Origin of the sequence: Meiothermus hypogaeus (genome assembly GCF_003574035.1) — a bacterium.
GTDB classification, from domain to species: domain Bacteria; phylum Deinococcota; class Deinococci; order Deinococcales; family Thermaceae; genus Meiothermus; species Meiothermus hypogaeus.
Genome location: NZ_QWKY01000014.1, coordinates 1 through 56,393, shown reverse-complemented (window position 1 = coordinate 56,393; position 56,393 = coordinate 1). Strand labels below are relative to the sequence as shown.

Here is a 56,393-nt window from a genome sequence, read left to right as displayed (position 1 = left end):
AAGAAGTCCTTGCCGCCTGGAAAGCTCGTTGGGATCTGGAGCGGGTGCATCGCCTGCTCAAACAGAACCTGGGTTTATCCAAATGCCTCTCTCGTTCCTATGCTACTCAACTCAAACATGCTGACCTGGCCATCGAGGCCCTACACCTTATTCGACAGCAAAAACAACTACATCCAGATCTTTCTTGGCGGACAGCACAGCACAATGCCGCAAAAATCCTCAAATCCCAGCTACTGACCGTACTCCCTGCCCTTTCAGTCTGACTTTATGCCCTTTTTTTACTACTTTTCACTACAGTTCAATCTCTTGCTAAAGGCACATTGACCCCGCACCTTCTATGTCCTTGGGAGGCTCATTCTACTCTCGCTTCTTGCATGGGCAACCCATTCCCCATCCACATAAGGAATCGATTCTGGAAAATCTACCTGCACACACTTGAGATCAACTGACCAATCCTCATGTAAATCTGCAATTACACTCGCTTCAACGTCACTCATGTCTTCTAGATCTTCTTCCGAAATCTGCCCATCATAGAAGACCTTTATCTCAGCTCTCTTTTGACTAACCCTAGGAGTAACGGCCCTTATCTTTGGATTAATTTCTCCAAGAAGTGCCCTACATATTGACAGTCGAACACTTATTTGCTCATCCATGACGGATCACCTGTTTAGGGTCTTGCTGGGATGATGTGCATACCATCCTTTGCCCATCCCCCACATAGAAGCAACCGTGTTGGCTTCAGGGCAGTGCGCGTTCATAATCCTGCAAACTTCTCCAAGGCCCGTTTGATGACCCGGATGCCCGATTCAAAGTGACGCAGGACGATGTGCTCGTTGGGGCTGTGGATTTTGCTGCCGGGGTAGCCGATACCCAGGCCCAGTACCGGCGCACCGATGACGTGAGTGAAGGGGTACATGGGGCCCGAACCGGCAAAATTGGGCCAGACCACCGGCTCCTGGCCGTAGACCTCGCGGCAGGCTTCCAGGGCAGTCTTGACCCAGGGCGAGGCCAGGTCGCTGCGGGCGGGGTGTTCGCCAAATTCCAGCTCGATTACTTCGATATCGTCGAAGCCGTTCTCCAGGAGATGGGCTTTCACCAGCGCTACGATGTGGCGGGGCTCCTGGTCAGGCACCAGCCGGATATCCAGCTTGACGAAGCCCTCGGCGGGTAGCACGGTTTTGGAGCCAGGGCCGCCGTAGCCTCCGTGGATGCCGTTGATATTGATGACCGGCTCGGCCAGGTATTTTTTGTAGAGGGCGGCTCCCTGCACCCCGCCCAGAAAGCCCTTCAGGCCGTACTCTTGCATTAACGCTGGTGACTCGTCGGGGATGCGGGCCAGGGTTTCCTCCTCGAGCTCCGTCAGGGGCCGCACCTGGTCGTAGAAACCCCTGACCAGCACTCGACCCTCGCGGTCGCGCAGGCTGGCCACCGCCGCCGCCAAGCGATACAGCGGGTTCTGTACGATGGCCCCCAGGCTGCTGTGAAGGTCGTAGGCGGCGGTCTTGCAGCGCAGTTCCAGACCTACAATCCCTTTGAGGCCGCAGTACACCAGAGGTCGACCCACCGCATCCACCCCCCCGGCCTCCCAGATCACCGCGTCGGCCCGAAGGCGGTCTTTATTTTGCTCGACATAGCGCTCGAGGTTGGGGCTGCCAATCTCTTCCTCGCCTTCGATCACAAACTTGACCCGCAAAGGAAGATGCCCGTGCTCGTCCTTGAGCCAGCGCAGGGCTGCCAGGCGGGCCACCAGCTCCCCTTTGTCGTCGTTGGCTCCGCGCCCGTACAGCTTGCCGTCGCGCTCGGTCAGGATGAAGGGGTCGGACACCCAGAGCTCCAGAGGGTCGGCGGGCTGCACGTCGTAGTGGTTGTAGAAAAGCATGGTGGGGCCGCTCGAGCCGCCCTCGGCGTAGACTACCGGAGCGCCTGCGGTGGGGTGAATCTCCACCCGCAAGCCCAGATCCTCCAGCAGTTCTCCGACCAGGCGGGCGGTTTCGGGGATGGCCCGGTTCTCCGCCGAAACGGTGGGCAGGGCGACCAGGCGGGCCAGCGTGTCTTTGGCGTAATTCATCACAGGGGTTGGTAACGTGTGCATGTTACACTTAGCCTACTATGGTTGAGCCTGCCATCGCACTCTTTGGGGGCGCTTACGAGAAGGCTTCGCACGTCCTCGAGGAGTTGTTGCGCGAGAGCGGGGCGCGTTACGCGCTGTTGCTGGATCGTAAGGGGTTTGTGCTGGCCCACAAAGAAGCCCTCTGGGCGCCTAGGCCCCCAGCACTGGATTCGCTGGCTACCCTCATCGCCGGAAACGCCGCAGCTACTCAGGCCCTGGCCAAAATGCTGGGCGAGCCCCGCTTCAACGAGCTACTGCACCAGGGGGCCACGCACGGGCTGTACGCCGAGGAAGTGGGCGAGCTGGCCTTGCTGGTAGTCATTTTCGATAACTCGGCCCCGGTGGGCCGGGTCAAGCTTTTTGGCAAGCGGGCTGTGCAGGCCCTCGAGGTCATCACCAGGGACGCTGTGGTGCAGCCTGGAACCCTCGGGATTGATCATGAGTATCGGGATGGGGCCAGTGCCCTCCTGGACGAACTATTTGGGAACTGATATGAGCACGATTAACTTTGCCGCCAGGGAGATCAACTTCAAAATTGTCTACTACGGCCCCGGAATGTCCGGTAAGACCACCAACCTGCGCTGGGTTTTCCAGCAGGTGCCCCAGAACCGCAAAGGGGAGATGGTCTCGCTGGCTACCGAGGATGAACGAACCTTATTCTTCGACTTTTTACCGGTGGATTTGGGCGAGGTAAAGGGCTTTAAGACCCGCTTTCACCTCTACACCGTCCCGGGGCAGGTTTTCTACAATGCCAGCCGAAAGCTTATTTTGCGGGGCGTGGATGGCATTGTGTTTGTGGCCGACTCTGCCCCCAACCGCCTCAGAGCCAATGCAGAATCCATGCGCAACCTGCGCGAGAACCTTGCCGAGTATGGCATCAAGGCCGAGGACATTCCCATCGTGCTCCAAGCCAACAAGCGCGACACCCCCGATGCCCTGCCGGTGGAGATGATCCAGGCCGTAATTGACCCCGAGATGCGCCTGCCCATCTTCGAAGCGGTGGCCACCACGGGGGTTGGGGTCTTCGAGACCCTCAAGGCCGTAAGCCGCCAGGTGCTCTCCCGAGTTGCGGCGGCCAGTTAAGCGTCTTGATAAATCTCCTAAGTCCTATCTTGGTGGTAGCTGGGCAGGGTTGGTGCGTAAACCCCCGCAAACCTTAGCTAAGTGCGCTTTAGACAGCCGGTGTTGCAAAAAAATGCTTGTAGTCAGGCGACCTGGCCGGGTATTAGGCCCTCACCTAGCCTCCACCGTTGGGGGAGGAAGTAGAGGTTTTACTTTATGCACCGGCCCTGGGTAGCTTGGCTTTTTTGTTGTGAGTGTGTTTCGTGCGCGGATAAGTAAGGTTTAGGGCCTGCAACTTGAGATTCGTGCCCTGCCACAGCACCTATCCGTCTCGGTCTGCCGATCTGGGATTGGTATGCTATTGAGGCATGAAAACCACCCCACTTCATCCAGCGCACCTGGCTTTGGGAGCCAAGATGGTGCCTTTTGCCGGCTATGAGATGCCCATTCAGTACACCTCCATCACCTCCGAGCACCTGGCCGTGCGGGGGCTTGCGGGCATGTTCGACGTGAGCCACATGGGGGAGTTCTGGATACGGGGGCCGGGGGCGCTTGCTTTTTTGCAATACGCAACCCTGAACGATGTCTCCAAGCTCAAGGTAGGGCGGGCCCAGTACTCCATGCTGCCCAACGCGCGGGGGGGCCTGGTAGACGATATTTACATCTATCGGACGGGCGAGAGCGAATATTTGATGGTGGTGAACGCGGCCAACATCGAGAAAGACTGGGCTCACCTCAACAGCTTGAAGGCGGGTTTTGAAGTGGAGCTGGAGAACGCCTCCGACTTCTTTGCCCTGATTGCTGTACAAGGCCCCCAGGCCGTAGCAAAGCTACAAAAGCTGTCCGATACCGACCTGGTCTCGCGCAAGAAGAACGATACCTTTATGGGCAAGCTCTCGGGCAAGTGGGTGCGCTTTGCCCGAACCGGCTATACCGGCGAAGATGGCTACGAGGTGTTTGTGGCCCCGGACGAGGCCCGGGCGGTCTGGGAGGCTTTGTTGGGAGCGGAAGTGACCCCATGTGGACTGGGGGCGCGGGATACCCTGCGGCTCGAGGCGGGCTTCCCCCTCTATGGCCACGAGCTAACCGACGAGACCAGCCCCCTTTGTACGCCCTTTAGCTGGGTGGTCAAAAGCCAAAAGGAATTTCACGGCAAAGAAGCCCTGCTAAAAGGCCCCTGCGAGCGCCAGCTGGTGGGCTTGCAGGTGGAGGGGGGCATTCCCCGCGAGGGTTATCGGGTGATGCAGGGGGGGCAGGAAGTGGGTATCCTGACTTCGGGTACGCACTCGCCGGTACTGAAAAAGGGTATCGGTATGGCGTATGTGAAGTCGGACCTGGCCCAGGTGGGTACATCCCTGGAAGTCGAAATTCGGGGCAGGATGGCGAGCGCGACGGTGGTCGAGACGCCTTTTGTCAAGTTGCAGTAATGGCATCTTGCTCAGGGGCGTTTAACGCGCCGTTGTAGCCTGGGCTTTCCCCCTCCCGGCCTTGCACCCGACGTTCTATTGGGTTTATGCCGTTCGTAACGGAAAACTGGACGCGCGAGGCCACCCTTCCCCGCCAGGACGGAGAGCAAGGGGTTACGATAGAGTCCGATGGGAACCAGGCCCCTGTGCTCAGTGGAGTGTTTGGCAATAAACTGACTGCCGAGGTGACATCATGAACTATCCTTCCGAGCTAAAGTACACCAAATCGCACGAGTGGGTTCGCCTCGAGGGCGACGTAGCCGTGGTGGGTATCACCGATTTTGCTCAGGATGCCCTGGGCGACGTGGTGTTCGTGGAACTGCCGCAGGTAGGTAAAACCGCAGACGCGGGCACTGCGGTGGCGGTGGTGGAGTCGGTCAAGACTGCCTCGGATATTTACGCGCCGGTAGCGGGTGAGATCATCGAGGTGAACGATGCTTTGGGTGACAAACCCGAATTGCTTAACCAGTCGCCCTATGGGGAAGGGTGGCTGTTCAAGATGAAGGTCAATCCTGCCGACGTGGAGGGGCTTTTGTCTGCGGCGGATTATCAGGCTGTAGCGGAAAGCCAGTGATTCTTTCGAACGTCTGGTGCCCTGTTTCTGGCGAATGTTTGATTGGTGCAATTGTTACTGGCGACCAGAATCATAACTGTACAACCGTCACTTTCAGACCTTCACCTGGTTGGGCTATCATATCGGTGGTAAAGCAATCGGCCGCTGATGGGAGAGATGGGCCTGTCCCACGCCGAAGGAGCAACCGCCCCGGAATCTCTCAGGCAAAAGAACCACAGCGGCACAATCTGGAGAGAGGCGCCAAACGCCCGCCGACGGGATAACACTCTCAGGCAAAAGGACAGATGGGGTCAAGTTTCTTCCGATTGTGAAGAGAGGAGACCCCATGTCAGACACGCAAAAGCCCCGCTCCACCGATTTTTCCAGGCGCCACATTGGCCCCACCCCAGAAGACATCCAGGCGATGCTCAAGGCAGTAGGGGTTTCGACCCTGGACGAGCTCATCGAACAAACGGTACCGGCCTCGATCCGGGAAGCCGCCCCTCTGGGCATTGGCCCTGGCCTGAGCGAGACCGAGATGCTGGCGCGGATGCGGGCCATTGCCGAAGAGAACCAGGTCTTCACCTCGCTGATTGGCCAGGGGTACTACGGAACCATCCTTCCGCCCGTGATACAGCGAAACCTGCTGGAAAACCCGGCCTGGTACACTGCCTACACGCCCTACCAGCCCGAGATTAGCCAGGGGCGGCTGGAAGCTTTGCTCAACTTCCAGACCATGGTTGCCGACCTGACCGGCCTGGATATAGCCAACGCCTCTTTGCTGGACGAGGCCACCGCAGCAGCTGAGGCCATGGCGGTGGCAGAGCGCAGTTGTAAGCACCCACGCAAGGCGTTTTTTGCCGACAAGAACCTGCACCCCCAGACCCTGGCCGTGCTGCAAACCCGCGCCGAGCCGCTGGGCTGGGAGCTGGTGGTGGGTGACCCGGAGGCCGACCTGCACCCCGAGACCCTCTTCGGGGCCATCTTCCAGTATCCCGACACGCTGGGGCAGATCCGCGACCTGCGGCCATCTATCGAAAAAGTGCGGGCAGCAGGGGGTGTGGCTGTCGTGGCCGCTGACCTGCTGGCCCTCACCCTGCTGACCCCGCCCGGCGAGCTGGGGGCCGACATCGCGGTGGGTTCGGCCCAGCGCTTTGGGGTGCCGATGGGCTACGGGGGGCCCCATGCGGGTTACATGGCGGTCAAGGATGCCCTCAAGCGGGCCTTGCCGGGGCGGCTGGTAGGGGTCTCGATTGACTCGAGGGGCAACCGGGCCTACCGCCTGACCCTCCAGACCCGCGAGCAGCACATCCGCCGCGAGAAAGCTACCTCAAACATCTGCACTGCACAGGTTTTGCTGGCGGTAATTGCCTCGATGTACGCGGTCTACCACGGGCCGGACGGCCTGCGCGAGATTGCCCAGAGCATCCACGACAAAACCAGCGTACTGGCGGCTGGCCTAAAGCGCCTGGGCTATGTGCAGCTGAACCCCCACTTTTTCGATACCCTGACCATCCGGGCCGAGGGCCGGGTGGAGGAAATCCTGAGCGAAGCCCGCAAACGGCGCATCAACCTGCGCAAGGTCGACGACCTGCACATCGGCATTGCCCTTGACGAGACCACCACCCCCGAGATCGTCGAGGCGGTTTGGGAGGCTTTTGGGGGCCAGTTCAAATACGAGGAATTTGCGCCCGAGAACCACCTGCCCGCTGCTCTAAAGCGCACCTCAAAGTACCTGACCCACCCGGTCTTCAATCGCTACCACTCCGAGACCGAACTGATGCGCTACATGCGCAAGCTGGCCGACCGTGACCTGGCTTTGGACCGGGCCATGATTCCGCTGGGCTCCTGCACCATGAAGCTTAACGCTGCAGCCGAGATGATACCCATAAGCTGGCCGGAGTTTGCAAACCTGCATCCCTTTGCCCCGGCGGAGCAGGCCAGGGGCTACATGGAACTCTTCGAGACCCTCAGTCGTTGGCTCTGCGAGATTACCGGTTACGACGCCATTTCGCTCCAGCCCAACTCGGGGGCGCAAGGGGAGTACGCGGGATTGCTAGCCATTCGGGGCTACCACCGCTCGAGGGGCGAGGGGCACCGCAATGTTTGCCTGATTCCCTCCTCGGCCCACGGCACCAACCCCGCTTCGGCCCATATGGCCGGTATGGAGGTGGTGGTGGTGGCTTGCGACGAGCAGGGCTATGTGGATTTGCAGGACCTCGAGGCCAAAGCCCGGCAGCACGCCGACAGGCTGGCTGCGGTGATGGTCACCTACCCCTCCACCCACGGGGTCTTCGAGGAAAAAATCCGCGAGCTGTGCGAGATTGTGCACCGCTATGGCGGGCAGGTTTACCTGGATGGGGCCAACCTCAACGCCCAGGTGGGGCTGGCCAAGCCCGGCCACTACGGAGCCGATGTCTCCCACCTCAACCTGCACAAGACCTTTGCCATTCCGCACGGTGGCGGCGGCCCGGGAATGGGCCCCATTGGGGTCAAGGCCCACCTGGCCCCCTTCCTACCGGGGCACCCGGTGCTGGACGGCGGCACCGCACCGGTGGGGCCGGTGGCGGCGGCACCCTATGGCTCGGCCTCCATCCTGCCCATCTCCTTTGCCTATATCTGGATGATGGGCAGCGAGGGGCTCAAGCGGGCTACCGAGGTAGCCATTCTGAATGCCAACTATGTTGCCAGCCGGCTCGAGCCCTACTTCCCGGTGCTCTACAAGAACGAAAAAGGCCGGGTTGCGCACGAGTGCATCCTCGACCCTCGAGCCTTCAAGAACAAGTGCGATATCACCGCAGAAGACATTGCCAAGCGTCTGATCGACTATGGCTTCCATGCCCCGACCATGAGCTTCCCAGTGCCCGGCACCCTCATGGTTGAGCCGACCGAGTCGGAATCCAAATACGAACTGGACCGCTTTATCAATGCCATGATCGCCATCCGCGAAGAGATAGCCCAGATCGAGCGGGGCGAACTTTCCGCCGAAGAAAGCCCACTGCGCCACGCGCCTCACACCGTGCTGGACATTGCCGATGAACATTGGGGCCGCAAGTACACCCGTGCGCAGGGCTGCTTCCCGGCAGGTCAGTCGGCCCTGGACAAATACTGGAGCCCGGTGAACCGGGTGGACAACGTTTATGGCGACCGCAACATCGTTTGCTCCTGCCCGCCGGTGGAGGACTACGCTCAGGCGACGGACTGATTCAGTACCGGGTAATACCGGATTCAAAAAGACAGCTTACAAAACAAAAAAACCCCATAGATTGTCTTTTTGAATCCTATAGCACACCCCTCCCGAACCGTTGGCGAAAAAAAGCGTCTCCCTTCCAAGGGGCGGTATCGCCCTCCGCTACGCGGATAACTTCAGTGGGGTTGATTCGTTACCGACGGTAACGAATCAACTGAATCTGGTATCAGGTGCAAAAAACCAGGGTATTTGGAGCAAGCTCTCGTGGGAACCGTGCTGTCTGTTTACCTCGAGATAGGTCGGGCCAAACCACCTGGTTGCACTGCTAGTTTATGGAGGCTCGAGCCCCAAAAGCCTGGCTGATATGCTGTAGCTGTGCAGCCCTCGGAGGCCCGACCCGATTCATCCTTGCCTACCCGCATAGCTTCCTCGCTTATCGGGGTGCTGGTGCTCTTTGGGGTGATCTGGGAGGGGCGGATTTTCCTTTTCCTGGCGCTGGTTTTCATACTGGTACTGGGTTCTCTCGAGCTTCGCCATATGCTGCGAAACAAGGGCATCGAACTCAACATGGCCTTTTTGATTGGGGGAGGGCTGGTCATGCTTTTGTTTAGCTTGCCCCAGCTCCACGACATCTACCCTGGGGTGCCCTGGCGGGAAATTGCCCTGGGGCTGGTGCTCATTGGGGCCTTTAGCTCCGAGTTGATCGTGGGCGCCAACATTCAGCGCTTTGCTTACAGCCTGATGGCCTTCTTGTACCTGCCCTGGACGCTGGGTTTCTTTCTTTTGCTGCGCCACTCCCCAGACGGTACAGTGGGCCTCTGGATTCTGGCCCTGCCCCTCATTAGCAGCTTTGCCAACGACATCGGCGGCTACTTTGTGGGCCGCTACCTGGGCCGACGTAAGCTGGCTCCCACCATCAGCCCTGGCAAAACGGTTGAGGGCTCTATTGGTGGCATCCTCACCAGTTTTTTGCTTCTGTTTTTGTTTACTACCATCGTTCGTTCAGCCTATCCCGAAAGCCCCTTCGCCCTGTTTCGACCTGTTGAAATCTTTATTGTCAATCTGGTGCTCTCCTTTGCGGCACAACTCGGTGACCTGACCGAGTCCATGCTGAAACGTTTTTGCGGCGTCAAGGACTCTGGTCACTTCCTGCCCGGCCATGGGGGGCTGCTGGATCGCCTGGATTCGCACCTTTTCACGGTTCCGCTTACCTACTATTTACTGACCATCTTTATTTGAGCATTTCTCATACCGGATTCAAAAAAAACAGTTTACAGAACCAAAAACACTAGAGGCTGTCTTTTTGAATCCTAGAGCACACCCCTCCCGAAAGGTCGGCGAAGAAAGCGTCTCCCTTCCAAGGGGCGGTATCGCCCTCCGCTACGCGGATAACTTCCAAGGGGCGGTATCGCCCTCCGCTACGCGGATAACTTCCAAGGGGCGGTATCGCCCTCCGCTACGCGGATAACTTCGGCCTTGTTGATTCGTTACCGTTCGGTAAAGAATCAACCGAATCTGGTATCAGAAGCTATACCCTTGCCAGGTTCTTATCATTTGCTCGGAAGCATGGGTTGCAGCCCCCTCACCCGGCGATACCGGGTTGCCATCAGAAGTGGCTTGTTGGGCAAAACGATAAAAGCCTGCCCTTGCAGGGCTGATTACAGACCTTTATCCCCAAACCAGTACACTAGCAAGAGAATGAGTGATACCCCCAAACGTATCGTGGTGCTGGGCTCTACTGGCTCGATCGGCACCCAGACGCTGGATGTGTGCCGCTGGCGGGGCTATCGGGTGGTGGGGCTGGTGGCAGGCAAGAACCTGGACCTGCTAAATCAGCAAATTGTCGAGTTTCAACCAGAAGCGGTTGCGGCCGACGCAACCGTCCTACCCGAGTTGCGGCTTCGCTTTCCAAACCTGCACCTCACCGATGCGTTAGAGGTGGCCGCCTGGCCATCAGATGTAGTCGTAGGGGCCATTCCTGGGCTGGCAGGTCTGCCAGGGGTGCGGGCTGCCGTGCAGCAGGGCCGCCGAATGGCCCTGGCCAACAAGGAGAGTATGGTAGCTGCCGGGCCGCTGCTCTGGCAGGAAGCGGAACAAAGTGGCGCGGAGATTATTCCGGTGGACTCTGAGCACTCCGCCCTCTTCCAGAGCCTGGTGGGCGAACCCTTCCGGGATGTGGCCGAGTTGATCCTGACGGCTTCGGGCGGCCCCTTTTTGCGCAAGCCTGCCGACCTCTCTAAAGTCACCCCCCAGATGGCCCTTAATCACCCCCGCTGGAAAATGGGCCCCAAGGTGACCATAGACTCCTCAACCCTGTTCAACAAGGGCCTGGAGGTGCTGGAAGCGGTGCAACTGTTCAAGATATCCATCGAAAAGGTCAAGGTGCAGATTCACCCGCAGTCCTATGTGCACTCGATGGTGCGCTTCCAGGACGGCAATATCAAAGCCCAGCTCGGCCCTACCGATATGCGGCTGGCCATCCAGTATGCCCTGACCTACCCAGAGCGGCCTCCTACCCCCTTGCGCGATGCGCACATCCCGGAGCGGCTGGATTTTTATCCCCCCGACACCAGGCGCTTTCCGGCCCTGGCTCTGGCCTATGAAGCAGGGCGCATGGGGGGTCTGGCACCGGTGGTGCTCAATGCAGCCGACGAGATCGTGGTAGAGGCCTTTTTACAAGGGCAGATTGGCTACCTGGACATTCCCAGGGTGCTGGAAAAAGTGTTACAGCAGACTCCCAAAACGGACCTCACCTGGGACAATGTATATGAAGCCGACCTCGAGGCCCGCAAGTTGGCTCGAGAACTGCTCAAGGTAAAGGCCTGAACATGACCAGCACACTTTTTTCGACTTCATGCGTTTTAAGGTGCATAGCATGAGCCTGATTTGGTTTCTCCTGATCATCTCCATTAGCATTTTCGTGCACGAGCTGGGCCACTACCTGGCAGCCCGCTGGCAGGGGGTGGGTGTCAAGAATTTCGGGGTGGGTTTTGGCCCCACCTTGCTCAAGTTCGACCGCTGGGGCACAACCTGGCGGCTCAATGCCATTCCCCTTGGCGGCTACGCCGAGATTGAGGGCATGATGCCCGGCGATAGCCACGGCTATGCGCGGCTCTCGGCACCAGGCAAGTTTTTTATTCTGGTAGGCGGGGTGGTGATGAACCTGCTCCTGGCCTGGGGGGTGCTGGGGGCTTTGGCCTCCATCCAGGGTGTGCCCCAAACCCGGGCCGAAGTAACCGAGGTGCTGCCTGGCAGCCTGGCCGAGCAGGCCGGTTTCCGGGTGGGCGACCGTATTCTTAGTCTAAATGGGGTGAAGCTCGAGTCCTACGACCAGGTTACCCGCTTCCGCCAGACTCCGGGCGAGAAGGTTTTTGTGGTGCTGCGGGATAACCAGGAAGTAACCCTGCGCTTCAACTGGGACAACACCCAGGGCAGGCTGGGCATTGTCTACCGAGCCGAACTCATCGGCTACAGCCGCATCAACTTCTTGCAGGGGCTCAGCCGGGCCATCGGCGAAACGGTGGTGGCGGTACCGCGTTTTGTGCAGGAGTTCGTGGGTAGTATTGCCCGCATCCTCTCGGGCCAGCAAGCCCAGGGGGTGGCCGGGCCAGTTGGCATTGTGAACATCACCGGCCAGGCTGCCCAGCAGGGCCTAGGCACCCTGGTGGGGCTGCTGGCGGGCATTAATCTGTCGTTGGCGGTGTTCAACCTTCTGCCCATTCCTGGGCTGGATGGGGGGCGTATCCTGGTGCTTCTGGCCAATGTTCTCACCGGCGGACGCATCAAACCCGAGACCGAAGCCCGGCTCTCCTACGGCGGCTTTGTGTTTTTGATTCTGTTGATTGTGCTGGTGACCATCAACGATATCCGCAACCTGGTCGGTGGGTAGAATGGCCCCCAGATGGATACCACGGTCTTGATCCCGGCCTACAACGAGGAAGCCCACATCGCTGCTGTGGTGGCCGTGGCGCAGGAAGCGGGCCTGCCCGTGCTGGTCGTAGACGACGGCTCGACGGACCAGACCGCCCAGGCCGCCGAGCGGGCCGGGGCAAGGGTGCTGCGGCTACCAGAAAACCGGGGCAAAAGCGGCGCCCTGGCCTTTGGGCTGGCCCATGTGCAAACGCCCTACCTGCTGATGCTCGATGCCGACCTCACCGGCCTTAAGCCCAAGCACCTGTGGGCCATGCTCGAGCCCGTGCGCTCTGGAGAACTGGACATGGCCATCGGCGTCTTTAAGTCAGGGGGGCTGATGACCGATTTCGGCAACCGGGCCACCCCTTTTTTATCGGGGCAGCGGGCCTGTACCACCGCCTGGCTGAAAAGCGTGCCCAACCTGACCGAACGTCGCTGGCCGGAGCCTGCCATCACCGACCACCTGGCCCGCACCCAGGCTCGTTGGGCCTATGTGGAGTTACCCGGCGCTGGGCAGGTCATGAAAGAGCAGAAACGCGGCTTCTGGAGGGGCCTGGGCATGCGCCTCAGGATGTACGCCGAACTCCTGAAATATAGTTTGGGTGGGAAGACTCGAGCTTGAACAAAGCTGACAGAAACCACTTAGTTTTACCGGGAGGTGCCTATGCGAATCGAAGTAGCGGTAATGATGCAAGTCCATGTTCCCGACGATACCGATCTAGATGACCTGAATCTGGAAATTGACGAGACCGGTATCCGCTTCGTAAGCAACGGTGAAACCGTGGCCGATGTAAACAGCATAGAAGACTATTACATCGACGATATCGACTCCGGCGAATACGATTGGGACGAGGACGACGAAGAATAGCCAAAAGTCCAAAGCTCGATAACTTTCTGATCGAGGTTCGCCGCATCCTCGTTGGCAAACCTCCTGATGCCAACTTTAGGCGTGTGGCTAACTTACAGCGAAGCAAGAGATGGGGGTGGGAGATAGGTGCTGGTTTTGAACGACTACCCCCTACCTCCTACCGATCCTTGAAAAACCTATGGGGTCGTTTGTCCTACTTTTTCGCTAAACCTCTATCGGTACAATGACTTCATGGACGTTTTGAGCCGCGCCGCTGCAGGCGAACGACTTTCGGCCAGCGAACTACGCCAACTCTACGAGCTTCCCCTGCCCGAGGTGGCCGCCGTAGCCCACGAACTTCGGCTTGGGCGCGGCAACCCCCAGGTAGTAACCTACCTGATTGACCGCAACATCAACTACACCAACATCTGCAATGTGGCCTGTAACTTTTGCGCTTTTTACCGCACCAAACGGCAGGGCGACGCCTATGTGCTTTCCTTCGAGGAAATCGGGCGCAAGATTGAAGAGCTCATGCAAATTGGGGGGCGGCGCATCCTGATGCAAGGGGGCGTGAACCCCGACCTGCCTTTCGAGTGGTACCTGGATTTGCTGCGCTACCTCAAGGCGCACTACCCCGAGGTGCGTATAGACGCTTTCAGCCCGGAGGAAATTCTGGGGCTGGAAAAGATTACCGGCCGCAACTGCCGCGAACTACTAATCGAGCTCAAGGCGGCAGGCCTCGATGGTCTGCCGGGAGCAGGCGGCGAGATTCTGGTCGATGAGGTGCGGGCCAAGGCTGCCCCGGCCCGCATCAAGAGTAGCGACTGGTTTCGCATCCTCGATACCGCCCAGAGCCTTGGCCTTTATACGATTGCAACCATGGTGATTGGGTTTGGCGAGACCTATGAGCAGCGCATTGCCCACCTGCTCAAGATTCGCGAGCAGCAGGAAAAGGCCCTGCGCGAATATGGGCAGGGTTTCGCGGCTTTTGCCATGTGGACACTGCAAACCGAGCACACCCGCCTGAAGGGCAAGGCCCCCGGGGCCACCGCCCACGAGTACTTGCGGCAGCTTGCCATCGCCCGCATCGCCCTGGACAATATCCCCAACCTGCAAGCCAGTTGGCCCAGCATGGGCTTCAAGGTAGCCCAGGCTGCGCTCTACTACGGGGCCAACGACTTTGGCTCGACCATGCTGGAAGAAAACGTAGTTAGTGCCGCCGGGGGCCACAACCGCACCCATGCCACCGTCAGGCAGATTGTGCGGCACATTGCCGATGCAGGCTTTACCCCTGCCGAGCGCGACCCCTTCTACAACATCAAGCAGTACCCGAATGTCGAGGCTATACTAAACGAGAAGCCGCCCGTAGCGCTGCCGCTGGCCTAGTTGCGGAAGACCACATCCTCGCGACTAAAGTTTCGGAAGGCAAAAAATAACACCAGCAAGCCATAAGCGAGGGTCGAAGCCCAGGTCAGGCCGAGCTGCCAGGGGCTATAGCTCCCTTTCACGATGGTGTCTATGGCGACCACAACCCCCAGACCCGGCATGGCAAAAAACCAGTCCTGCACCTGAACATAGTCAGAAAAAGCGAACAGCAGAAAGGGTATGAGCATGAGCATCTCCAACGGACTAAGGTAGGTATTGGCCTCCCGATAGGTGCGAGCGAAAATGCCCAAGGCCAGCATGACCGAGGTCACGAAGAAGGCAAATAGCACCGAGGTAAAAAAAATCGTGGCCAGGTCTGTAGAGGTAAGGGCCCATGCCCCCATTTGCACCCTTATGTCGGTTGGTAAAGCCTCAATCTGAGTGGAAAAGTTGTGTCGTACGAAAACGTTGCCCAGTGCGAAACCTGCCATTGAAGCAAAAGCGGAGAAAAGCGCAGCCACCACGACCGCCAGACCCTTGCCCAAAAGGAGCTTCCAGGGCGCTACTGGCGCAGAGAGCAGGGCCTCGATGGTCGCCTTTTCCTTTTCTCCCACTGTTGCCTCGAGGGCTACCGCTTGGCCCCCGCTGATCACCAGACCCACCACAGCGAATGGAATAAGCATAGCCAGTAAACCCAGGGCTTGCTGCTGCTCTGAAATAGTTTTTTGGATTTCGATTGCGAAGGGCTCGAGGTCGGCCAGCTCGAGCCCATGACTCTGTAGACGCTCTAGCAGCACCTGCTCTTTGTATTGCTGTAGTACCTCTCTGGTTCGCTCAGTGGCCACTGAGCGCTGCTGATTGAGGATGCTATTGCGGTCAAAAATGGTGTAGCGACCCTCGGCGTACACCATACCCACATCGGCCTGTCGCTCCTGCACAGCCTGGCGCGGATTCTGGCTGTGCTGCACCACAAACTTTGCCCGTTGCAGCAGGTGCTGGAGTTCCTGGGGTACCCCCTTGATCGCTATAACCTGCTGCTTATTTTCAGCTTGCTGATAGTAGTGGCCCAACAAAAGAAAAGGCAGGTTCATCAGCAAGGGCAAAATTACCAAAGGCATCAAGACCATCAGCAAAATGCGCTCCTCGCGCACGTAGGTCAAAAGCTCCTTGCGGGCAATCTTGAGGGCTTCCTTCACAGCTTGCCTCCTGATGGCAGGTTGGCGTATGCGCCAGGACTTATACCGGATTCAAATGGACAGTTTATAAAACCAAAAACCCATAGGTTGTCTTTTTGAATCCTAGAGCATTCCCTTTGGTTGGGTTGATTCGTTACCGAACGGTAATGAATCAACCAAATCTGGTATTACATTTGTATCCGATTACCCAACTAAAGGCTGTGATTTTTGGGGCGTCTAGTTTCTAAAAACCACATCCTCGCGCTGGAAGTTGCGGTAGGCCAGGTACAGGGCCAGCCCGGCAAAAACCAGGGTAGAAACCCAGGTTAGGCTAAGCAGTGTGGCGGTCGCCGAGCCTTTGACAATCGCATCCAGGGATAACACGACGCCTACGAAAGGCAGGGCAAAGTACCAGTCCTGGAGTTTGATAAAATCGGAAAACTGCAAGAACAGGATGGGAATAATCATCACCAGCATCAGAGGGCTCATGTAGCTTTGCGCCTCCTTGAAACTGCGGGCATACAGGCCCAGCGAGATCATGATGGCAATGACAAGCAGAGCAAACAAAACTGCGGTAACAATCATGGACAAATAGCCCAGCGGGTCGAGGGCCAGGGCGCCGCCCAACTGTGCCGCGTTCTCGCCGTTTTGCACCGCCTGAAGCTGGGTGGCAAACAGGCTTCGAAGTACGCCCCCACCCAGCAAAAGCCCGGTAATGGCGGCAAGGGTGGAGAGGAGCGACATCACAAATACCGCCAGCCCCTTGCCCAAGAGAATCTGAACCAGGGGCACGGGGGCCGCCAGGAGGGCCTCGAGGGTGCCCTTCTCCTTCTCGCCTGCTGTGGCATCCACCGCTACCGGCATACCGCCTGTCTGTATAAAAACCACCAGGAAGTACGGAATCAGAAACGCGAACAACCCAGCGGCCCGCTCCTGCTCGCGCGAGGCGTCTTTGGTCTCTAATCTAAAGGGTTCCAGAATGTCTGTGCCGATACCCCTGTTTTGTAGTTCTTGGGTCACCAACCGATCTTTATAAGCGCGCAGCGCCCCTTGTACCTTCTCGACCACCAGAGCGCTCTGGGTAGCTCCGCCCGAGAGCCGCCCGTAGATGGTGAAGGTACCCTTCTCAAAAACCAGCGCGGCCAGAACCTCGCGGTTCTGCACAGCTTCCTGGGGGTTGGCGATCTCGATGGGCTCCACTTTGGCCTTCCGAAGCTGTTCCAGCACTTCCGCTGGAACCCCCACCACCCCGACTTTCTGCACGCTTTCCTGGGTTTGCCGGGCCGCGTTGCCAAACAAAAGAATGGGGCCAAACATCAGCAAGGGCATGATCACAATGGGCAGAACCAGTGTGGTAAACAGTACCCGGCGCTCACGCACCACACTCAAAAGCTCTTTTCGGGCAATTATAAGAATTTCGTTCATCATGCCTACCTGAGCACTTTCAAGCAGCCTCTTCCAAACGCCGGATAAAGGCCCGCTCGAGGTTCCCCGAGCCGAGTTCCAACGCCTCCTGCAGACGGCCCTCGTAAACCAGCGAGCCCTTGTTGATAAAACCCACCCGGTCGCAGACCTCCTCGGCCTCGCTCATCACGTGGGTGGAATAGATCAGGGTTTTGCCCAGCTCGGCATACTGCCGCACGAAGTCCAGCAAGGCCCGCCGCGCAAATACGTCGAGCCCGGCGGTGGCCTCGTCCAGGAGCAAAACCTGCGGCTGGTGCAGGATGGCCCTGGCTATCACGATTTTCTGTTGCATGCCGGTAGACATATCCTTCACCTGTTTGCTCAGCACGGCCTGTTCGATGTGCAGCAGCTCGGCGGCCCAGGCAATGCGTTCTTTGAGCCCGGGCCCCCACAGGTCGTAGAAACTGCCAAAAAAATCCAGCACCTCGTAGCCGGTGAGCTTGTCGTAGACCTTCATGCCGCCATTCACAATGCCCAGGTTGCGTCGCACTGCAAGGGATTCGCGCGCTACATCAAAACCAGCCACTTTGGCGCTACCGCTGGTGGGTTTAAGCAAAGTGGCCAGGATGCGCAGGGTGGTGGTTTTGCCCGCCCCGTTGGGGCCCAGCAAACCATAGACCTCGCCAGGCTGTACCACAAACGAGATGCCCTTTATGGCATGTAGCTTCCGGTAGGCTTTTTGCAGATTATCCACTTCAATCATGCTGCCTCCAATATATTCGTGACCAGGCAATCCCCTCGCAAAAACCGGCTTAGCCGGTTCGCTTGAGCTTGCCAGTGCGTTTGGCCCACATCTCGGCGGTATGAAACACCCAAAGGCCCAGCGGAATGAGCACTACCCCCATCAAGAGCAAAACCCCCAGCTCGGGCAGAACCGTAGAGAGCGGTGCCCCCACCAGTTTATCCGGGGTGGAGTCGGGGTGGTTGATGCCCATCAGCTTGCGGCAGGCCTCGAGGGCGTAGGTCGCGGGGCTCAGGTAGGCCAGGGGTTGCACCCAGGAAGGCAGCACACTCACCGGGTAGTAGATACCCGAAACCAGCAGCAAGATGCCCTGGAAGATGTTGGTGGCCTGGGCGCCGTTTTCCGGCGACATCACCGGCAGAATGGCAGCCATCAGGCCCAGGCCCATAAAGGCCAGGCTGGCTACCAGCAAGACCACCAGCACGCCCAGCAGGTTGGCCCCGTTCACCGAGACCTGGATAAAAAGCACCAGCCCCACCAGAATCACGATGGTGCGAAACACGCTGAAGATGATGGCGAAGAGTGAGACCCCCGAGAGGTGAATGAGCCTCGAGACCGGGGCCATAAAGGTGTACTCGAGGGTACCCTCCCAGCGCTCGTAGCTGATGGAGTTGGCAATCTCGTTGTACATGGCCGACAAAAACGACCACAACAGCACCCCCAAAAGCAGCGTGAGGGTCAGGCGGAAGTCGTCCTGGGCCTTGCCGATCAGGGCAATGGTGGCCGAGTTGACGATGGCATAAAACACAAACACCGCCACCCAGCTCATGTAGCGCCGGGTCAGGTGCCAGTCGCGGAAGACAAAAGCCCACATGGGGCGCAGGTATCGTTCAAGCATGGTGGTTCCCTTCGATTGCGCGAATAGCCACTAGCGGATAGCTCATAGCTAAACACTTTTTTTGCCATCGGCTATTCGCTATAGACTATCGGCTTCTTCATCCAGTTCCTCGCCGGTCAGGGCGATGAAGGCTTCTTCCAGGTCGGGTGTACCCGCCCGGCGCTTGAGTTCTTCGGCGGTGCCCTCAGCCACCAGCCGCCCGTGGGCCAGGAAGCCTATGCGGTGGGCAAGCCGCTCGGCCTCGGCCATGTCGTGGGTGGTGAGCAGGATGGTGGTGCCTTCGCGAGCGCGGAGGTCTTCCAGGAAGGCCTGTACGTCGCGGCGGCTCTTGGGGTCGAGGCCGGTGGTGGGCTCGTCCAGGAGCAGGAGCGGTGGGTTGATGAGGAGGGCCCGGGCGATGGAAATCTTCTGCTGCATTCCCCGGCTCATTTCCTCGATGGGGTCGCTGAAGCGGCGGGACTCGAGCCCGAGCTGCTCAAGAATCTGCATAGCCCGTTTTTCAGCCTGGCGGGGCTCGAGGCCATATAACTGCGCCGCATAAAGCAGATTTTCCCGGGGTGATAGCTTCTTGTAGAAGGCCGCGTCCACGCTCACCCGGCCCATCTTGCGGCGCAGTCTGGTCTCATCTTCTGGCAGCTGGTAGCCCAGCATCCGCACCGTGCCGCCATCGGCGGTAAGCAGAGTAGAGAGGATGCGTATCAGGGTGGACTTACCCGAGCCGTTGGGGCCCAGAAGGCCATAGGTTTCCCCCTCCTGCACGTAAAAAGAAACCCCCTTGAGGGCCCATTCTTCCTTAATAGGGCCCCGCAGTCCGTCGCGTTTGCGAAAGACTTTTTTTAGATTGGAAACCTCGATGGCGAGTTGGGTTTGGGTGGTATTCAGGGTTAGCATAGTCGGTTGAACCATAAACAAGTTTCAGGGCTTAGGGTCGCATGGATTGGCCAAGTATTTGCATTACCCCTCCAAACAAATCGGCGGCCCGGAGGCCGCCGTTATAAACGCTTTTGGCGTTATGAATGCGGGTCGGGTTGGGGTCAGCGCCTCAGGCGCGGAACCAGGTCATGAGAACAATACGGTCATTCATGGCTCACCTACCAAAGCCAAGTGTACGCGCAAGCCGTGCGGGTTGGCAAGGGCTCTTAGCGCAGAGACTTTCAGACGATGTTTTTCTCCGCCAGCTTTCGGGTCAGGGCAAAACGCTCGTAGCGAAGTGGGTTGATGTCCAGGCTATGCGCCCGTCCATCGGCAATTTCCTCGGCCATCAGTCGGCCTACCATGGCGGCCTGCTGCACGCCGTGACCGGAGAAGCCGCAGGCATTGACCCAGCCCTCCGCCCCCGGCATCCGGCCCAGAATGGGGTTATGATCGGGGGTAACCTCGTAGTAGCCCCACCAACTGGCTTTTTGATCGAGCTGGAGCCGCTCCAGCCAGGGAAAGCGCGCCAGGCCGACTGCCAGGGTGGGCTCGAGCCAGCTCCAGTCCATGCCCTCCTGGAAGCCCACATCCTCGAGGTTGCTGCGGCCAAAAATCAGCCGGTCGTGCTCGGGGCGGAACCAGAAACCGCTCGAGAGGTCTATGGTCAGGGGATGCCAATTGGGGTACGGAATAGGAGCTGTACAGAAAACCATACGCCGTGCCGGTTCCACAGGGATAGACAACCCCGCCCGTCGCCCCACCTCACCCGCCCAGGCACCGGCCGCATTGAGCACAAACGAGGTCTGGAAGGAACCCCTGGAGGTCTCGACCCTCCACTCAAGGCCCACCGGCTCTGCAGCCAGGAACTCGGTTTCGGTATATACCTTCGCACCGAGCGTTCGGGCACGGCGCAGATACTCCATGCAGATACCATGCGGGTCTACGATGCCGTCGGCAGGGCCAAAGGTTGCCCCCAGGATGGGCTCCAGGCCCTCCGCCGTGGGTAGAAAGTCGAACCACTCCTGGGCCCCCTCCAGGCCCCGCACCTCCACTGGCACGCCCAGGCTTTGCTGCAGCTCTACGCCCTTCAGGTGTGATTCCCACAGGCTATCCGGCACCAAAAACAGATAACCGATGGGCCGGTAGGCCGCCTCGGGCATGGCCCGGTACTCCTGAATAGAGTGCCAGGAGAGCAGGATGTTGGTAGTCTCGGTAAACTGTACCCGCACCCCTGCTGCACTTTTGCCTGTGGAGCCCACCGCTGGTGTGGGGGCCTGCTCGAGCAACCCCACCTTCAAACCCCGCTCGGCCAAACGATACGCACAGGCCGCTCCGATAATCCCCGCACCCACAATCAGCACGTCGTAGCGAATCATTGGGCCTACTTTAGCGCAACGGGCGGTTTTACGCCAAAAAGCGAGGGGGGCAGCGCATGGCGTGGGCTAAGCGCTTGCCAAGGGACGGTGCAAGTCCAGGGAAAGCGAGGCCAGGCGGGTGATGCCCTGGTCTAGCTCATCCAGCACGATCAACAGATCGAGGTGCGCGAGGGTAGTAGCCCGGCTTTCGATACGACCTTTTTCAAGGCGTCGCAGGTGGGAGCGGCGTAGCTCGGTCAGAAGGCTTTCTAGGTGCATACGCTCGGCAATGACCTGCGATGCCAGGGCCTCGTTGCGGGTGGCCAGGGCTGCCAGGGAGAGGCGCAACCGCTCCAGCACTTTCCCGGCGGCGTCGGCCAGCTCGGTGCGGCCCTCCTCGGAGAACTCGAGGTTCTGGGCGTAGAGCTTGTCCTGCTTGCGTAACATCCGCCGCACCTGATCGCCCATGTGCTCAATCTCGCTGGCCGCCATCATGAGCATCAAGGGCGAGTCGCCAGGGTGTCGGGCCGAAAGGTCGCTCAGATAGAGCACAATTGCACGGGCCAACTGGTCTACCTTTTCCTCGCGCCGGGCCACGTCGGCAGCATCGCCATTGCCACGGGCCAGGATTTTCACTGTCTCGGTGAGCATCTCCGAGAGCTGGTCGCCAATGCGGCCTACCTCGCGCAAAGCCAGGCTGGAGGCCAGCTCGCGCGACTTCAGGGCCTCCTCGGAGATGTACTTGGGGCTGATGTGGTACTCCGTATCGGGGATCACCCGGCGCATGAGGCGCTCGAGGGGGCGCACCAGCAGCAAGACCAGGAGTGAGGCCAGCACGTGATAAAGCAGATGCCCCTGGGCCACCGCCGCCGAGGGGCCAAGTCCCACCTGCTGGGCTAGCTCGCTGCTGAAGCGGGTAAAGGCCGGTAGAAACAGCATAAATGGAATGGAAAGCAGGATCTTCCAGCCCAGGTGGGCGGTGGCAATTCGGCGGGCAGTGGGCGTGTTATTCCAGGTTGACAGGAGCAGAATCATCCCCGACCCGGCGCCACCCCCCAGGGTCAGCAGCAGGGCTGCAGAAAGGCTCAGGGCACTCGAGGTCGCCAGAGCCAGGGCCAGGGCCGCCACCGCATTGGCCGAACCCAGTAGCGAGGCTAGGGCAAAACCCAGCAACCACAATCCAAGCGGCGAAGATTCCAGATTTTCACGAATCAAGCCAAAAAGTTCGGACTCGGTGATGGGCAAAAGCCCCTGTACCATCAGGGAAATACCCAAGAGCAGCATCCCCAGCCCTAAAACCACTTCGCCCCAGACCTGGGTTCGCTTGTACAACGAGACCAGAAAACCCAGTCCCACGATGGGCAGGGCCATCGCGTTGATGGGGGTCGCGGCCAAAAGCAGGGCCACCGTAGCCCCCCCTTTGGCCGCCAGACCCAGCACCAACGCCGAGCCAAAGCTGGCGATGCCCGACTCGGCCAGCCCAATGGCGGTCAGACTCAGGGCAGTACTGTTAAGGGTCAGGGCACCCACCAGGGTTCCGGCCAGCCAGGCCCGCCTCGAGCGCGCCGTAGCCCAGGTCAAGACCCGCCGGGCAGGCCCGCCCACCACCACCGCCAGGGCCTGGGAAAGGAACGATAGACCCTTCACCAACAACGCCAGACCACCCAGGGCTTCTAACACTTGACGTTCCCCTGACCATTCAATCTGCTGGAAGTATAGGCCCAATAACCCCTAAAGTCTAGCAATTTCGACCCCTGGGTGGGTCAAAATTGTACGGGTTGGCCCAGGCTGGCTACAAGTTCGTTAGCCCCCACTCATTTGCTGAATAGCTACTTTCTTGACTCTGTTTTCGATCCCGGAACCACCTATCCATTAGCGGTTGACCCTGTGTTGGCGATTTTTTGCTTTGGGCCTTCGGCTATGGGCTTTCGGCTTATGGCAAGCTGCTAGAAACAACCCAGTACCCAGTTCATGCAACTGTCCCAATCTGTCGTGTGGGGCACTTGAATCTTGACATTTTTCTAGCAAGCCGTATGATTCAGCCGAGGAGGCTCAAATATGGCTATGTGGAAGCGGAATGTCCGCTGGTGGTTTTTTGCGGCTCTTGTCCTGACCATGAGTACGGGCTTGGCTCAGCAGCGGGTTGTCAACGTAATATGTAGCGTCACCCAGAACTGGTGCGAGGCCCTGGGCCCGGCCTTCAAGCAGGCCACCGGCATCGACGTGCGAATCGTTAGTGTCTCCACCAACGAGGCCCTGGCCCGCCTGCGGGCCGAGCAAGCCAACCCCACCTTCGATGTATGGTTCGGCGGCACGGGCGACCCCCACTACGAAGCCTTCAAGGATGCCATAACCGAGTGGTACCGGGTTAAGGCCTACAACGACCTTTCGCCCACCATGAAGGCGGCCATCGGCACCACCTACATCCCGCTCTACCAGGGAATTCTGGGCTTTGGCATCAACCCCAAGGTGCTACAAGACCGGGGCGCACCCATCCCACGTTGCTGGAAAGATCTGGCCAACCCGGCGTACCGCGGTCTGATTCAGGTTTCCAACCCCAACACCTCTGGCACGGCCTATACCCTGATCGCCACCTTGGTCCAAATCTTTGGCGAGGAAGAAGCCTTCAACCTGATGCGCAGCTACCACCGCAACGTGGCCGAGTACACCCGTTCGGGTGTGGCTCCGCGCATTGCCCTGGGCCGGGGTGAGATTGGCATCGGGATTCAGTTCATGCACGACCTGGTGGAGTTCAAGAAACAAGGTTTCCCCATCGAGATTGTGGCCCCTTGCGAGGGCACCGGCTACGAGATTGGCGGTCTGAGCCTGGTTCGTGGGGCTAAGAACAAAGCCAACGGACAAGCTTTCATGGACTGGGCGGTCTCACCTGCGGGTCAGCAGGTCGGCTTTCGGGCTGGCATCTTCTCGTTGCCTTCCAACACCAAGACCCCTCTGATTGAGGGCATTCCCAACCCCAAGGACTTCAAGTTGATCAACTACGATGCCAAGAAATACGGCGACCCCGACCTGCGCACCCGGCTGATTACCAGGTGGACCCGGGAAGTCTTCCCGCTGCCCCGGCGCTGAGCCACTTGATAGTCAGGAACATGCTTCAGACAGCATAACCCTTTGTTGGAAGCACGGTAGCCAATCCTCTAAGTGGGGTTTGGCGGTAAAAAGGCAAAAGATAAAAGATGTGGAACTCGAGCCGATTCCACGAGTAGGCTCGAGTTCTTGATGAGGGGGGCCCGCATGGCGGTGATTGGAAAAACGAGTCTCAAGGGCATTGCCAGTGGACGCTCACCGGCCTGGATGGCAGGCTTGGTCGCTCTGGTAAGCCTGCTGGTGCTGCCCTGGGGGCGCACCGACCGCAGTTTGCTCGAGTTCGATAGCAAGCTCCTGGTGTTGAACCAAGCACCCTGGCTGGGTGGGGTACTGCTGGCGGTGGTGGCAGTGCTGACCCTATCGAGCCTGCTGCATCTGCCCCTGGTACAGCGCGGCTACGCCCTGGTGGGGCTGGGAGGGGCGGGGTTCCTGGTTGGGGTGGGCTGGCTGGTCTCCACCTCGGTGCCATTCGGGGTGGGCGCACTTCTTGTGTTGACTGCCCTGCTGGTGATGGTGGGTATCGGATTGAGCGAGTCGGGCATCATCCAAAACGACCCCTTCGTGACCAGCAGCATCCTGGTATGTTCGCTGTTCGTGCTGCTGTTCATCGCTTACCCGCTCTTTACCGTGCTGCGTGAGTCGGTGCTGGTCAAGGGGGTCTTCACCCTGAACAAGATTCAAAGCGTTCTCACCTCGCCCCTCTTCATCAGTATTGAAAACCCCTACACCGACCACTCCGAACAACTGCTGGTGAACCTGACCACCCTGGGGTTGGGGCTCCTGGGGGCCGGGTTGGCGGCACGCGGGGGTCTGCGTGGGCCTCGAGTCCTGACCGGACTGGGCGTGGGTTTGGTGCTGGGCTGGATTATCGGGGCGGGAATTTTTGGCGGCGGGGCTTTCCCCACCAGTCTTTACCTGGCGCTGATCGTGGCTCCCATCACCACTGCCCTGGGGCTGGTGTTTGCGCTCCTGGAGCAGCGCTCGAGGGCGGTCTGGGTACGGCGAAGCCTGGGGGTGGTAAGCTTGCTGCCCCTGATTACCCCCCCGTTTGTGTTTGCTTTTGCCCTCATCTACTGGCTTGGGCGCAGCGGAATCATCACCAGCGACCTGTTGGGGCTCAAGACCAGCTTTCTGTTTGGCATCAACGGGGTGGCCATTGCGCAGGTCTTCGCCTTCACACCGGTAGCTTTTTTGATTCTGCGTGGTTCGGTGCAGGGGCTTAACCCGGCCCTCGAGGAGGCCTCAACCACCCTGCGGGCCCACCCCTGGCAAACCTTCCGCGACATTACCTGGCCCTTGCTGCGCCCTGGCCTGGCTGCGGCCTTCTTGCTCACCATCATCGAGTCGCTGGCCGACTTCGGCAACCCCATGCTGCTGGGCGGCGACCGCAACTTCCTGTCTACCGAGGTGTTCCTGGCCCTGACCGGGCGTTATGACCCCAACGAGGCCGCCGTTTACGGCGCCGTGCTCTTGTGCCTGGTGCTCGTCATATTTGGCTTGCAGCGGCTTTGGCTGGGCAACACCTCGTTCGTCACGGTCACCGGCAAGCCAGGGGCGGGCAACTTCTCACCCTTGCCGGTCTGGCTCGAGCGCACCCTGCAAACCATCCTGGCCCTGTGGGGGCTGGCGGTGGTGCTGCTGTACTTCTCCATTTTCTTTGGCTCTTTTGTGCAGATCTGGGGCATCAACAACAGCTTTACCTTCAAGCACTACGTCGACCTGACCAACCTGGGCTTGCCGGTGCTGCTCAAGACCGCCCAACTGGCCTTTATCAGCGCCATCATTGCTACCCTGGTGGGTTTTTTGATTGCTTATCTGGTCTCGAGGCAGCAGTTCTGGGGACGGGGGCTGTTGGAGGTCGGTTCGATGCTCTCCTTTGCCACCCCCGGCACGGTGATGGGGGTGGCCTACATCCTGGCCTTCAACACCGGCCCCTGGCTCCTCACCGGCACCGGCATCATCATCGTGCTGGCGCTGGTCTTTCGCAACATGCCGGCGGCAGTGCGGGGGGTTATTTCGGGGCTTTCGCAGATAGACAAGAGCCTCGAGGAGGCCTCCACCCTGCTGCGGGCCCCTTCCAGTACCACATTGCGCCGAGTCTTGATCCCTCTGCTTATACCGCAACTTCTGGCTGGGCTGGTATTTGCGTTTGTCCGCGGCATGACCGCCATAAGCCAGATTATCTTCCTGATTAGCCCTGGAAACGCCCTGGCTACGGTGCTCATGCTGCGCTGGATAGAACAGGGCGATCTGGGTCGGGGCGCAGCCATGGCCACGGTGATGATTCTAGGGCTGCTCACGGTCATTTTAATTCTGTTTGCCGTCTCGCGGCGGCTGGGACGCGGCACCTCCCTGGAAGCCGCAGTATGAGGTCACTATGCAACAAACGGTATCGGCAACCCACACCGGAAAGCAACAAGCGGTATCGGTCAAGCTCGAGGGCATCGTTAAGAAATTTGGCAAGGTCACGGCGGTCGAAAAAGTAGACCTGGAGCTACCGGCAGGCAAGCTCATCACCCTGCTGGGCCCTTCGGGCTGTGGCAAAACCACCATCCTGCGCATGGTTGCGGGCCTCGAGCGCCCCACCGAGGGACGGATTTTATTTGGCGGGGAGGACGTAACCCGGCTACCGGCCTATCTGCGCGACATCACCATGATGTTTCAGAGCTACGCCCTTTTTCCCCACATGAATGTGTATCAGAACATTGCCTATGGCCTCGAGGTGACCCGCCGCCCCAAGCAGGAAATCCGCGAACGGGTAGCCGAGGTGGTGCAACAGGTGGGCCTGACCGGCCTGGAGGAACGCCCGGTAGCTGCGCTTTCGGGGGGGCAGCAGCAGCGCGTGGCCCTGGCCCGCTCACTGGTGATGCAGCCGCGGGTACTGCTCTTCGACGAACCGCTCTCGAACCTCGATGCCAAACTGCGCAAAAGGGTTCGCGAGGAAATCCGCGATCTGCAACAGGAGCTGGGCATTACCTCACTCTACGTAACCCACGACCAGGAAGAGGCCATGGCCATCTCCGACCTGGTGGTGCTGATGAACAAAGGGGTCATCGAACAGCAGGGTGACCCACGCACCCTCTACACCAGGCCCGTTAGCCGCTTCGCCGCCGACTTCATCGGGCGGGCTAATTTCTTCGAAGGGCACTACAGCGCCGGACACATTCAGGTGGCGGGCTACCAGCAGCCTTACCAGCAAGAAGGCATCTCGGGTAAAGTGACCGTCATGGTGCGTCCCGAGGCCCTAAAGGTACACCTGAGCGGCGATGGCCTGGACGGCACCATACACCATGTCTCCTTCCTGGGTTCCTCCACCGAATTTAGCGTGGATACCCCGGTGGGGCGTCTCGAGGGGGTGGTGGCCGGCGACGCCCCAGAGCTCCCGGGTCGCGGCGAGAGGGTCAAGGTTCAGTTCGCGCCACAGGGAACATTCTTGCTGCCTGCCTAAGTCCATAGCTATACAGACACGTATACACTTCCACGGTTTCCATCTGTGGTTACCCCTAACTTTTTCCCCTTTTCCCTACGGCCTGGGGAGGGTTGGGGTAGTACTGAGCAAGGCCCGGAATAATGCGCTGTGCTGGGGCGCTTCTCAGCGACTCCAATGTCCCTGACTTTTGACCTGCGACAGGGGATTGGCCTGTGGAGCAAACTCTTCGGCTCGAGCGTTTCGAATATTGGCGGGCCCACCTTAAGCAACGCTCAACCCCAATCCCAAGATTTCTTTAGATTTCGCTCAATCAGGGCCACGGGCCGCCGCCTAGCCTGTAGCCATGATGCTCCGCTTTCTACTCGCCCTGTTGTGGCTCATCTCGCTGGCACCTTTTTCCCTGGCCCAATCGCGCACGGTGGAAGTAATTGTTGAACTTGATGGGCCGCAACTACCCCGCGGGCAGGCCCGGGCCGAACTGATGCGATTGCTCAAGGCCCACCTCGGTCAGATGCAGGGCCGCCTCAAAATTAAGGCTGCCGGAGGGTTCTGGGCCAGCCAGAGCTTTCTGGTGCGTGTACCTGAGTCGCAGGTAGAGCGCCTGATGCAGATGCCGGGCGTGCGACGGGTCTACACCAACCGGGCAGTTCGGATGACCCAGCCGGTGGCTTCGGCCCTCTCGGCTCCGGTAAACAGCGGTAGCAACTGGGCTTTACAGCACATCGGGGCACCCGGTCTGTGGGCCAGCGGTCTGCGCGGTCAGGGGATTCGCATTGGACACCTGGATACCGGCGTGGATGCCTCCCACCCGGATTTGCGCGGCAAAGTTGCAGCCTTTGCGGTGGTCAGCCCCGATGGCACCCCCCGCCCCAGTGAGCCCTACGACTCCTCCCTTCACGGAACCCATACCGCCGGGCTTTTGGTGGGCAATAATGTCGGGGTAGCCCCCGAGGCCCGCCTGGTTTCGGCACTGGTGCTGCCCGATGGCTATGGCACCCTGGCGCAGGTATTGGGTGGGCTGGACTGGGTGCTCGAGCAAAACGTGCAGGTGGTCTCGATGTCGCTGGGTATGGAAGGCACCTGGACAGAGTTTGCTGCCGCCATCGAACGCATGAAACAGATGGGGGTGCTGCCGGTCTTTGCGATAGGAAACTCGGGTAGCAGCACTGCCTCGCCGGGCAACATGCCCGATGTGCTCGGCATTGGGGCCACGAACCCGTCCAACCAGGTCGCGGGCTTCAGCAGCCGGGGCGAGGTGCGCTGGGGCGCGCCCTACAATGTGGTGCTGAATAAACCCGACCTGGTCGCCCCCGGCGTGGATGTGCTCTCCACCATTCCCGGCGGGCGTTACATGGCCATGAGCGGCACTTCGGTGAGTACTGCCATTGCTGCCGGCAGCGCTGCCTTACTCATGTCGGGTGGCTTCAAGGCCGAGCAAGTGCGGCAGGCTCTGCTCAGCTCGGCACAAAACCTCCAGGTTGCTGGCAGTGGCCGGGGGCTCATTCGCCTGGGAGAAGCACTGGCTATACTGCGCCCCAAGCAACCCGACAACGCGCAAGCTACTCAACCCAGCCCACCTTCCCCCCCACCGGCCCCGCAACCTCCCCAGACCAGCCAACCCCAGCCTGGGCAGCCCTCTGCCAGCAACCCACAGCCAGGGGAAAAAACCGCGCTGCTAATCGTCGAGACCACCGGTGCAGATGGGGCCAGGCGGGCCCTGGATAGCCTGGGCTTTCGCACCGAGGTGATGCAGATCAAACCCGAGCAGCGGCCCGGAGCCGACAAGGTAGACGATTTCGCACTGGTTATCTGGGTCTTGCCCGCTAACTGGAGCGACAACTGGCCCGAGCCCCACCGCAAAATGCTTCGGGCGTATGTGGAGCAGGGCGGGCGGCTGATGCTTATTAGCAACAACCAGGGACAGCGCCCAGTGGCCGAGTCCAGCGCTTACGGCAAGGGCAAGGCGAGCTTCGTGAGTGGCGACCTGGGTAGCCTGAGCGTGGAGCGGCGCGCGCAGGTTTTCCAGGGCATCATCCAGCAGTTGATGCGCTAAGTTGCCCTCAGGTGGGCTCAAAAGACGGTACTCTGTGGTGGGGAATGTACCCCGCACAGCAAACCCCGCCGTAACGGGTATTTGTGAGTGCTGCTCTAAGAATAACCAGGGCCAGGGTCGAACGCGCCTGGCCGTTGGGGCCTTTGCTGCATCATGAAGAGACTCGTCCCTGACCCCGAGATTGTTCTTGGACGTAAGGCCAGCTAAAAGGCGCAGAGCGCTCTAGCCACCCAGGATTTCTTGCTCCTTCTTGTGCAAAGCCTCGTCAATCTTGTGGATAAAATCGTCGGTGATCTTCTGGATTTCGGCCTCGGCGCGCTTGATGTCGTCTTCGGAGAGGTGTTTTTCCTTCTCCATCTTCTTGGCTTTGTCGAGGGCTTCGCGCCGGGCGTTACGAACAGCAATTTTAGCTTCTTCGGCGTAGTGTTTGACTGCTTTGACCAGATCTTTGCGACGCTCTTCGGTCAGGGCTGGAATGTTGATGAAAAGGGCATCGCCCTTGTTGGTGGGGTTTAGGCCCAGATCGGAGTCGCGGATAGCTTTCTCGATTTCTTTGAGCATGCCCGGATCCCAGGATTGCACCACCAGAGTGCGCGGATCGGGTGAGGAGACAGTACCCACCTGGTTCAGGGGCATGGCGGAGCCGTAGTATTCGACTTTGATGTTGTTCAGAATGGCGGGATTGGCCCTTCCGGTTCGCATGGTGGCCAGGTGGTGCTCGAGGGCTTCCAACGATTTCTGCATGTGATTCTTGGCTTCGGCGTAGAGGTCTTTGAGCATGATTGCCTCCTTAATCCTGGATAGCTTACCCCTAAATTGCTCAAAGGTTGCGGGGCAGCGGGCCTGTAGGCTGTGGTACTTGACCTTCCCGTAGCCCTAGCTATGCACCAGGGTGCCCACACGTTCCCCTTTGATAATTTTCTCCAGATTGCCCTCCGTAAACATATCAAAAACCACGATGGGCATATTTTGCTCCTGACACAAGGCCATGGCGGTAGCATCCATCACCTGCAAGCCTTCTACCAGGGCCTGGTGGTAGGTGAGATCGTCGTACTTGATTGCAGCGGGGTTTTTGCGTGGGTCGTCGCTGTACACCCCATCCACCTTGTTTTTGGCCATCAATACTGCGTCCACGTTCATTTCCAGGCCACGCAGAGCCGCAGCGGTGTCGGTGGTCACGTAGGGGTTGCCGGTGCCGCCACCAAAGATCACCACCCGGCCCTTTTCCAGGTGCCGTATGGCCCGGCGGCGAATGTAGGGTTCGGCGACTTGCTGGATGGTCAGGGCCGTTTGAACGCGGGTGGGTACGCCGATGAACTCGAGGGCATCCTGCAAGGCCAGGGCATTCATGATGGTGGCTAGCATGCCAATATAGTCTGCGCTGGCCCGATCCATGCCCACGCCCTGCCGCGCACCCCGCCAGAAATTTCCCCCACCCACCACAATTGCAACCTGCACGCCAAGCCGATGGGCCTTCGCCACTTCATGCGCTAGTGCCTTGGTGGCTTCAGGCTGGATACCAAAGCCATTGCCGCTCATAAATTCACCCGATAGTTTGAGCAGAACACGCTTGTATTTCATCTGGCCCCCTTCGCCGCTATTCATATTTTTTTGAATGTTTTACGAGCAAGCCAAAAAGTAAAGGGCCGAAAGCCTCTGGACTCTCGACCCTTGCAAAGCATCCATCACGCTCCGACTTCGAATCGGGCAAAGCGTTTGACCTGAATATTTTCGCCTATCTTGGCAACGGCTGCCTTGATGAGTTCGCCCACCTTGACCTTCTCGTCCTTTACAAAAGGTTGCTCCAGAAGAACCGTCTCTTCGTAGAACTTCTTAAGACGGCCTTCGGCGGCTTTCTCGGCGATGTTTTGCGGCTTTCCTTCGTTGAGGAGCTGCTGGATATAGATGGCCTTTTCCTTTTCGAGGTCTTCTTGCGAAACCTCCTCGACGCTCACGTAGCGGGGGTTGGCCATGGCGATGTGCATGGCGATGTCCTTGGCCAGACGCTGGAACTCCTCGTTGCGGGCCACGAAGTCGGTCTCGGAGTTGAGCTCGACCATCACCCCCACGCGCAGATTGTGGTGAATGTACGAGCCAATAATGCCCTCGCGGGCCTCGCGGTCGGCTTTCTTGGCGGCCTTGAGGGCACCGCGCTCGCGCAGCAGCGTGGTGGCCTTTTCCATGTCCCAGCCGGCATCTTCCAGAGCCTTCTTGACGTCGGACATGCCAGCGCCGGTTTGTTCGCGTAGTTTCTTGATTTGCTCAAGTTGTGTCATCGGTTTCACCTCTGGAGGCTTCTGGGCTCAGGATTCCGGGCTCTGGGTATAGCTATTGCCCTGGGCCTGGAACCCTTGACCCGAGCCTGGTTTATGCTTCTGCTGCTTCGGGTGTGGCGTCCACATCGGTACTGGTAGCGGGAATTTCACGCCCACCACCACGGGCTTCGACGATCAGATCGGTCATGCGGCTCACGATGAGCTGAATCGAGCGAATGGCGTCGTCGTTACCGGGCACAATAAAGTCGCACACGTCGGGGTCGGAGTCAGTGTCGGCCAGGGCGATCACGGGAATACCCAGCTTGCGGGCTTCCTTGACTGCAATGGCCTCCTTGGTGGGATCAACTACAAAGATCGCGTCGGGCAGGCGACGCAGCTTGCGGAAGCCGCCCAGGTTCTTTTGCAGTCGCTCGAGCTCGTGTTGGAGCTTGACCTGCTCGGTCTTGACCCGCTCTTTGATGTCTTCCGAGGCGAAGAGGGCCTCGAGCTCGGTGAGGCGGTTGACCTGTGCGGTGATGGTGCGGAAGTTGGTGAGCATCCCACCCAGCCAGCGCTGATTGACATAGGGCATTCCGGCGCGGTCGGCTTCCTGCTGAATAATCTCCTGGGCTTGCTTCTTGGTGCCTACGTAAAGGATGGTGGCCCCCCGCATGGCCAGGTCTTGCACGTACTTGAAGGTGCGCTCGAGCTCGACCATGCTTTTTTGCAGGTCAATGATAAAAATGCCGTTACGCTCGGCGTAGATGTAGCGCTTCATCTTGGGATTCCAGCGCTTGGTCTCGTGGCCAAAGTGCACACCGGCCTCGAGCAGTTCCTTAATGCTTACGTTTGCAGCCATGTTTTCTCCTAACGGGACGGTTGGAGCGGGCGTTGATTTGTGCTGGCTGCGCTTTTGCCCTGGGTACCGTTCCCTAACCCCAGGCCGCGCTTGGCACACCCAAAAAAAAAGTATACCCGAGCAATACCCTTTACGGAAGCCCTGTTCGTTGCTATACTCCTTGGTGCTGTTTGGCCCCTGGGGGCGTAGCTCAGCGGGAGAGCAGGTCCTTTGCAAGGACAAGGTCGGGGGTTCAAATCCCTTCGCCTCCACCAGAAAAGCCGATAGTAAAAGCACGACGGTAGCCAGATTGCTCAGGAGCCGCAGATTCCTTACGGGATGCTGGTTCGTTCGGTATGGTCATTCAGATTCACCGTGCGATGCTTCTTTCCTGGCGTGTGGTCTTTCGGTCTTGGGTGATTTGCCATCCTCCCTTTGAGCTGCAAGAAGCTTCCTTGTTGGTGGAGTAGCGCTATCAGCTATTCGCTTCGGCTATTTGCGCCTTATGCTGGAGACGTGAACACCCCCGTTTGGGACGATGGAAACTGGCAGGCATTGCCCGGTCTGGAGGGTCAGCACGAGGCTGAAATATGCGTGATAGGGCTGGGGGGGTCGGGGCTTTCGGCCATGCTAGAACTTCTGCGGCTGGGCCGAAAGGTGATTGGACTCGATGCGGGCTCGGTGGCGGGGGGTGCGGCAGGCCGCAACGGGGGGTTTTTGCTGGCGGGCCTTGCCAGGTTTTACCACCAGACCGTATCCGATCACGGACGCGACCTTGCCCGGCGCCTTTACCAGGCCACCCTCGAGCAGATCGAACACATGAAAACCGAGACCCCCCAGGCCATCCGGCAGGTGGGTTCGCTGCGAATAGCCGCTTCGGCGGAAGAGCTCGAAGACTGCACATTGCATCTACAAGCCCTGCGGGCCGATGGCTTTCAAGCGGAGCCCTATGAAGGCCCGGAGGGGCGAGGGTTGTTGATTCCTAGCGACGGAGCCCTTAACCCCTTACTGCGTTGCCGAATGCTGGCTCGACAGGCTCTGGACAAAGGGGCCCGGCTCTTTGAAAACAGCCCGGCCTTGCTCATTAGGGGCCAGGAGGTACAAACCCCCCAGGGACGGGTTCTTTGTGAGCAGGTTCTGGTAGCGGTAGATGGCAGGCTCGAGCAATTGCTGCCTGAACTGAAAGGCCGGGTACGCACAGCCCGCTTGCAGATGCTGGCCACCGCCCCGGTGGATAGGCGTTATCCCCGACCGGTCTATCGGCGCTGGGGCTACGACTACTGGCAACAGCTGCCCGATGGGCGCATCGCCCTGGGTGGCATGCGCGACGCGGGAGGAGAAGCCGAATGGACCATGGAGGCAGCGCCCAGCGAGGCCGTGCAGGTCCGGCTGGAGCAACTGCTTCGGCAACTGGGTATTCAGGTCCCCATTACCCATCGCTGGGCCGCCTCGGTGGCCTATACCGCCACGGGCTTGCCCATTGCCGAGGAGGTACGGCCCGGCGTTTGGGCCATTGGCGCCTACAGCGGAACCGGGAATGTGGTGGGGGCCTTGCTGGGGCGCGAAATAGCCTGGGTTTTGAACGGGGGCCGGATGCCCGGGGCCGTCTGGCTAACTTGAGCTTTTGTCGACAGCCTGCCCCTTGGCCTTGTACATTTCGCGGTCGGCGTGGCGGTAGAGGGTGTCGGGGTCGCTGCCGTCACGGGGGTAGATGGCCAGGCCAATGGAAGCCGTAACCTCGAGGGCCCGGTTGCCAATGCGCACGCTGGCATTTACTTCCTGGGCGATTTTTTCGGCCAGGCGCTCGGCCATTTCGACCGAGGGGAGGTCGGCCAGGATGACCCCGAACTCGTCGCCGCCCAGGCGGGCTACCGAGTCGGTAGGCCGCACCGCGAGGCTGAGCTGGCGGGCGATGCTACGCAAGAGTTCGTCGCCGGTGGCGTGGCTGAAGGTATCGTTGACCTGTTTGAAGCTATCGAGGTCAATGTAAATCACCCCTACCAGGCGGTCTTTTTCCTGTGCTCTGCTCATGGCTTGCTGCAGGCGTTCCTGGTAGAGCATCCGGTTGGGCAGCCGGGTCAGGGCATCGTGGGTGGCCTGGTATTCCAGCTCCTCAATCAGCGCCTGCCGGTCTACCGCAATGGCAGCCAGGTCGGCGGTGGCGTGGATGGCCCGGCTATCGGGCTCGAGGATGGTGGGCCCGAGCACGCTCAGGGCGCCCAGTACCCCTTCCTTGGTGCGGATGGGCAGGGTTAGGCCGTACCGATACCCCGCTACCAGCAGGGCTCGCTGTACTTCGGCGGGGAGGTCTTTCTTCAGGTCAAGGTTATCCGTTTCGGAAGTTTCGCCCAGGGCGGTGTTGTGCCCAAAAGGGCCGATGGGGCTGGTTTGCAGGAAGCGTACTACCACCTCGGGCAGGCCGTGGCTGGCCACAGTGTTGAGATTTTCTCCTTTGGCAATCTGGATGGCGCAGCCTACCTCGGGGAGTTGTGAACTGAGCATCTCAACCGTGGCGCCAAGGATATCCTCGAGCTCGGTTCCCCGGGCAATCATCTCCAGGGCCAGGTTGCGGTCGCGCTCGAGGCGAACCGCCCGTTTGTGCTCGGTTACATCTACAATCAGGCCGCGCAAGCGCACCCCGCCGCCGGGTTCCTGCATGGCACTGACCCTATCCTGGAACCAGTGCATGCGCCCCTCCTTGTCGAAGGCGCGGTACTCGACCTCGGTGGTCTCGAGGGCCACCGACAGGCTACGCAAACGCTGCGAAACCATCTCGAAGTCCACCGGATAGAGCACCCTGGGCCACACACTTGCCTCGCGGGGGCCCAAAAAGCGCTCTACCGGATAGCCCAGCACCCGCTCGACCTGGCGGCTCACAAAGGTGAAGACCAGGGTATCTTTCTGGAATTCTGCCTCCCATACAATCCCGCCCAGCGAGTTGACCAGTTCCTGATACAGCGCACGCGACTGGCGGAGCTCCCACTCGGCCCGCTTGCGCTCGGCCAGCTCGCTGCGAAGCTGCTCAAAGAGCTGGGCATTCTCCAGCAGGGGAGCGGCGGCCCTCGAGGCCGCCATTACGATCTCAATTTCATCAAGGCTGAACTCCCTGGGCTCGTAACTGTCCAGTCCCAGGGTTCCCAGCACCCGGTCGCCGGCCAGAATGGGCACCAGCAGCATCGAGACCACGCCAAAGCGCTTGGCTACCTCGCGCCCGGCGCCCATGCGGGGGTCGTGCTGGGCGTCGGGCACCGAGACCGGCTTGCGTTCGCGCATGACTTCCAGGGTGATCTCGTTGCCCTCGAGTGAAATTCGGTCATGGGTGTTGCGGGCCTGACCTGCGCCAAATTCCGAAACGATGGTCAGGTAGCGCCCGTCCTCCGAGAGCCGGGCAAACCCTGCGTGCTGTACGCCTACCACGGCTGTGAGTTCGCTACAAATAACGTTCAGTACGGTTAGTGGGTCAAGAGGCGCCCCCGAAGTAGCCACAATTTGCTTGAGCATGGTGGCTTCTTTGAGCCGCCGATCCAGCTCTTTTTTGGATACGGAAGTGGAGGGAGAACGCTTTGTGGCTGACTTCTTTCGCATAAGAAACTTCTTGTTGGGTGCTTGCAACTCGTTTCATGATACCGAAAATCCCCTTGAGAAATAAGGCCCTGTTCGAGCCAGGGGCCATTATCTCATCGCAGGGGTGTCTTGAGATTTCGTGTTTAGGGGCTTAAAGAGGTGGGTTGCACGTGATGTCTGATGATTAATTGGCCCTACTGGCCTTCATCTGATATACTCTCACCTTGCGTGACCCGAAAGGGTCGCTAGATTGTGTTGTGCCCAGCTGTATTGTGCGTAAAGCTGCGCCAGCGGGTACGACCAAACCAGAAAGGAGGTGAATATGCCGCAGTACGAAGTCAATGTGATTCTCAACCCCAACCTCGACGGGGCTCAGGCGGCCCAGGAAAAAGACATCATTAAGGCTGCCCTCGAGCGCCACGGTGCCCAGATCAAAAACGTAGACGACTGGGGTAACCGCCGCCTGGCCTATCCCATCCAGAAAGACCCCGAAGGCAACGTGCTTTTCTACACCGTGGAAATGGCTGGGGATAGCAACGCCGCGCTGCAGCGTGAACTACGCTTGCGCGATCATGTACGTCGTGTGACCATCCTCCGCGACCGTCCCGAATGGCGAAACAGCAAGAAGAAGAAATAAGCTGTTTGGCCCAACCTGAGTTCTGAGGCCAGAGACCGTAACGGAACTCAAAGGCTATAAGCAAGTAGCCCAAAGCCAAAAGCTAAAGGCACGCTGCAAAATGCCGGATGTAGACTAGCAAAGACCAAAACGAAAAAGGACTGATTGATATGGCTCGAGGCCTCAACCGCGTTACCCTCGTAGGCACCCTGACCCAAGACCCCGAACTGCGCTACACTGCTGGTGGGCTGGCCGTGATGGAACTCAACCTGGCCGGCAACGATGTGGTTACCGATGAGCAGGGCCAGACCCGCGAACCTGCCTGGTATCACCGGGTTAAGCTGCTGGGTAAAAGTGCAGAGTTCTGGGGCGACACCCTGAAGGCGGGCATGGCGCTCTTTGTGGATGGCAAGCTCGAGTACCGCGCCTGGGAGCAGGACGGTCAGAAAAAGAGCAGCCTGGACATCCGCGCCGACCGCATGGAGATTGTGAGCCTGGAAGGCAAGCGGGGCCAGGTGACCGTTACCGATGCCCGTGGACAGGAGCGCCTCAAGGACGGCCTCAACCACGTGATGCTGGTGGGTAACCTGACCCGGGACCCCGAACTGCGCTACACCCCTCAGGGAACCGCCGTGACCCGTCTTTCGCTGGCCGTGAACGAAAAGTTCACCACCCGCCAGGGGGGCGAACAGGAAAAGGTGCACTATGTGGAAGCTCAGGCCTGGCGCGAGCTGGCCGAGTTTGCGGCAGAACTCAAAAAAGGAGACGGAGCGTTCCTAATCGGACGCTTGGTGAACGACTCCTGGACCGCTCAGGACGGCACAAGGCGATACACCACCCGTGTGGAGCTTTCCCGCCTCGAGCGACTTGCCCGTGGAACTGGACAAAGTACAGGTGGAAACAGTTCCCAAAGCGCTGCAACCGCAGCCAAAGGCCGTACGGGTAAGGTAGATATTGATGAAGGCTTGGAAGACGATTTCCCACCTGAGGAGGATTTACCGTTTTGAGCACCAAGAAGATGTCCAACCGGGGGCCCAAAGGCGACCGCCAAGACCGTGAACGGGGTGAGCGCGGTATGCGCCGTGGCCGCAAGCCCAAAGTAGCCGCAGCCGTGGGGGCTTTTGACCTCAACGATTTTAAGAACGTAGATATCCTCAGGCGTTTCCTGTCCGAGACCGGCAAGATTTTGCCTCGTCGCCGTACCGGACTCAACGCCAAGGATCAGCGCAAGCTGGCCCGCACCATCAAGCGGGCCCGCATGATGGGCTTGCTGCCCTTTACCGAGAAGCTGGTACGGAAATAGGGAGAGTGGAAGATGAAAGTGATTCTGCTTGAACCTATGGAGAACCTGGGGGATGTGGGGGCAGTGGTCAATGTGAAACCGGGCTATGCCCGCAACTACCTGCTGCCTCGGGGGATCGCTACCCTGGCCACCGAGAGCAACCTCAAGACCCTGGAAGCCAAAATTCGTGCCCAGGCCAAAAAGGCCGCCGAGCGCAAGGCCGAGGCCGAGCGCCTGAGGGAGCTCTTGGAACCCATCACCCTGACCCTCAAGGTCAAGGCCGGTGACCAGAAGATTTACGGCTCGGTTACCAGCCGCGAAATTGCCGCCGCCCTCGAGGCCCAGCACCAGATCACCATTGACCCCAAGAAGCTGGCCCTGGAAAAACCCATCAAAGACCTAGGCGACTATGCCCTGGCCTACAAGCCCCACCCCGAAGTCCCCATGACCCTCAAGGTCTCGGTGGTGGCCGACAAGGCATAATACCGGATTCAAAAAGACAGTTTACAAAACCAAAGACTCCATAAGTTGTCTTTTTGAGTCCTAGAGCGTTCCTTTGGTCGGGTTGATTCGTCATCGTTCGGTAACAAATCAACCTAATCTGGTATAAATTGCCCAGAGCCAAGAGCTGAAAGCAAGTGATGTTCACATGCCGCCCGAGGGGCGGCATTTTTTTGTCGAATCGTAAAAATACACCAGGGTGAGACGAGCGCTAGCATAATATGGGAGGCGAGGGGGTGGCCATTGGGCCATAGCCGCTATGCGACTAACCTGGGTTTGCTATCCCCAATACCTCGAATCCAACCGCAGACTGCCCTATACTGATTTCAAAAGGGAACCTCTGCGGTTTTCGCTTTTAGCAAACTGCCCTTTTGAATCCGGTATAAGAATCCTTTGTCCTGGACAGAACATTGGCCGCCTCGATAAGTGGCCACGTCTGTGAAGACTGCGATAAGTTGCTGGAGCTGGCAAAATCTGGCGGTTTCCGAGAATATGGATTTTGGTTTTTTACGCTAGTGGATGAATGTTCTGGTAGCCGGTCGGAATGTCTGTGCAGGGATTCATATTGTAATCGCGTTTCCCACAAACACTCCACATGCGATGCGGAGTGTTTTACCCATCGCGCTTCCCACCAATACGAGGCACACGGTGCGTCGTATTGTAGTCGGTACGGCAAAAACCGCCGTCCCGACTATTCGTGGGAGGCCGCTCTAACTCGAGCCAGGTCAAAGCGCTTCAATTGATTTTAGCCGCTCGGCATAAACAGCTCGGGCTCGTTCTGCCAGCGGGGCGGTCAGGATCCAGCGAAGCCGGGCAGCATCGGGGGTTTTGTCGTACCAGAGGTCAAAGACCTCCAGCAGCGTTGCGTTTTGGGCTGGGGCTGCTATTTTTTCGATGGATTGACCGTGCCGGACTTGGCCCTCCTCGAGCACCCGGGCATAAAACCCCGGACGAGCTGCCTGCCGAAATTTCTTGACGAAGTTGGGGTCGCCCATGCGGGCGGCCAGCGTGGCGCAGGGAATGCGGGGGGCGGAAACCTCTAGCAAAACCGGGCCGACCCGGAACCGGTCGCCAATACGCACCGGCCCCTGGCCGTAACTTGAGAAGGTCAGGTTCTCGCCAAAAGTGCCGGGCTCGAGGGCCTGGCCCAACTTTTCCATCCACCAGTCGTAATCCTCCGCGCTGTACACATACACGGCCTGGTCGGGGCCGCCGTGGTGTTCCTGGTCGGCTACATGGTCGCCGGATAGTCCCAAAGTGGATACTTGCGCGGTCTCGATCGGGTTTTTATAAATACCGGTGGTGGTGGTTTGCTGGGCAATTTGTAAAAGTTCTGGCCGACCCAGATTGATGGAAAGCAAGCGCATGGTACACACTCTACACGTTCAAAGCAGCCCGATGTCCGACACACGTTGCGCTGGCAGTTGATTGCAAAAAGCCCACGGCAGTGAATTAGACTGCCTTTGGCGCTTGCCCCTGACGCTTGATAGGCCTGAAACCCACAACACAGGAGCGTCTAGACCATATCTTCACGGTACGATGGCATCTGCCTCGATCTCCACCAACATTTCGGGCTCAACCAGGCGACTCACCTCGAGCATGGTGGAGGCCGGGCGAATCTGAGCGAAGAACTCCCCGTGGGCGCGGCCCACTTCCCGCCAGTCGCGCTCGATATTGACCACATAAATGCGGGTACGTACCACGTGCTCGAGGCTACCCCCAGCTTTTTTCAAGGCAGTCTCGATGTTGCGCAGAATCTGCACGGTCTGGGTGTAAGGGTCGTTTGGCCCGACCAGTTGCCCACCGGCATCGGTAGCGGTTGTGCCCGCCACGTGAATGTATGGCCCGACCCGTACAGCGCGGCTGTAACCCACCACCCCTTCGTAAGGCGAGGTGCCTGAAATATTGATTCGCATGGCTTTAGTGTAGCGACTGGCAAGCAAGCTCCGATACTCGAGGTTAGGCTCGAGCTTGTTGGCGGCGAAGCAGCAAGATAGCCAACGCCCGCCAGGCCAGCAACAGAACCAGGGTTGCCCCCAGTGCGACCGTCCAAAAGACCAGGTAGCCTGTATCGAAAGATTTTTGCAGCACCATGAAGCGCAGCCAGACCCCGGTGCTGACCGCAATGGCCCAGGTGTAGAGCAGGTTTTGCCAGGTAGGCCGGGTGTAGGTTCGCAGAAACGGTGCAACTAGCCACCAGACCAACAGTATGGGCAGTGCGTTGCGGACGATGCCGGAAAGGCTTACGGGCTCGCCGTGGCTTTGCAGGCCGATGATGGCAAAAAGCGCGATACAAACTGCATCGCCCCAGGCCAGCAGGCGAGCTGTTTTGCGGGTTTTTACGGTGATGGACATACCTGGGAATGAGTCAGGGGGAAGGCACCCTCCCGCCTACTCGGCCTTCACGGCCTCAAAAAACACCTTTTCGGCCCGGTAGGAGCTGCGTACCAGGGGGCCGCTGAAGACCTCCATAAAGCCCTCTTCGTAACCCCAGTCGCGGTACATGGCAAACTCCTCCGGGGTCACGTAGCGCTCGACCGGCAGGTGGTGCTGGGTGGGGCGCAGATACTGCCCGAAGGTCACTATGTCTACTCCTGCTGCCCGCAGGTCGCGCATGGCCTGGCGAATCTCCTCGTCGCTTTCGCCCAACCCCAGCATCAGACTGGACTTGGTGAGCACCTCGGGGCGCACCTTTTTGGCGTGCTCCAGCACCCGCAGGGTCTGATCATAGCCGGCCCGGGGGTCGCGAACCTTGGGGGTCAAGCGGCGGACGGTCTCGAGGTTGTTGGCAAAAACATCCTGCCCTCCCTGCAACACCGTCTCCACATCGGCCAGGTTGCCCTGAAAATCTGGGGTAAGGGTCTCGACCTTGACCGAGGCATCGAGCCGCTTGATCTGGCGCACCACTTCGGCAAAGTGCGAGGCCCCGCCGTCGGGCAGGTCGTCGCGGTCTACCGAGGTGAGCACCACGTACTTGAGGCCCATCTCGGCTACGGCCTGGGCTACGTGTAGGGGCTCTAAGGGATCTACCCAGCCCTTGGGGTTGCCGGTGTCTACTGCGCAAAACTTGCAGGCCCGGGTACACACACTGCCCAGCACCATGATGGTCATGGTGCCGTGGCCCCAGCACTCACCGATGTTGGGGCACATGGCCTCCTGGCAGACCGTGCTGAGGCGCAGGCGTTTGGTGAGCTCCTTGAGACGCTGGTAGTTGGGCCCGGTGGGCACGGTGGCGCGGAGCCAGGCAGGCTTGTTGCGGTCTACAGGCTCCGGGCGCTCCTGGGCGATGCCGTTGGGTATGACCTTGAGTTCTATCAGGCCGCCGTGCTGGAAATCCTCGAGCTGAACGGTTTTGAGTTTGCTCATGCCGGTTCCTTTAGCGTGTCGGGCAGGGCAGGCGGATGGTCGAAGCTTGTAAACACTTGTGCAAAGGCCACTACCACCCGCTCCATTACTTCACTCATGCTAACCTCTCGGCCCAGGATTTTTTGGAGCGAGGTTACACCCTTATCCTTGAGGCCGCAGGGCACAATCAGGTTGAAATCGTCCAGATGGGTGTTCACATTCAAAGCAAAGCCGTGCAGGGCCACATCCTGCTTGACCGCTACTCCAAAAGCGCAAAGCTTTTCTTCGATATCGGGCCAGCTCGCTATGGGCGCGGGTTTGCGAATCCAGACTCCGGCGTAGCCCGGTGTGGCGTAGGTCTCGATGCCGTATGTGCCGGCGACCCGCACGATGACCTGCTCGAGCTGCCGTAAAAATCCCCGTACCTGACGCCCCACGGGAAAGATGGGGTAGCCCACCAGCTGGCCCGGGCCGTGGTAGGTCACGTCGCCCCCGCGCTCGATGCTAAAAAGCTCGATCCCCTGCGCCCGGTACTGCGACTCGCTCAAAAGCAGGTTCTCCGGTTTGGCCGCCCGGCCTAAGGTGATGGTGCGCGGGTGCTCCAGCAGCAGCAGGGTGGGCTTGCGTTGCCCACCGGCCACCTCGGCATGCACTTTTTTTTGATACGCCCAGGCTTCGGCATAGGGTACGAGCCCGAGTTTTTCCACCTCGAAGGCGGTGCTCATACCCCTAAAGCATACTCCTGGCTCGTCCATTGCACAGGAACGAAGTCACAGAGGGTTGAGTGAGCCGGTACGTGTCGGGTGCATATTGATTGTGGCTTGGAGCAGTACTCGACAATGCTGCCTGCAGCTGGCTTCTTTGCACGCGAATCACTGCACCTGTAGGGCCTGGAAGGCTTCCTCGTACTCGAAGCGGTTCAGGCCCCGGCCAATCACCACCAGGCGCGAGGGGGCGCTGGGCGGCGTCTGGGCGTGCTCGAGGCTAAAAATTTCCCTGACCGACTGAAAAAGCACCTGCTTCTCGAAACCCCGCACGCTCAGGAAGCCCTTGGCGCGGAAAACCCTGTCGGGACGGGATATCAGGTACTGGTCAATAAACTCGTTTACTTTCTGGCGCTCCAGGAGCCTTTCTGCCGTAAGGGTAAAGGTTTGCACATCGGGCGTATGGAGGTGGGTGTGGTGCTGGGGTTTCCAGTCTAAGTCGAAGGCCCGCTTGTGCAGCACCTCTTCGGGGTTGACCTTTGACTGGGCCGTGCAGTAAACCTGGGCTAGGGGATTGATTTTCCGGATGAGGTTTTCGGCCTCGGCAATTTGTTCGGGGGTGGCCAGGTCGGTTTTGTTGAGCACCACCGTGCTGGCGTAGGCCAGTTGCACGGCGCCCTCGGGGCCGTCGCGCAGGGTTTGCTCGAGGTTGCGGGCATCGGCCACCCCAATGATGCTGTCCAGTTCGAATTTTATGCGGGCAAACGGATCCATTATGGTCTGGGCCACCGGCACCGGGTCGGCCAGCCCCGAGAGTTCAATCAGGATGTATTCGGGTTTGTCTTTACGTCCAATGAGCTTGAACAGGGCCGAGACCAGGTCCTCGCGCCCCACGCAGCACAAACAGCCATTGGATAGCTCGGCGATGCCGTCGGTATCCACATTTTCGATGAGAGAGCCGTCTATGCCGGTTTCGCCAAACTCATTGACGATAATGCCAAACCGCTGCTGGCCGGTGGCGACCAGATGGTTGACCAGGGTGGTTTTGCCCGCCCCCAAAAACCCCCCAACCACACTGACCGGAATGCGCTTTTGAAACTGCGTCATGGCCATACAATACTAAAGCGCGCTGCACAGAGCCTATTTACGATTCACATTTAAACGCGCAGTCTAATGATAACATATTATCAATAAGGAGCCCAAGGTGCAGATCAAGTCTTACCAGGTCATTCGCTTCGAGTATCAGCTCATAATTGACGGCCAGGTGGTGGACCGGAGCCCGGAAGGCCACCCCCTCACCATCCTGACCCACTTTGCACCCAACCTACCCGCGGGCCTGGAACATGCCCTGCTGGGTAAACAACCAGGAGCGTATCGGGTGGTGCTGCCGCCAGAGGCGGCCTATGGCCCCTACGACCCGACCAAGCGGGTGGTGGTGCCGCGGGGTGATTTGCCCGAAGAGCCCCGACTGGGCGGCGCTTTTACCGCGGAAGGCGTGGATGGTCAGGCTTTGCTGTACCGGGTGGTGGCCGTCGAAGGAGATTCGGTGACGCTCGAGGCCAACCACCCATGGGCGGGCAAAACCCTGGAGTACCGCGTTGTCATCCACGCAGTACGCCCGGCCGAAAAGGAAGAGGTGGCCCACGGCCATGTACATGGTGAAGGGGGGGTGGTGCATTCGCCGAGGCCGGAATAGGATGTGGGGCGGCTTTTCGGTAGGGAAGTCCCGGGGCCTAAGCATAGGATAAAACTATATGGTACAAGTACTGGTAACCGGTGCTTTGGGCCAGGTGGGTTCGGAACTGGTGCCCGCGCTGCGTTTGCAATACGGAGCCGACGCCGTGTTGGCGACCGACCTGCGCAGGGGTTCGCCCCTGCACCCCTCAATGGACGGCCCCTTCGAGCAGCTGGACTGTACCGATGGAGCCGCTTTGCGGGCGCTGCTGGAGCGCTACCGGATCCGGGTGATCTACCACCTGGCCGCCATTCTTTCAGCCAGGGCCGAAGCCGAGCCCCAGTTGGCCTGGCGGGTCAACATGGAGGGGCTCTACAACGTCCTGGAGGGAGCGCGACAAGTGGGGGCACAGCTATTCGTGCCCAGTTCGATTGCGGCCTTTGGCCCCAGTACACCCAAGGACCCCACGCCCCAGGACACCCTCCAGCGCCCCAACACCCTCTACGGGGTGACCAAGGTGGCGGGCGAACTTTTGTGCGACTATTATGTAGAGCGTTTTGGCCTGGACGTGCGGGGGCTGCGCTACCCCGGTTTGATTTCCCACACCGCTCTTCCGGGTGGGGGTACCACCGATTATGCGGTGGAAATCTTTCATCATGCGCTGAAATGGGGCCGGTATCGCTGCTTTTTAGCCCCCGACACCCGTCTCCCCTTGATGTACATGCCTGATGCCATCCGGGCTACCCAGGAACTCATGCTGGCCGACCCCGCAAAGCTTCGCCATCGCAACGCTTACAACGTGGCGGCCTTTAGCTGTACCCCCGCCGAACTGGCCGCAGAGATTCAAAAGCATCTTCCCGAATTTTCCATAGACTATGCAGTTGACCCTGTTCGACAGGCCATCGCCGAGTCCTGGCCCCGCTCCCTGGACGACCGCGCCGCTAAAGAAGAATGGGGCTGGCAACCACAGTACAGTCTGGCTGCCATGACCACCGACATGCTCGAGAAACTCTCTCAACGAGCGCTTAGGGAGGCTTGAAAATGCCATTGAACCGCCTGAATCTTGTTTTGCAACAGGCCGTAGCGGCACTGGAAACAGAAGGTCGCCGAAAAGGCCACGAAGCGGTAGTTGTGGGGGTTTTACCACCCCAGGGAGAAAAAGGGCCGCGCTATTTGTTGGAGGGGTATGGCGATCAGCCTTTTATTCGAATGAACTCCAATAGCTACCTGGGGCTATCCAGGCATCCGGCCCTAAAGCAAGCCGAGGAAGAGGCCCTCGAGCGCTTTGGGGTGGGGCCAGGAGCGGTACGCTTTATTAGTGGCACCTATAAGGCGCATGTGGAGCTCGAGCTTGACTTAGCCCGCTTTCATGGCCGGGAAGCCGCCATGATTTTTTCCTCGGCTTACGCCACGGTGTTGAGTGTGGTGGTGCCCCTGACCACCGACCAGACTGTGCTGATTAGCGACGAGCTCAACCACAACTGCATCATCAACGCGGTGCGTCTGGCACGCCCCCTGGAAAAAATCGTTTATAAGCACCTGAACCTGGGCAGTCTGGAACAGGCTTTGCAAAAAGCCATCGAGATAGGAGCCCGCCGTGCGTTGGTTATAACCGACGGAGTATTTAGTATGCGCGGCTCACATGCTCCCTTGGCAGAAATGTCCGCCCTGGTACAGCAATACGATAGCCAGTTCGCCGAGAATGCTCTGCTGGTGGTGGACGACTCGCACGGGGTGGGGGCTTTTGGCCCCACAGGCCGGGGCACCGAGGAATACACCGCCACCAGGGCCGATATCCTGGTTGGGACGCTGGGCAAGGCCTTTGGGGTGAACGGGGGATATGTGCTGGGCCCCAGCAACCTGATTGCCTATTTGCGGGAAACCTCGCTCATGTACATCTACTCCAACCCCATCACCCCCGGCGAGGCCGCTGCTGCCAGGGCCGCGCTGAAACTGCTACAGGCCCCCGAGGGTCAGGAGCGCTTGCGCCACCTGCAAGCCATGACCCAGCGTTTTCGCCAGGGGCTTCTATCCCTGGGCTACGAGTCTTTTCCGGGGGCACATCCGGTAGTGCCACTGGTGTTGCGGGATGGAGCTTTAACCAACCGCCTGGTACGCTATCTGCGCGAGCGCGGCGTTCTCGCCACGGCCATCGTGTATCCAGTTGTACCCAAAGGTGAAGACTCCATCCGCTTCCAGGTTTCTGCCGAACACACCCAGGCCGATATAGATGAGGTGTTGGGTATTTTGCAGGCATTCAAGCAGAATGTCTCAGGCCCATCGTAGCCGGTTTTTAGCGCTTTCCCTTGGACTTAAGGCGTTTGTACAAAGCCTCAAACCCTGGATCAACCCACAGGGACTTGCTCTTGGCCTTCGGCTCCGGGCTTCTGGTCAACAGACCGAACCGACGCCTGCTCGTTTTCGACCATGGCAAAAAATAGTGCTTAGCGAAACACATTCAAAATCACGCAAACCCCCAAAATGGCTGGACAATACGGTGCTGGTTTTTATAGCCCTCTATCATGGCGGCAACTATGGATCGCGTGGCGGTGTTTATTGATGGCAGTAACTTGTACAAGGGTCTGGTTTCCACGCTAGGAACCGACTATCGGCTGGATTTTGTCGCTTTTGTCTCGGCGCTTGCGGCGGGGCGTTCGTTATTGCGGGCCTACTATTACAATGCGCCTTTGCCCAGCGAAGACCCGGCGGCCAAAGCTCACCAGAGCTTTTTGAACTACCTGAAGCGGGTGCCCTATGTCATGGTACGGCTGGGTCGGCTGGAGCGCCGCGGCGAGGGTTTTGTAGAAAAGGGTGTGGATATTCAGATAGCCATAGACATGCTCAAGCTGGCCTATGCCGACGCCTACGATGTGGCGGTGCTGGTTTCGGGTGATGGTGATTTTGCCGAGGTGCTCAAGGTCATTCAGGATATGGGCAAGCAGGCCGAGAATACTACCTTCCAAGTGCTCTCGTCGTACCGCCTGGCCCAGCAGGCTGACAAATATTTTCCCCTGGACGAACTTCCCTGGGAGCGCCTGCGGGCCAGGAGCTTTGAAGCCGAGGCACTACCTTTTCAGGACTAGAGTGGTTCTGTAACTGAGAGCGGTAATCCCGCATTCTTCAAAATGCTGTGTGAACCGGTTGCTGATGGAGATTCGCCGAAAAACCCAGGGAACTGCGATGGAACGCTTTATACCGGATTCAAAAAGACAGTTTACAAAACCAAAAACACCAGAGGCTGTCTTTTTGAATCCTAGAGCACACCCCTCCCTGTCGGTCGGCGAAGAAAGCGTCTCCCTTCCAAGGGGCGGTATCGCCCTCCGCTACGCGGATAACTTCCAAGGGGCGGTATCGCCCTCCGCTACGCGGATAACTTCGGTCGGGTTAGTTCGTCACCCTTCGGTGACGAACTAACCGAATCTGGTATTACTTCGGTTCCCACACCGCGATTACGCTGGGGTCAATGGGGGAGATCAAATGAGGCTGCTGGAGGTGAGCGGCTTCCCCCTTGCGCAGGTGCAGGTAGCTTTGGTCGGGCAGGTCGATTACTACTTCCCCCTCGAGCAAAATATACAAGCGGGCCTCGCCTACCTGCTCGGGCTGGGTGAGCAGGTAGGCGCGAAACCCCTCGAGGCCAGGGAACCGGGCTTCTCCCAGCCTTTTGGCCAGCCGCACAAGATGGAGTTTCATGGTAGGGCAGGGCGTGGTTGGCGGGACTCAGGCCCCGACCGCTTCCTTACGGGCTTTGCCATACTCCATGCGCAGCTTGAACATGCCCTGGCGGAAGAGCTTGAGGGCCTCGTCCTCCGATTTGCCCAGGGCTTTGGCAACCTCGGCCACGGCTTTTTGCTGCCCCTTGCTGCGGCGAACAATATCGCTCTGTTCGGCGGTCAGGCCCGCCTGGCCGATAAAGCGCTCGAGGTCGGCCCAGGTTGCACTGGGTTGGCTGGGTTTCGTTTTTTTGGCCTTACCTCTGGCTCTGGCTTTCACCTTAGGCCCCTCTCCCTTGCGAGCGACTTTGCTTTTACCATACTCCATGCGCAGCTTGAACATGGCCTGACGGAAGAGCTTAAGGGCGGCTTCTTCGGGAAGGTTGAGCTCTTTAGCCACCGCTGCAACAGCCTTCTGCTGGCCCTGGGTGCGCCGGGCTACCTCGGCCTGGTCGGATGGGAGGCCCAGCTGGGCGATGAGGGGCTCGAGGTCGGCCCAGGAAGCGGGTTGTTTGGTGGATTTTGCGACACGCTTGTCCCTGGCTTTCACTTTGCCCCTGGTCTCACGCTCGGCCCGACGCTCGTTCAAGGCTTGTAGATCGGGGCCGCCATAGCGTTCGCAACTGGGGTTGGAGCAGACTCGCTTACCCGAGCGGCCCTTGGCCATCTCATTCCAACCGCAGATGGGGCATTTCTCTGCTACCAGCGGATCAAAAACCAGGAAGTCGCAGCTCTGGTTGTTGCAGCGATAATAGGGCTTGCCCCGCTTGCTGGTTTTTTGCACCACTTCGCCTGCATGGCACTTGGGGCATTCAATGCCGGTCGAAGGGGCTTCATCGCGGGTGTATTTGCACTCTGGATAGCGGTTACAGCTAATGAACGTACCATAACGCCCGTGCCGCCGCACCAGTTGCCCCACGTGGCAGGCCGGGCAGGCCTCGCCGATGAGCTCGGGTTCCTTCTTGAGCTCCAGCCGTTCGGTGTACTTGCACTCCGGATAGCCGGTGCAGCCCAGAAACTGGCCGAACCTCGAGACCCGCAATTCCAAAGGACGTCCGCACTTTGGGCATAGCTTTTTTGGAACCTTGTGGTAATCCTTCAGGAAAGGCTCGTAGAACTCCCGCACCACCTTGGGCCAAGGGGCTTTACCTGCCTCGATATCGTCGAGGCGGGTCTCGAGCTGGGCGGTGAAGTCATAGGCCACCACGTCGGGGAAACTCTGCACCAGGTAACCTGTCACCTCGCGCCCCAGCGGTGTGGGTTTAAGCGATTTGCCGGAGCGCTCGAGGTAGCCACGGCGCTCGAGGGTATCAATGGTCGGGGCATAGGTTGAAGGCCGTCCAATCCCCATTTCTTCAAGCACCTTGACCAGGCTGGCGTCGGTATAGCGCGGAGGGGGCTCAGTAAAGTGTTGCTCGGGCTTCAGGTCCAGCAGGCTGGCCGCAGCGTTTTCTCGCAAGGGAGGCAGCAGGTTCTCCGCATCGTCGCCTTCCTCGCGCCCATAAACCCGCAAGAACCCGTCAAACTTCAGCACCGATCCCACCGCGCGAAAGACGAGCTCACCGCCACTCACGTTTACGGTGGTCTGGTCGAAGATGGCAGGGGTCATCTGCGAGGCCACAAACCGCTGCCAGATGAGCTGATAGAGCTTGAACTCTTCCTCTTCCAGGTGCTTCCGGACGGAATCGGGGGTTCGGGTGACCGAGGTCGGGCGAATGGCTTCGTGGGCATCCTGGGCATTGGCGGCCTTTTTGCCAGCGTAGGTGTTGGGTTTTTCCGGCAAGTAGTTGGGCCCGAAATGACTGGGGATAAACTGCCGTACTTCGGCTAACGCTTCCTGTGAGACCCGTGTCGAGTCGGTACGCATATAAGTGATAAGGCCTACCGTGCCCTCGGGCAAATCCACACCTTCATACAGCTTTTGCGCAACCCGCATGGTTCGGCTGGCCGTCCAGCCCAGGCGACTGCTGGCGGCTTGCTGGAGGGTGGAGGTAATGAAGGGTGGGGAAGCGTTGCGTCGGCGCTCCCGTCGTTCAATACTGCTAATCTGGTAATTCTTGATCGCCCCGGCCTGTTGAGCGACCGCCTGGGCCTTGCTTTCGTTGGTGATCAGGAATTTCTCGCCACTCTGCACCCGCTCCTGTCCCACGCTGTAGAGCATGGCCTTGAACTTCTGGCCCTCCGACTCAAACTGCCCCTCAATCGTCCAGTACTCCTGCGGCACAAAAACTTCAATTTCCTGCTCACGCTCCACCAGTAGCCTGAGTGCTACCGACTGCACCCTCCCCGCCGACAGGGCTCTGCGCCGAAACTCCATGCTGAGCACCGGCGAAAGCTGGTAGCCTACCAACCGATCCAACACCCGCCGGGCCTGCTGGGCATCTACCAGGCTCTGGTCAATGGGCCGGGGCTGTTGTACCGCCGCCCGCACGACTTTGGGTGTGATTTCATGAAACTCGACCCGTAAGGGGTTTTGGGGGTTCAGCCCCAGCAGCCGGGCCACATGCCAGCCAATAGCTTCGCCTTCTCGGTCGGGGTCGGTAGCGATCAGCACCCGCTTACCCCGGGCGGCTTTTTTGAGGTCATCCACTACCGGCTGCTTATCCTTTTTAACTTCATACTGCGGTGCGAAGTCTGCTTCAAGATTAACACCCAACTCACGTTCGGGCAGGTCGGCTACGTGGCCCTTGCTGGCCCGTACCTCATAGCCTGCCCCCAGCATTTTCTGAATGCTCTTGGCCTTGGCGGGTGACTCCACAACAATCAGGGTCGAATCCGGCATACGGCTCAGTATATGGATGAGGGGCAGGCAGTTTGTCAAGGGCAGGAATCACGAGGCAAATTTGAAGTATAGATGAAAAACCAGTCTCAAACGGTCTTTTTGATATTTCTTGGATCGCCGAGGATTTTAGAATTACCAGTCAGGATCTGGGCTTACCTCTGAATCCACAGCATGCAAAGTTGGTCTGGTGAAATTTGACTAGGTACACAATCTGGTGGTTAGATACTACTTGCAAGGCAGCCCAGGTACCTACTGTTGCAGGGTGTAGAACCCAAAATGCAACTGGCAGAGCTGTTTTGCATGGGTTATGGCTCTATTAATGGAGGTGAAGGCAATGCGCAAGTGGCTGGTTTTTCTCTTCCTCTCAATTGTTGTAATGGGGCTTACAGGATCGGCTCTCGCTCAAAACAAGGTTAGGCTCACCATTGAAAGCTGGCGCAATGACGACCTCAAAATCTGGCAAGAAACTATTCTGCCAGCCTTCATGAAGAAGTATCCCAATATCGAGGTGGTATTTGCGCCTACCGCGCCCACCGAGTACAACGCAGTGCTGGACACCAAGCTCAAAGCTGGAACTGCTGGCGATCTGATTACCTGCCGCCCTTTTGATAAGAGCCTGGAACTCTTCAATGCCAAACATCTCGATAGCCTTAACGACCTTCCGGGTATGAACAACTTCTCGGCGGTAGCCAAGGCTGCCTGGAGCACCGATGATGGAAAGACCACCTTCTGCGTACCAATGGCCTCGGTGATTCACGGCTTCCTTTACAATCGGGCCATCTTCCGCGAACTCAACCTGCAAGTCCCCACTACCGAGGCTCAGTTCCTCCAGGTGCTTCAACGCATTCAGCAAACGGGCAAGTACAGCCCCTTGGTGATGGGAACCAAGGATCAATGGGAAGCAGCCACCATGGGTTATCAGAACATCGGCCCCACCTTGTGGCGGGGTGAGACCGGTCGACAGGGGCTAATTGCGGGAACTCAGCAGTACAACAAGGGTGGCTTCCTGCAAGCCTTTGAAGCCCTGGCCAAGTGGCGACCCTTCCTTCCGCGGGGCTACCAAGCCCTGGCCTATCCTGATGCCCAGAACCTCTTTGCTCAGGGACGCGGAGCCATCTATCCAGCTGGATCGTGGGATATCGCTACCTTCCGCCAGATGAACCCCAGGCTCGAGCTCGGTGCCTTCAAACCTTATACTTTCGGAACGGCTAGCCAGTGCGTCATCAACGACCATCCCGATATCGCCATCGGTCTGAACTCGGCCAGCAAAAACAAGGAAGCGGCTCGTACCTTCCTGGCCTGGGTAGCTACTGCCGAGTTTGCCCAGCTCTATGCCAATGCCCTGCCCGGCTTCTTCCCGCTGGCCAATGTCCAGTACACGGTTTCCGACCCGGTTGCACAGACCTTCCTTAGCTGGCGTAAAGAATGCCAGGCCAGCTTCCGCACGGCTTACCAGATACTCTCACGCAACGCCAACCCCAACAACGAAAACGATCTCTGGAACGCCTCTGCACAGGTTTTGAACGGCACCTTCACGCCCAAGCAGGCCGCCGATTATGTGCAGTCTCGTCTGGCCTCCTGGTATGGGCCACAAAAAGGCAAGTAGGGCTTTCGCCGGCAATGTCCATGGCTTTTTCGGCATCGCCAGTGTGCCCAGGCGCATGGATAGTGCATGCTGAAAAACCTGACACGACAATGCTCATGGATAGCGAGGGCGCAGTATGACTGTGCCCTCTGCTGCCAGGTTCTGTGAAGTTGCATGAAACGTAAACCCTTTCCCTGGCATGTTGTGGTATTTCTGGCTCCAGCGGTGGCCATCTACTCGTTATTCATGATCTACCCGCTGATTGATTCACTGATTCTTTCCCTGCAAAACAAAGACCCTGATGGTGCTGTGGTTTTTGTGGGATTACAAAATTATCAGACGCTCTTTTCCAGCGAAAACTGGTCTAAACCTTTTTGGAACGCTTTCTGGAACAACATTGAGTTCTTCTTGTATCACATGCTGATTCAGAACCCGGTGGGCCTGCTGCTAGCAGTCTTGCTGGCCAGCCGGATTCGTGGTGGCTGGCTTTATCGCACCATTATCTTTACCCCCACCATCCTTTCAGTGGTCATCGTCGGCTTTGTCTGGCGCTTGGTCCTGAACCCAGCCTGGGGCATCTCCCAGGGGATTCTGGATGCTGTGGGGTTGGGGAATCTTAACCAACCCTGGCTGGGGCTGGAGAATACGGCCCTGCCTACCCTATCCCTGATCTCGGTATGGCAGAACATCGGGATCCCAATGATGCTTTTTCTGGCGGCCCTCATTCGTATACCCGACGAACTGCTCGAGGCCGCTCGAGTGGATGGGGCCAGCGCCTGGACAGTGTTCTGGCGTATTCAACTACCCCTCATTCTTCCCACTGTTGGGATTGTGGCGGTGTTGACCTTTGTGGGAAATTTCAACGCCTTCGACCTCATCTATGCCACCCAAGGTGCGCTGGCCGGACCGAACTTTGCCAGCGATATCCTGGGTACTTTCTTCTTCAGAACCTTTTTTGGCTATCAGCTTCAACCCGGTGATCCCTACATGGGTGCTACGGTAGCGGGGGTGATGTTGTTGATTATTCTTACCGGTGTACTAATCTACCTTTTTGCCTGGCAGCGCCGTCTGCAGAATATCCAGTTCTAGGGGACTTATGCATCTAAGCTATCAAACATCTGCGAATTTCGGGAGGGAACCATGACCCGTCCGGCCTGGCTGGGTGCTTTGGCGGTGCATGTGGCCCTGCTGGCTTATTCGGCCCTGGCTTTGTTTCCTGTGTTGTTGGTTATTGTGAATGCATTCAAGGACAGGCTAGCCATTTTCAGTGCCCCTTACGCCTTGCCTAATGCCCAGACCTTCACCCTCGAGGGTTTTCGTACCCTGCAAGCCACTGCCAATTTTCCAGCCTATTTTCTGAATAGCCTGCTGGTAACCGGGGGAGCCTTGTTCCTGATCATTTTGGTCAGCTCGATGGCCGCTTTTGCGCTTGCAGAGTACGAGTTCCGGCTCAATACGCTCACAGGGCTTTACCTGGCTATTGGCATCATGGTGCCCATTCGTCTGGGAACGGTGGGTATTTTGCAACTGGCGGTGGATCTGAACCTGGTGAACACGCTGTGGATCTTGATTCTGGTCTACACGGCCCAGGGGATCCCGCTGGCCGTGTTTGTGTTGTCGGCTTTTATGCGTCAGCTACCCAGGGACTTGAAGGACGCAGCGCGAATTGACGGCGCCAGCGAGTACAGGATTTACTGGCTTACCCTCCCGTTGGTGCGCCCTGCAATTGGGTCGGTGCTAGCTATTTCGATGATTCCGATCTGGAATGATCTGTGGTTTCCGCTGATTCTGGCCCCCGGCGAGCGTACCAAGACGGTGGTGCTGGGGGCCAGCGTGTTCTTGGGCCAGTTTGTAAACGACTACAATGCGGTGCTGGCGGCCCTCACCCTGGCGATTGTGCCGGCAGTGCTGCTGTATTTTGCCTTCTCGCAGCAACTGATTCGTGGCATCACATCGGGGGCGGTGAAATGAGCGTTGATGGGTGGTTGCTGAAGCCTGACCAAAGGGTCAAAAATGCTCTGGAAGAGCAGTGGATAAAAGGTGAAAAGCGCTTCCAGGAAACCACATACTCCACTCTTGACCTTTTCCACTTTGCACCCTTTCAGCCCGGCCCTTTCGGTCAATATTCTCCGGAGGAGAGGCCATGCGCGTAGGAATCTTGGGAAGCGGAGTGATGGCGGAGGTACATGCGGCAGGCTGGCGTACTACCGGGGCTGAGCTGATGGGGTGTGCCTCAGCAAACCTCGAGCAGGCCGTTCGCCTGGCCCAGCAGTTCAACATCAAGGTTTACCAGAACTATGCCGAACTGCTACGTGATGTGGACATCATAGACATCTGCGTACCTACCCATCTGCATAAGCAGATGGTTTTGCAGGCTGCCACTGCCGGGCGGCACGTGGTTTGTGAAAAACCGATTGCCCTGAGCGTGCAGGATGGACTCGAGATGATTGAAGCCTGTGATAGAGCAGGGGTGCGCTTTTTTGTAGCGATGGTGGTGCGTTTCTTTCCCCAGTACCGACTGAGCCGCGAGCTGGTGGCCAGGGGGCAGATCGGTAAGCTGGGGGTGATGCGTCTCAAGCGGGTCTCGTATACCCCGCAGAAGCCTGGAGATAACTGGTACCTGGATGAATCGCGCTCTGGTGGGATGGTCGTAGACCTTATGATTCACGACTTTGATTATGCCCGCTGGCTGGGGGGCGAGGTTGAGCGGGTGTTTGCCCGCCTCAACAAAGCTACCGACGGCCCTGGGCAGTATGCTCAGGCAATACTGCGGTTCAGGGATGGGCCAATGGCCCTGATCGAGGGTGGATGGGCCTATCCGCCTGGGGTTTTTCGTACCGCCTTGGATCTTTCCGGCACCGAGGGTCTCATTGAATGGAGTTCAGATGAGCATGCGCCGGTGCGCAGCTTTTTGCTGCAAAGACCAGGTGAGGCAGCTTCGGTGGGCTTACCGATCTCGGGTCTGTCCGACGACCCTTATGCACTGGAGCTGCAACATGCCTATCGGTGCATCCAGACCGGCGAACCCTTCGAGGTGACGGCCCAGGATGGTCTCGAGGCCCTGCGCATCGCCCTGGCAGTTAAGGAATCTATTGCTACCGGCAAACCGGTTACGTTGTGAGGCCACCATGCGAATTGGCATTCTAAGTTTTGCCCACCTCCACGCAGAAGGCTACCAGGCCCACCTTAGAGGTATTCCCGGTGTTGAACTGGTCGGTTTTTCGCATGAAGACCCTGCCGAGGCCAAGCGCTTTGCCGAAATCTATGGGTTGCGCTGGTTTTCCCGACACCAGGATCTGCTGGCCGAAGGGTTGGATGGCGTGTTGGTGTGCTCGGAAAATACCCGACACCGCGAACTGGTGGAGATGGCTGCACAGGCTAAGTGTCAAATTCTATGTGAAAAGCCCATCGCGACCAACCCAGCCGATGCCAGGGCCATGCAAGCCATTTGCGAGGCTCACGGGGTTCACTTTATGACGGCTTTCCCAATGCGCTTCGATCGTTCGGTGCAGGCTGTACGCTCTACCCTCCAGGAGGGGCGCTTGGGCCAGATTTACGGCGTTAATGGGATCAACCACAGTGAAATCCCCACTGCACACCGGAGCTGGTTCGCTCAAAAGGCTTTGGCAGGCGGGGGCGCCGCGATGGATCACATTGTTCACCTGGCCGATCTGCTCCGCTGGTATTTTGCGGCCGAAGTTCACGAGGTTTATGCCGAGTTGGACAACCTGTTTTACCCCGATCAAGTGAAAGTAGACACGGCAGGACTGCTTTTGCTGTTGCTCTCCAACGGTGTGCAGGCCAGTATTGACTGTAGTTGGAGCCGGAGTCATATAAAAAATTCGGTTGAGCAAAGGAAGGGGCTTCTAAACTGGATTTGTGAATAACCCAGAGAAGCCCAAAGATAGTGTAGCTTGCCAGAACTGCGGAAGTGTGAAAGTCGAATGTGGCGGC

At 58.8% G+C, this 56,393-nt stretch carries 53 protein-coding genes, 1 tRNA gene and 1 riboswitch; of the genes, 32 read left to right on the top strand and 22 right to left on the bottom strand.

The features are described 5' to 3' along the window. Positions 1-263 (top strand): hypothetical protein (locus Mhypo_RS18315; protein WP_420845996.1); only part of this gene is annotated, 263 nt, incomplete at its 5' end. A gap of 72 nt (positions 264-335) precedes the next feature. Here the strand turns inward: Mhypo_RS18315 and Mhypo_RS17900 are convergent. Further along, on the bottom strand, positions 336-653 hold the full coding sequence (locus Mhypo_RS17900) for a MafI2 family immunity protein (protein ID WP_147075555.1): 318 nt from the start codon (positions 651-653) through the stop codon (positions 336-338). A 101-nt stretch (positions 654-754) separates the two neighbouring features. Beyond that, positions 755-2,092, bottom strand: coding sequence for a M20/M25/M40 family metallo-hydrolase (locus Mhypo_RS05590; RefSeq protein ID WP_240637131.1), 1,338 nt, complete (start codon positions 2,090-2,092; stop codon positions 755-757). A 17-nt stretch (positions 2,093-2,109) separates the two neighbouring features. On the opposite strand from Mhypo_RS05590, the gene mglB reads away from it, so the two are divergent. The 12 genes from mglB (at position 2,110) to mqnC (ending at position 14,526) form a co-directional block, all read left to right on the top strand. Then, a complete protein-coding gene (gene mglB, locus Mhypo_RS05585) occupies positions 2,110-2,601 on the top strand; it encodes a GTPase-activating protein MglB (RefSeq protein WP_119340316.1) in 492 nt (163 codons plus the stop codon). Between the two features lies 1 nt (position 2,602). Beyond that, positions 2,603-3,193: a GTPase MglA gene (mglA, locus tag Mhypo_RS05580; protein WP_119340315.1), complete on the top strand. Its 591-nt coding sequence runs from the start codon at positions 2,603-2,605 to the stop codon at positions 3,191-3,193. Between the two features lie 347 nt (positions 3,194-3,540). After that, positions 3,541-4,599 carry a glycine cleavage system aminomethyltransferase GcvT gene (gcvT, locus tag Mhypo_RS05575; RefSeq protein WP_119340314.1) on the top strand — a complete coding sequence of 353 codons (1,059 nt, stop codon included), beginning with the start codon at positions 3,541-3,543 and terminating at the stop codon, positions 4,597-4,599. Positions 4,600-4,685: 86 nt separating this feature from the next. Then, on the top strand, positions 4,686-4,835 hold the full coding sequence (locus tag Mhypo_RS18050) for a hypothetical protein (protein WP_170148219.1): 150 nt from the start codon (positions 4,686-4,688) through the stop codon (positions 4,833-4,835). Continuing rightward, positions 4,832-5,212: a glycine cleavage system protein GcvH gene (gene gcvH / locus Mhypo_RS05570; RefSeq protein WP_119340313.1), complete on the top strand. Its 381-nt coding sequence runs from the start codon at positions 4,832-4,834 to the stop codon at positions 5,210-5,212. Before Mhypo_RS18050 ends, gcvH begins: the two co-directional genes overlap by 4 nt. Positions 5,213-5,350: 138 nt before the next feature. Further along, positions 5,351-5,436, top strand: a riboswitch (glycine riboswitch). Between the two features lie 101 nt (positions 5,437-5,537). Beyond that, positions 5,538-8,396 (top strand): aminomethyl-transferring glycine dehydrogenase, encoded by a 2,859-nt coding sequence (gene gcvP, locus Mhypo_RS05565; protein ID WP_119340312.1) that lies wholly within the window; start codon positions 5,538-5,540, stop codon positions 8,394-8,396. 360 nt (positions 8,397-8,756) lie between these two features. After that, positions 8,757-9,620: a phosphatidate cytidylyltransferase gene (locus Mhypo_RS05560; RefSeq protein ID WP_240637130.1), complete on the top strand. Its 864-nt coding sequence runs from the start codon at positions 8,757-8,759 to the stop codon at positions 9,618-9,620. A 459-nt stretch (positions 9,621-10,079) separates the two neighbouring features. Then, positions 10,080-11,207 (top strand): 1-deoxy-D-xylulose-5-phosphate reductoisomerase, encoded by a 1,128-nt coding sequence (dxr, locus tag Mhypo_RS05555; RefSeq protein ID WP_119340310.1) that lies wholly within the window; start codon positions 10,080-10,082, stop codon positions 11,205-11,207. 49 nt (positions 11,208-11,256) lie between these two features. Beyond that, the gene (locus tag Mhypo_RS05550) at positions 11,257-12,270 is read left to right on the top strand and encodes a M50 family metallopeptidase (RefSeq protein WP_119340309.1); all 1,014 of its coding nucleotides are present in this window, start codon (positions 11,257-11,259) and stop codon (positions 12,268-12,270) included. Between the two features lie 12 nt (positions 12,271-12,282). Then, positions 12,283-12,915: a glycosyltransferase family 2 protein gene (locus Mhypo_RS05545; RefSeq protein WP_119340308.1), complete on the top strand. Its 633-nt coding sequence runs from the start codon at positions 12,283-12,285 to the stop codon at positions 12,913-12,915. Between the two features lie 63 nt (positions 12,916-12,978). Further along, positions 12,979-13,161, top strand: a complete 183-nt coding sequence (locus Mhypo_RS05540; RefSeq protein ID WP_240637129.1) for a hypothetical protein — start codon at positions 12,979-12,981, stop codon at positions 13,159-13,161. 231 nt (positions 13,162-13,392) lie between these two features. Further along, the gene (gene mqnC / locus Mhypo_RS05535) at positions 13,393-14,526 is read left to right on the top strand and encodes a cyclic dehypoxanthinyl futalosine synthase (protein ID WP_119340306.1); all 1,134 of its coding nucleotides are present in this window, start codon (positions 13,393-13,395) and stop codon (positions 14,524-14,526) included. Here the strand turns inward: mqnC and Mhypo_RS05530 are convergent. The 7 genes from Mhypo_RS05530 to Mhypo_RS05500 all read right to left on the bottom strand — a co-directional run bounded on the left by Mhypo_RS05530 (position 14,523) and on the right by Mhypo_RS05500 (position 22,674). Further along, positions 14,523-15,701 (bottom strand): ABC transporter permease, encoded by a 1,179-nt coding sequence (locus Mhypo_RS05530; protein WP_170148218.1) that lies wholly within the window; start codon positions 15,699-15,701, stop codon positions 14,523-14,525. The genes mqnC and Mhypo_RS05530 overlap by 4 nt on opposite strands. Positions 15,702-15,917: 216 nt before the next feature. Continuing rightward, entirely contained in the window at positions 15,918-17,105 is a 1,188-nt protein-coding gene (locus tag Mhypo_RS05525) for an ABC transporter permease (RefSeq protein ID WP_119340323.1), read from the bottom strand. 19 nt (positions 17,106-17,124) lie between these two features. Beyond that, positions 17,125-17,847 carry an ABC transporter ATP-binding protein gene (locus Mhypo_RS05520; protein ID WP_119340304.1) on the bottom strand — a complete coding sequence of 241 codons (723 nt, stop codon included), beginning with the start codon at positions 17,845-17,847 and terminating at the stop codon, positions 17,125-17,127. A 49-nt stretch (positions 17,848-17,896) separates the two neighbouring features. Further along, positions 17,897-18,724, bottom strand: a complete 828-nt coding sequence (locus Mhypo_RS05515) for an ABC transporter permease (protein ID WP_119340303.1) — start codon at positions 18,722-18,724, stop codon at positions 17,897-17,899. Positions 18,725-18,802: 78 nt separating this feature from the next. Then, entirely contained in the window at positions 18,803-19,630 is an 828-nt protein-coding gene (locus tag Mhypo_RS05510) for an ABC transporter ATP-binding protein (protein ID WP_240637128.1), read from the bottom strand. 248 nt (positions 19,631-19,878) lie between these two features. Continuing rightward, positions 19,879-21,015, bottom strand: a complete 1,137-nt coding sequence (locus Mhypo_RS05505; protein ID WP_119340301.1) for an NAD(P)/FAD-dependent oxidoreductase — start codon at positions 21,013-21,015, stop codon at positions 19,879-19,881. A 66-nt stretch (positions 21,016-21,081) separates the two neighbouring features. Beyond that, on the bottom strand, positions 21,082-22,674 hold the full coding sequence (locus Mhypo_RS05500) for a Na/Pi cotransporter family protein (protein ID WP_119340300.1): 1,593 nt from the start codon (positions 22,672-22,674) through the stop codon (positions 21,082-21,084). 378 nt (positions 22,675-23,052) lie between these two features. Between Mhypo_RS05500 and Mhypo_RS05495 the strand changes: the two genes are divergently transcribed. The 4 genes from Mhypo_RS05495 (at position 23,053) to Mhypo_RS05480 (ending at position 29,582) form a co-directional block, all read left to right on the top strand. Next, entirely contained in the window at positions 23,053-24,081 is a 1,029-nt protein-coding gene (locus Mhypo_RS05495; RefSeq protein ID WP_119340299.1) for an ABC transporter substrate-binding protein, read from the top strand. Between the two features lie 165 nt (positions 24,082-24,246). Continuing rightward, positions 24,247-26,469: an ABC transporter permease gene (locus tag Mhypo_RS05490; RefSeq protein ID WP_119340298.1), complete on the top strand. Its 2,223-nt coding sequence runs from the start codon at positions 24,247-24,249 to the stop codon at positions 26,467-26,469. Positions 26,470-26,476: 7 nt separating this feature from the next. Then, positions 26,477-27,547 carry an ABC transporter ATP-binding protein gene (locus Mhypo_RS05485; protein ID WP_119340297.1) on the top strand — a complete coding sequence of 357 codons (1,071 nt, stop codon included), beginning with the start codon at positions 26,477-26,479 and terminating at the stop codon, positions 27,545-27,547. Positions 27,548-27,872: 325 nt separating this feature from the next. Further along, positions 27,873-29,582, top strand: a complete 1,710-nt coding sequence (locus Mhypo_RS05480) for a S8 family peptidase (protein WP_240637127.1) — start codon at positions 27,873-27,875, stop codon at positions 29,580-29,582. Positions 29,583-29,804: 222 nt separating this feature from the next. Here Mhypo_RS05480 and frr read toward each other — a convergent pair whose 3' ends face one another. From frr to rpsB, 4 genes are all read right to left on the bottom strand, one after another. Beyond that, positions 29,805-30,365, bottom strand: coding sequence for a ribosome recycling factor (gene frr / locus Mhypo_RS05475; protein ID WP_170148220.1), 561 nt, complete (start codon positions 30,363-30,365; stop codon positions 29,805-29,807). Positions 30,366-30,458: 93 nt separating this feature from the next. Then, positions 30,459-31,163, bottom strand: a complete 705-nt coding sequence (gene pyrH / locus Mhypo_RS05470) for a UMP kinase (protein ID WP_119340321.1) — start codon at positions 31,161-31,163, stop codon at positions 30,459-30,461. 104 nt (positions 31,164-31,267) lie between these two features. Continuing rightward, complete coding sequence (gene tsf / locus Mhypo_RS05465; RefSeq protein WP_119340295.1) at positions 31,268-31,858, bottom strand: translation elongation factor Ts; 591 nt, start codon at positions 31,856-31,858, stop codon at positions 31,268-31,270. A 91-nt stretch (positions 31,859-31,949) separates the two neighbouring features. Next, positions 31,950-32,696, bottom strand: a complete 747-nt coding sequence (gene rpsB, locus Mhypo_RS05460) for a 30S ribosomal protein S2 (protein ID WP_119340294.1) — start codon at positions 32,694-32,696, stop codon at positions 31,950-31,952. A 179-nt stretch (positions 32,697-32,875) separates the two neighbouring features. Between rpsB and Mhypo_RS05455 the strand changes: the two genes are divergently transcribed. Beyond that, positions 32,876-32,950: transfer RNA gene (locus Mhypo_RS05455), tRNA-Ala, on the top strand. A gap of 241 nt (positions 32,951-33,191) precedes the next feature. Continuing rightward, entirely contained in the window at positions 33,192-34,295 is a 1,104-nt protein-coding gene (locus Mhypo_RS05450) for an NAD(P)/FAD-dependent oxidoreductase (protein ID WP_119340293.1), read from the top strand. Here Mhypo_RS05450 and Mhypo_RS05445 read toward each other — a convergent pair. Next, positions 34,287-36,260 (bottom strand): diguanylate cyclase domain-containing protein, encoded by a 1,974-nt coding sequence (locus Mhypo_RS05445; protein WP_147075292.1) that lies wholly within the window; start codon positions 36,258-36,260, stop codon positions 34,287-34,289. The genes Mhypo_RS05450 and Mhypo_RS05445 overlap by 9 nt on opposite strands. 301 nt (positions 36,261-36,561) lie before the next feature. Between Mhypo_RS05445 and rpsF the strand changes: the two genes are divergently transcribed. The 4 genes from rpsF to rplI all read left to right on the top strand — a co-directional run bounded on the left by rpsF (position 36,562) and on the right by rplI (position 38,620). Next, positions 36,562-36,876 carry a 30S ribosomal protein S6 gene (gene rpsF, locus Mhypo_RS05440; RefSeq protein ID WP_119340291.1) on the top strand — a complete coding sequence of 105 codons (315 nt, stop codon included), beginning with the start codon at positions 36,562-36,564 and terminating at the stop codon, positions 36,874-36,876. Between the two features lie 149 nt (positions 36,877-37,025). Further along, complete coding sequence (locus Mhypo_RS18725; protein WP_119340290.1) at positions 37,026-37,862, top strand: single-stranded DNA-binding protein; 837 nt, start codon at positions 37,026-37,028, stop codon at positions 37,860-37,862. Between the two features lie 68 nt (positions 37,863-37,930). Then, on the top strand, positions 37,931-38,158 hold the full coding sequence (gene rpsR, locus Mhypo_RS05430; protein ID WP_119340320.1) for a 30S ribosomal protein S18: 228 nt from the start codon (positions 37,931-37,933) through the stop codon (positions 38,156-38,158). Between the two features lie 12 nt (positions 38,159-38,170). Beyond that, positions 38,171-38,620 carry a 50S ribosomal protein L9 gene (gene rplI / locus Mhypo_RS05425; RefSeq protein ID WP_119340289.1) on the top strand — a complete coding sequence of 150 codons (450 nt, stop codon included), beginning with the start codon at positions 38,171-38,173 and terminating at the stop codon, positions 38,618-38,620. Positions 38,621-39,363: 743 nt separating this feature from the next. Here rplI and Mhypo_RS05420 read toward each other — a convergent pair. The 6 genes from Mhypo_RS05420 to Mhypo_RS05395 all read right to left on the bottom strand — a co-directional run bounded on the left by Mhypo_RS05420 (position 39,364) and on the right by Mhypo_RS05395 (position 43,794). After that, on the bottom strand, positions 39,364-40,005 hold the full coding sequence (locus Mhypo_RS05420) for an MOSC domain-containing protein (RefSeq protein WP_119340288.1): 642 nt from the start codon (positions 40,003-40,005) through the stop codon (positions 39,364-39,366). Positions 40,006-40,167: 162 nt separating this feature from the next. Beyond that, positions 40,168-40,554 carry a RidA family protein gene (locus tag Mhypo_RS05415; protein ID WP_119340287.1) on the bottom strand — a complete coding sequence of 129 codons (387 nt, stop codon included), beginning with the start codon at positions 40,552-40,554 and terminating at the stop codon, positions 40,168-40,170. Positions 40,555-40,597: 43 nt separating this feature from the next. Beyond that, positions 40,598-40,993, bottom strand: a complete 396-nt coding sequence (locus tag Mhypo_RS05410) for a DUF3054 domain-containing protein (protein ID WP_119340286.1) — start codon at positions 40,991-40,993, stop codon at positions 40,598-40,600. Positions 40,994-41,029: 36 nt separating this feature from the next. Next, the gene (gene lipA / locus Mhypo_RS05405; protein WP_119340285.1) at positions 41,030-42,004 is read right to left on the bottom strand and encodes a lipoyl synthase; all 975 of its coding nucleotides are present in this window, start codon (positions 42,002-42,004) and stop codon (positions 41,030-41,032) included. Then, entirely contained in the window at positions 42,001-42,708 is a 708-nt protein-coding gene (gene lipB / locus Mhypo_RS05400; protein ID WP_119340284.1) for a lipoyl(octanoyl) transferase LipB, read from the bottom strand. The genes lipA and lipB overlap by 4 nt, the downstream gene beginning before the upstream one ends. A 147-nt stretch (positions 42,709-42,855) precedes the next feature. After that, positions 42,856-43,794: a CobW family GTP-binding protein gene (locus Mhypo_RS05395; RefSeq protein ID WP_119340319.1), complete on the bottom strand. Its 939-nt coding sequence runs from the start codon at positions 43,792-43,794 to the stop codon at positions 42,856-42,858. A gap of 97 nt (positions 43,795-43,891) precedes the next feature. On the opposite strand from Mhypo_RS05395, the gene Mhypo_RS05390 reads away from it, so the two are divergent. The 4 genes from Mhypo_RS05390 (at position 43,892) to Mhypo_RS05375 (ending at position 47,445) form a co-directional block, all read left to right on the top strand. After that, positions 43,892-44,383, top strand: coding sequence for an FKBP-type peptidyl-prolyl cis-trans isomerase (locus Mhypo_RS05390; protein WP_240637126.1), 492 nt, complete (start codon positions 43,892-43,894; stop codon positions 44,381-44,383). A gap of 58 nt (positions 44,384-44,441) precedes the next feature. Then, positions 44,442-45,401: an L-threonine 3-dehydrogenase gene (locus Mhypo_RS05385; protein ID WP_119340283.1), complete on the top strand. Its 960-nt coding sequence runs from the start codon at positions 44,442-44,444 to the stop codon at positions 45,399-45,401. A gap of 2 nt (positions 45,402-45,403) precedes the next feature. Continuing rightward, the gene (locus Mhypo_RS05380) at positions 45,404-46,648 is read left to right on the top strand and encodes an aminotransferase class I/II-fold pyridoxal phosphate-dependent enzyme (RefSeq protein ID WP_119340282.1); all 1,245 of its coding nucleotides are present in this window, start codon (positions 45,404-45,406) and stop codon (positions 46,646-46,648) included. Positions 46,649-46,896: 248 nt separating this feature from the next. After that, positions 46,897-47,445, top strand: coding sequence for a LabA-like NYN domain-containing protein (locus tag Mhypo_RS05375; protein WP_119340281.1), 549 nt, complete (start codon positions 46,897-46,899; stop codon positions 47,443-47,445). A gap of 343 nt (positions 47,446-47,788) precedes the next feature. Here the strand turns inward: Mhypo_RS05375 and Mhypo_RS05370 are convergent, their stop codons facing one another. Then, entirely contained in the window at positions 47,789-48,052 is a 264-nt protein-coding gene (locus Mhypo_RS05370) for a cupin domain-containing protein (RefSeq protein WP_119340280.1), read from the bottom strand. Between the two features lie 27 nt (positions 48,053-48,079). After that, a complete protein-coding gene (gene topA, locus Mhypo_RS05365; protein WP_240637125.1) occupies positions 48,080-50,854 on the bottom strand; it encodes a type I DNA topoisomerase in 2,775 nt (924 codons plus the stop codon). Between the two features lie 307 nt (positions 50,855-51,161). Between topA and Mhypo_RS05360 the strand changes: the two genes are divergently transcribed. From Mhypo_RS05360 to Mhypo_RS05335, 5 genes are all read left to right on the top strand, one after another. After that, complete coding sequence (locus Mhypo_RS05360) at positions 51,162-52,460, top strand: ABC transporter substrate-binding protein (protein ID WP_307724524.1); 1,299 nt, start codon at positions 51,162-51,164, stop codon at positions 52,458-52,460. Between the two features lie 153 nt (positions 52,461-52,613). Further along, entirely contained in the window at positions 52,614-53,528 is a 915-nt protein-coding gene (locus tag Mhypo_RS05355) for a carbohydrate ABC transporter permease (protein WP_119340279.1), read from the top strand. A gap of 51 nt (positions 53,529-53,579) precedes the next feature. Further along, complete coding sequence (locus Mhypo_RS05350; protein ID WP_119340278.1) at positions 53,580-54,410, top strand: carbohydrate ABC transporter permease; 831 nt, start codon at positions 53,580-53,582, stop codon at positions 54,408-54,410. A gap of 172 nt (positions 54,411-54,582) precedes the next feature. Continuing rightward, positions 54,583-55,560 (top strand): Gfo/Idh/MocA family protein, encoded by a 978-nt coding sequence (locus Mhypo_RS05340; protein ID WP_119340276.1) that lies wholly within the window; start codon positions 54,583-54,585, stop codon positions 55,558-55,560. A 7-nt stretch (positions 55,561-55,567) separates the two neighbouring features. Then, positions 55,568-56,326: a Gfo/Idh/MocA family protein gene (locus tag Mhypo_RS05335; RefSeq protein WP_240637123.1), complete on the top strand. Its 759-nt coding sequence runs from the start codon at positions 55,568-55,570 to the stop codon at positions 56,324-56,326. The last annotated feature ends 67 nt before the right edge of the window (positions 56,327-56,393 follow it).

Bases quoted from the DNA above. Each gene is read 5' to 3' on its own strand.
- rplI (WP_119340289.1), top strand. From the start codon at position 38,171: ATGAAAGTGATTCTGCTTGAACCTATGGAGAACCTGGGGGATGTGGGG.
- Mhypo_RS05495 (WP_119340299.1), top strand. From the start codon at position 23,053: ATGGCTATGTGGAAGCGGAATGTCCGCTGGTGGTTTTTTGCGGCTCTT.
- Mhypo_RS05395 (WP_119340319.1), bottom strand. From the start codon at position 43,794: ATGACGCAGTTTCAAAAGCGCATTCCGGTCAGTGTGGTTGGGGGGTTT.
- Mhypo_RS05340 (WP_119340276.1), top strand. From the start codon at position 54,583: ATGCGCGTAGGAATCTTGGGAAGCGGAGTGATGGCGGAGGTACATGCG.
- gcvH (WP_119340313.1), top strand. From the start codon at position 4,832: ATGAACTATCCTTCCGAGCTAAAGTACACCAAATCGCACGAGTGGGTT.
- Mhypo_RS05385 (WP_119340283.1), top strand. From the start codon at position 44,442: ATGGTACAAGTACTGGTAACCGGTGCTTTGGGCCAGGTGGGTTCGGAA.
- Mhypo_RS05540 (WP_240637129.1), top strand. From the start codon at position 12,979: ATGATGCAAGTCCATGTTCCCGACGATACCGATCTAGATGACCTGAAT.
- Mhypo_RS05490 (WP_119340298.1), top strand. From the start codon at position 24,247: ATGGCGGTGATTGGAAAAACGAGTCTCAAGGGCATTGCCAGTGGACGC.
- Mhypo_RS18050 (WP_170148219.1), top strand. From the start codon at position 4,686: ATGCCGTTCGTAACGGAAAACTGGACGCGCGAGGCCACCCTTCCCCGC.
- Mhypo_RS05485 (WP_119340297.1), top strand. From the start codon at position 26,477: ATGCAACAAACGGTATCGGCAACCCACACCGGAAAGCAACAAGCGGTA.
- tsf (WP_119340295.1), bottom strand. From the start codon at position 31,858: ATGACACAACTTGAGCAAATCAAGAAACTACGCGAACAAACCGGCGCT.
- Mhypo_RS05380 (WP_119340282.1), top strand. From the start codon at position 45,404: ATGCCATTGAACCGCCTGAATCTTGTTTTGCAACAGGCCGTAGCGGCA.
- Mhypo_RS05505 (WP_119340301.1), bottom strand. From the start codon at position 21,015: ATGATTCGCTACGACGTGCTGATTGTGGGTGCGGGGATTATCGGAGCG.
- Mhypo_RS05510 (WP_240637128.1), bottom strand. From the start codon at position 19,630: ATGGTTCAACCGACTATGCTAACCCTGAATACCACCCAAACCCAACTC.
- Mhypo_RS05520 (WP_119340304.1), bottom strand. From the start codon at position 17,847: ATGATTGAAGTGGATAATCTGCAAAAAGCCTACCGGAAGCTACATGCC.
- Mhypo_RS05375 (WP_119340281.1), top strand. From the start codon at position 46,897: ATGGATCGCGTGGCGGTGTTTATTGATGGCAGTAACTTGTACAAGGGT.
- gcvP (WP_119340312.1), top strand. From the start codon at position 5,538: ATGTCAGACACGCAAAAGCCCCGCTCCACCGATTTTTCCAGGCGCCAC.
- Mhypo_RS05350 (WP_119340278.1), top strand. From the start codon at position 53,580: ATGACCCGTCCGGCCTGGCTGGGTGCTTTGGCGGTGCATGTGGCCCTG.
- Mhypo_RS05360 (WP_307724524.1), top strand. From the start codon at position 51,162: ATGGCTCTATTAATGGAGGTGAAGGCAATGCGCAAGTGGCTGGTTTTT.
- Mhypo_RS05415 (WP_119340287.1), bottom strand. From the start codon at position 40,554: ATGCGAATCAATATTTCAGGCACCTCGCCTTACGAAGGGGTGGTGGGT.
- Mhypo_RS05445 (WP_147075292.1), bottom strand. From the start codon at position 36,260: ATGCGAAAGAAGTCAGCCACAAAGCGTTCTCCCTCCACTTCCGTATCC.
- Mhypo_RS05355 (WP_119340279.1), top strand. From the start codon at position 52,614: ATGAAACGTAAACCCTTTCCCTGGCATGTTGTGGTATTTCTGGCTCCA.
- Mhypo_RS05590 (WP_240637131.1), bottom strand. From the start codon at position 2,092: ATGCACACGTTACCAACCCCTGTGATGAATTACGCCAAAGACACGCTG.
- rpsR (WP_119340320.1), top strand. From the start codon at position 37,931: ATGCGCCGTGGCCGCAAGCCCAAAGTAGCCGCAGCCGTGGGGGCTTTT.
- Mhypo_RS17900 (WP_147075555.1), bottom strand. From the start codon at position 653: ATGGATGAGCAAATAAGTGTTCGACTGTCAATATGTAGGGCACTTCTT.
- Mhypo_RS05545 (WP_119340308.1), top strand. From the start codon at position 12,283: ATGGATACCACGGTCTTGATCCCGGCCTACAACGAGGAAGCCCACATC.
- Mhypo_RS05550 (WP_119340309.1), top strand. From the start codon at position 11,257: ATGAGCCTGATTTGGTTTCTCCTGATCATCTCCATTAGCATTTTCGTG.
- topA (WP_240637125.1), bottom strand. From the start codon at position 50,854: ATGCCGGATTCGACCCTGATTGTTGTGGAGTCACCCGCCAAGGCCAAG.
- Mhypo_RS05410 (WP_119340286.1), bottom strand. From the start codon at position 40,993: ATGTCCATCACCGTAAAAACCCGCAAAACAGCTCGCCTGCTGGCCTGG.
- Mhypo_RS05480 (WP_240637127.1), top strand. From the start codon at position 27,873: ATGATGCTCCGCTTTCTACTCGCCCTGTTGTGGCTCATCTCGCTGGCA.
- Mhypo_RS05420 (WP_119340288.1), bottom strand. From the start codon at position 40,005: ATGCGCTTGCTTTCCATCAATCTGGGTCGGCCAGAACTTTTACAAATT.
- lipB (WP_119340284.1), bottom strand. From the start codon at position 42,708: ATGAGCACCGCCTTCGAGGTGGAAAAACTCGGGCTCGTACCCTATGCC.
- Mhypo_RS05525 (WP_119340323.1), bottom strand. From the start codon at position 17,105: ATGAACGAAATTCTTATAATTGCCCGAAAAGAGCTTTTGAGTGTGGTG.
- Mhypo_RS18725 (WP_119340290.1), top strand. From the start codon at position 37,026: ATGGCTCGAGGCCTCAACCGCGTTACCCTCGTAGGCACCCTGACCCAA.
- mglB (WP_119340316.1), top strand. From the start codon at position 2,110: ATGGTTGAGCCTGCCATCGCACTCTTTGGGGGCGCTTACGAGAAGGCT.
- Mhypo_RS05515 (WP_119340303.1), bottom strand. From the start codon at position 18,724: ATGCTTGAACGATACCTGCGCCCCATGTGGGCTTTTGTCTTCCGCGAC.
- mqnC (WP_119340306.1), top strand. From the start codon at position 13,393: ATGGACGTTTTGAGCCGCGCCGCTGCAGGCGAACGACTTTCGGCCAGC.
- rpsF (WP_119340291.1), top strand. From the start codon at position 36,562: ATGCCGCAGTACGAAGTCAATGTGATTCTCAACCCCAACCTCGACGGG.
- gcvT (WP_119340314.1), top strand. From the start codon at position 3,541: ATGAAAACCACCCCACTTCATCCAGCGCACCTGGCTTTGGGAGCCAAG.
- dxr (WP_119340310.1), top strand. From the start codon at position 10,080: ATGAGTGATACCCCCAAACGTATCGTGGTGCTGGGCTCTACTGGCTCG.
- lipA (WP_119340285.1), bottom strand. From the start codon at position 42,004: ATGAGCAAACTCAAAACCGTTCAGCTCGAGGATTTCCAGCACGGCGGC.
- Mhypo_RS05335 (WP_240637123.1), top strand. From the start codon at position 55,568: ATGCGAATTGGCATTCTAAGTTTTGCCCACCTCCACGCAGAAGGCTAC.
- rpsB (WP_119340294.1), bottom strand. From the start codon at position 32,696: ATGGCTGCAAACGTAAGCATTAAGGAACTGCTCGAGGCCGGTGTGCAC.
- mglA (WP_119340315.1), top strand. From the start codon at position 2,603: ATGAGCACGATTAACTTTGCCGCCAGGGAGATCAACTTCAAAATTGTC.
- pyrH (WP_119340321.1), bottom strand. From the start codon at position 31,163: ATGAAATACAAGCGTGTTCTGCTCAAACTATCGGGTGAATTTATGAGC.
- Mhypo_RS05370 (WP_119340280.1), bottom strand. From the start codon at position 48,052: ATGAAACTCCATCTTGTGCGGCTGGCCAAAAGGCTGGGAGAAGCCCGG.